Here is a 56,341-nt window from a genome sequence, read left to right on the forward strand (position 1 = left end):
CGCTGGGCGCAGTTCCGCCATGGTCTCGACCTCCCCCACTACGCCGTGTCGATCGTCCGGGGCCGCGGCATCGACGCCAACGCGCTGCGCTGGCTGGCCGACCACCACGACCCCGCCGACGTCGTCTTCGTCGACGGCTGGACCGGCAAGGGCGCCATCACCCGCGAACTCGCCGCCGCCCTGCGCGAATTCGAGGCCACCGACGGCATCACCGGCTTCGACCCGGAGATCGCCGTACTGGCCGATCCCGGCTCCTGCGTACGCACCTACGGCACCCGTGACGACTTCCTCATCCCCTCCGCCTGCCTCAACTCCACCGTCTCCGGCCTGATATCCCGCACCGTGCTCCGCGCCGACCTGGTCGGCCCGCACGACTTCCACGGCGCGAAGTTCTACCGCGAACTCGCCGACGCCGACCTGTCACCGGACTTCCTCGACGCCGTCTGCGCCCGCTTCCCCGACGTCACGGACACGGTCGACGCCCAGGCGAAGGACCTCCTCTCCGCCGACCGCACCCCCACCTGGGAGGGCTGGGCCGCCGTCGAGCGCATCAGCGAGGAGTACGGCATCCACGACGTGAACCTCGTCAAGCCCGGTGTCGGCGAGACCACGCGGGTGATGCTGCGCCGCGTCCCGTGGAAGGTGCTGGCCCGCGCCGGAGCCGGCGCCGACCTGGACCACGTCCGCCTGCTGGCCGAACAACGGGGCGTGCCCGTGGAGGAGGTCGCCGACCTCCCGTACACCTGTGTCGGGCTGATCCACCCCCAGTACACGCGGGGCGCCACCGGCGCCGACGGCAAGGCGGTGACGCTCTGATGCCCGTACTCGTCGCCAGCGACCTCGACCGCACGCTCATCTACTCCGCGGCCGCCCTCGGACTGACCATGCCCGACCTGCGGGCACCCCGCCTGCTGTGCGTGGAGGTCTACGAGAGCAGACCCCTCTCCTACCTGACCGAGACGGCCGCCCAACTGCTGACCGACCTCGGCGACTCGGCCCTCTTCGTGCCGACCACCACCCGGACCCGCAAGCAGTACCAGCGGATCAACCTCCCGGGCCCCGCGCCGAAGTACGCGATCTGCGCCAACGGCGGCCACCTGCTGGTGGACGGCGTCTCCGACCCCGGCTGGCACGCCCGGGTGACCGCACGGCTGGCCGACGAATGCGCCTCGCTCGCCGAGGTCCGCGACCACCTGGCGAACACCGCCGACCCGCTGTGGGTGCGCAAGCACCGGGTCGCCGAGGACCTCTTCGCCTACCTGGTCGTCGAACGCGACCTGCTGCCGCAGGACTGGGTGAAGGAACTCGCCGTGTGGGCCGAGAACCGCGGCTGGACCGTGTCCCTCCAGGGCCGCAAGATCTACGCCGTGCCCAAGCCGCTCACCAAGAGCGCCGCCGTGCACGAGGTCGCCCGCCGCACCGGCGCCGAACTCACCCTCGCCGCCGGAGACTCGCTCCTCGACGCCGACCTGCTCCTCGCCGCCGACCGCGGCTGGCGCCCGGGCCACGGCGAACTGGCCGACTCCGGATGGACGGCTCCGACGATCAGCGCCTTGCCCGAGCGCGGCGTCCTGGCCGGTGAGCGGATCCTTCGCGAGTTCCTGCGCGAGGTGCGCCCGACCCGCTGAACCCGCCGTCCCCGTCCCCGTCCCCGGCACCGCCCCCGGTGCCGGGGTGGCCGTCGTCGTCGGCCGGCGGCCGTATGTCCTGCCGCCCGTCGTCGCCGCGGCCCCGCCGACGGTGACCGGCGCCCGGCCGCAGCAGCCGCATGACGACGAAGACCACCAGCGCCAGGGCGGCCGCCGCGAGGATCACCTTCGAATAGGTGGAGGCGATGCCCGAGACCTCCGACCAGTTGTCCCCCAGCGCGTAGCCCGCGAGGACGAACACGGTGTTCCAGATTGCGCTGCCCAGCGTCGTCAGGGCGAGGAAGACGGGCAGCCGCATCCGCTCCACCCCCGCCGGCACGGAGATCAGGCTGCGGAAGATGGGGATCATCCGGCCGAAGAACACCGCCTTGGTCCCGTGCCTGAGGAACCACGCCTCCGTCTTCTCTATGTCGGACACCTTCACCAGCGGCAGCTTCCCCGCTATCGCCACCGTGCGGTCCCGGCCGAGCAGGGCACCGATCCCGTACAGGGCGAGCGCGCCGATCACCGAACCCGCCGTCGTCCACAGCAGGACGGCGATCAGGCTCATCCGGCCGGAACTCGCCGCGAACCCGGCCAGCGGCAGGATCACCTCGCTCGGCAGGGGAGGAAAGAGATTCTCCAGAGCGATGGCGAGACCGGCGCCGGGGGCGCCGAGGGCGTCCATGAGGTCGTTGATCCACTGCGGTGCCGCGCCGCTGTCCACGGCCGGCTGCGCTGCGATGGCTGTCATGACGACCACGCTAGAAAATCGCGGCTGAAGGGACCCTGAGGAAGACCGCATGATCGATTGCGGTGTACCGCAGGCGGGAATTGCGGTTTTCCGCAGTGTGCCCGCCCACCGCGCCCGACTAGCCTCGCGATCATGCGAGTCATGGCGCGACGTGTAGTGCGGTGCGGGGCGGGCCTCATCCTGGGGACCGCCGCGGCCGCCGTCGAGCTGCTCTTCGCCCTGCTGGCCGGCGTGGCCCTGCTGCCGGTGGCCGCCTGGCCGAAGGGGCGCCGTGCCGTACTGCGCCCGGTCCTCGCGGGCGCGCGGATCCTGGCGGAGCTGGAGCGGGGCCGGCTGCGGATGTGGCTCGACCTCCGCGTCACGCCCGCGTACGAGGACGTGCGGGCGCTGCGGTACGTCGCCTGCCACTGGGCCCTGGGCGTCCTGGGCGGGGTCGTGATGCTGACGGCCGCCATCGGTCTGGCGTACGGCACCTTCGGGGTGTACGGCTGGCTCCTGCTGGACGGCATACGCAACCCCGGTTCGCTGGTCCTGGGCAGTCTGGGCGGCTTCTTCCTCGTGTTCCTCACCGTGCAGGGAATATTCGGTGTGGTGGGACTGGAGGGGCAGCTGGCGCGGCACTTCCTCGGCCCCCGGCACCAGGAGGAGCTGGAGCGTCGGATCGCCGAGCTGTCCGCCAGCCGCGCCGCGGTGGTCGACGCGGTGAACGACGAACGGCGCCGCATCGAGCGCGACCTGCACGACGGTGTGCAGCAGCGCCTCGTCGCCCTCGGCATGCTGCTCGGCCGGGCCCGCCGCAGCCAGGACGCCGAGCGCCGGGACCGCCTGCTGGGCCAGGCCCACGACGAGAGCCGCCGGGCCCTGGACGAGCTGCGCGAGGTGGCCTGGCGGATCTACCCGACCACGTTGGACGAGGCGGGGCTGCGCGCGGCCCTGGAAACGGTCGCCGAGCGGGCGTCCGTACCGGTGGGAGTGGAGTACGACCTGGCCGAGGAGCCCGAGCAGGCCGTGGCGACCGTCGCGTACTTCGTCGTCTGCGAGGCGGTCACCAACGCGGTCAAGCACGCGGCGCCGACCCGGATAAGCGTCGCTGTCAGAGCGGAGGAGAAACGGATGTACGTGAGCGTGCGGGACGACGGCTGCGGCGGGGCCAACGCCGCGGGCAGCGGACTGTTCGGGCTCGCCCGGCGCGTCGCCGCCCTCGACGGCAGCCTCAGCGTGGACAGCCCTCCGGGAGGGCCGACCCTCGTGGCCGCGGAGCTGCCATGCGGGTGATCCTCGCCGAGGACTCGACCCTGCTGAGGGAGGGGCTGGTGCGGCTGCTGGCGGAGGAGGGCCACGAGGTCCTCGCGGCCGTCGGCAATGCCGAGCTGCTCCTGAAGGCGGTCGCCGAGGACCCGCCGGACGTGGTCGTCGCCGACGTCCGGATGCCGCCCACGCACACGGACGAGGGTCTGCGCGCGGCCCTGGAGATACGCGGGCGGTGGCCAGGGGTCGGAGTGCTGGTGCTCTCGCAGTACGTCGAGAAGCGGTACGCGACCGAGCTGCTCACCGGGGAGACGGAAGGAGTCGGATACCTGCTCAAGGACCGGGTGGTCCAGGTCGACGAGTTCCTGGACGCGCTGGAGCGGGTAGCCGCCGGACGCGCCGCGTTCGACCCGGAGGTCGTCCGTCAGCTGCTCGGCCGGACGACGCACACAGACCTGCTCGCCCGGCTGACCGTGCGGGAGCGGGACGTACTGGCAGAGATGGCGCAGGGCCACACCAACGCGGCGATCGCCCGTCGGCTGCACATCTCGCAGAGCGCGGTGGAGAAGCACACCAACGCGATCTTCGACAAACTTGAGTTGACCGGAGGGGAGGGCTATTCACGCAGGGTGCTTGCGGTGCTGCGCTACCTGGGGAGCTGACGGGAGCCGAGGGCGATCCGGCAGGAGCGGAAGGGCGCCGGGCTCAGCCGCAGCAGCCGCCACCGCAGCAACCCCCACCGCCACCGCCACCGCCGCCCGACGACGGCGCCGGTGCGGAGGCCGAGCCGCCGACCGCGACCGTCGACAGCAGCTTCACCGTGTCGTCGTGACCTGCCGGGCAGGCGGCGGGAGCCGAGGACTCGGCCATGGGACGGCTCAGTTCGAAGGTGTCGCCGCAGCTGCGGCAGCGGTACTCGTAGCGAGGCATGGGCACAGGTTAACCGGCACGGCCGGCCCCGGGTCCCGGTCGGCCGATCTGGGTGATCAGTGACCGGCCCCGCGCTCCTCGCGGATCTGGGCGACCACATGGGCCACCGTCTGCCGGACCGCTTCCGTCTCCGTCAGGAAGTGCCAGTAGTCGGGGTGCCGCCCCTCCAGCGTGGTGACCGCCCGGTCCAGCCGGGCCACGGCCTCGTCCAGGGGACGCGCGTGACGGGGCTCGGGGGTGTTGCGACCGGCCATGGCAAGGCGCTGGGCGTCGCGGATGGCGAAGCGGGTGCGCTCGATCTCCTGCTGCGGGTCCTTCTGCACGGCGTTGAGCTGCCGCAGCCGGTCGCCGGCCGCCGATACGGCCTCGTCGGTCGAGTTCAGCAGCGCTCGTACCGTCGACAGCAGGGCGGTGGCGTCGGGCCAGCGCTGTTCGTCGCGGGCGGCCTGCGCCTCGGCCAGCTTCCGCTCGGCCTGCCGGACCGATTCGGTGGCCTGGTCCGGCACGTGCTGGAGGTCCTGCCAGCAGGCGGCGGTGAACCGGCGCCGCAGCTCGCTCAGCACCGGCTCGACCTGTTCGGTGCGGGTGGTCAGCGCCTGCGCGCGGGTGCGCAGGGAGACCAGGCGGTGGCCGATCTCGGCGGCGCGCTCGGGCAGTCGTTCGGCCTCGGCGCGGACCGCCTCGGCCTCCCGGGTGACCCGTTCGGCCCGCTCGAGGGTCTGGGGCACGCCGTGCTGTCCCGCGCCCTGGTTCAGCCGGGTCAGCTCCGGACCGAGGGCGGCGAGACGGGTGGCGAGGTCGTCCGCCTGCAGACCGGAGCCGCGTGCGGCGTCCAGGGCGTTGGAGGCGGCGAGCAGAGCCTGCCGGGCGCGTTCGACGGCGGGCGCCAGCCGGGCCAACTGGGTTTCGGCCTTGCCGAGCAGCGGGCCGAGGCCCTCGGCGAAGCGGTCGAGTTCCTGTTTGACCCGGCCCAGCTCGGTCCTGGCGGCGGTCAGTTCCGTGCGGGCGCGGGCGGCGGCGGACGCCTCCAGGTCGTCCCGGTCCAGGTCGTGGGCGTCGACGGCGCTGATGTACTGGTGGCTGACCTCGTCGATGCGCCGGCCCAGGGCATCGAAGTCGGTGACCGCGCGCCGGGCGGCGGGGGAGGAGTCGACGGCCGCGATCGTCTCTATCGAGATCCGCAGGTCCCGCTGGGCGGTGTCCAGTTCGTAGAAGGCGGCGGCCGCGTCGTCCTTCGCGGTCTGGGCCTCCGCCCGCTGGCTCTCGGCCCGCCCGCCGAACCAGCGCCGGGTACCGCCCCCGGCGAACGCCGCGGGGAGCGCGAACACGGCGAGCAGGGGCAGACCCATCAGGGTGAGCGTGCCGGTGACCGCGCCGGCCCGTCGCCGACGCGAGCGGTGCGGCAGGCGCTGGGCGCGCGCCACCATCGGCGAGTACGGCTGCGATGGCGTCGCCGTCACATCACTCTCCCGTGTCGTCCGTCCTGCCCGGGTTCATTCTCCCACCCGTTAGGGACGAACACACGGGCCGGTCAGTTCGCGGTTCGCACGGTGATTCTGCCGTCGACGGACCGGGCGTCGACCACGTGCGTGCCGGCGTCGTCGGTGGGCACGGACACGTCGACCGCGCCGTCATCGGTGTCGGTGGACACCTTGTAGGTGGCCCGGGGCAGCGAGATCGTCGCGGAGCCGTCGTCGGTGCGGGACTCCACCTGGTCCGGGACGGTGCCGAGGTCCAGCCGGACCGACCCGTCGCGGGTGTGCGCCCGCACCTGGCGGGAGGAGACCGCGGCACGTACGGAACCGTCGTCGGTACGCACTTCCAGCGGCCCGGAGGAGTCGGTGACGTGCACGGAGCCGTCGCCGGTACGGATGTTCAGCGCGTCCTCGAAGCCGCTGGCCCGCACGCTGCCGTCCCCTTCCCTCACCTTGACCGCGATGCCGCGCGGCACCTCGATGCGGTGCTTGGCCGCGCAGTCGGCGACCACGCCGGAGCAGTGCATCCGCAGCACCAGCCGGTCGCCGTCCATCTTCCAGGTCACCTCGGGGTCCGAGCCGATGGCGACCGACCCGGAGAACCACCGCGTGACCTGGATCTTCCCGGACGCCTGGTCGTCCGAGGCGACGATCTCCAGGGCGGAGTCGTCGGAGTCGACGGTGAGCGTACGGCCCTGGAGGGCGAAGGACCGGTGCTCGGGGTCGTTGTCGTCCGAGGCGGAGGCGCAGGCGCTGAGGCCCGCGACGAGGACGGCGACGGCGCCGACGGCGGCGAACGCGCGGACGGGAACGGTACGGGCGGGCATGACGGTCTCCCCCTGGAACGGACGACGAGGTGCCGCACCCGGGGCCTTCCGCGCCGGCGGAGACCTTCTCGGTGAGGCTCTTCGACCGTACGGAGCGGGTGCTCCCGCCGGGATCCGGGCCGCTACCGGATCGAGGGTGGGGTTAACCCCCGACCCCCGCGTGAGCACGGCGGGAACGCGTTTGCCGGGCGGCGCCCCGGGCCATGTAGGCTGTCGACTCGTCCTGGGTGCGTAGCTCAGGGGTAGAGCGCCTGCCTTACAAGCAGGATGTCGGCGGTTCGAAACCGTCCGCGCCCACCAGGACCGGCGTCGTCGTCGGAGCCAAGGCCCCCGGAGATCTTCCGGGGGCCTTACGCGTGCGGTCCCTCATGAGCGTGTTTCAGCTCCGACCGGGCGCTCACCTGGTCGGCGCCGGTCATCTCCGACCAGTAGCGATGGGTGCTGACGAACACGGCCAGCTCGCGCTCGCGCTGCCGTAGCTTCTCGACCTCGGCCTGCTCGTCCGCCGACCAGCCGGGGGAGGCCGGGCGTTCGACCTTGCGCCAGCCGTTGTCGTCGCTGAAGCCGTCGAGCGGTTCGACGGACCAGGGAAGTCTCTTGAGCAGGGCCGCAAGCTCGGCCCGGACCTGATGCAGTTCCTCCTGACCGGCGAGGAGATCACTGGGGAAATCATAGGTCGTAGCCACGTGCCAATGATACGCCTGTTCGATTTTGAGGCGCGCGTTCCCTTCGGTGGTTCACGCGAAAGGGTGGCCCCGCGGCCCGGCCCGACTGTCAGACCCCTGCCCTACCGTGAAAGACATGGACGGCATGGACGAGCGGATCGCGCCGGGCGGGGAGCGGGTGTGCCTGGTCCCCTGGGCGGAGGGGGACCTGTGGCTGCTGCGCAGGACCAACAGCCCGGAGATGACCGCGCACCTCGGCGGCCCGGAGAGCGAGGAGCGGCTCCTGGCCCGGCACCGTCGGTACGCGGAACCGGGACCCGGGCAGATGTACCGGGTGACGCTGGCGGACGGCGGTGAGACCGTCGGCTCCGTCGGGTACTGGCCGCGGACCTGGCGGGACACCGAGGTGTGGGAGACCGGGTGGGGCGTGCTGCCGGAGTTCCAGGGGCGGGGGCTGGCCGTGCGGGCGGCCCGCGCGGTCCGGGAGGCTGCCCGCACCACCGGGACCCACCGGTATCTGCACGCCTTCCCGGGCGTCGGCCACGCCGCCTCCAACGCGGTCTGCCGAGGGGCCGGGTTCACGCTCCTCGGGCAGGTCGACTTCGAGTATCCGAAGGGCCACTGGATCAGGTCGAACGACTGGCGGGTGGACCTGGAGAGGGGAGACTGACGTCATGTGCCGCAGCATCAAGACCCTGCGTCCGCCCGTGCTGGCCGAGGAGGCCACCGAGGACGAGATCAGGGCCGCCGCCCTTCAGTACGTACGCAAGGTCTCCGGATTCCGTGCGCCCGCCGCGCACAACCAGGAGGTCTTCGACCGCGCCGTCGAGGCCGTCACCGCGGCCACGACCGAGCTGCTGGCCGACCTGGAGATACGGGGAGGCGCCGGAGCGCGAAAGGCCTCCTGAAGCCTCGCTGCCGAGGTGTACGCGGCTAGGAGCCTCCGGCGCGACGAGTCTTCGTCGCTACGAGTCTCCGGTGCTATGAGGCCTCCGGAGCTACGAGCCGCCGGTGCTATGAGGCCTCCGTCGTTCGTGGCTGGCGGCGCATCAGGTATGCGGCCGCCGCGCCCGCGCCGAACAGCGCCACCAGCGACACTCCCGTCGCCAGCCAGGTGGCGCCCAGCCACTGGCCGCCGAAGTAGCCGAGGGCGACGCTGTACGCGGCCCACGCCAGGCCGGCCAGGGCCGACCAGGGGAGGAACTCGCGGACCCGGCGATGGGCCGCGCCGGCGACGAGTGAGACGACCGAGCGGCCGGCCGGGGCGAAACGGGCCAGGACGACGAGGGCACCGCCGCCGCGGGCCAGGGCGCCGCCGAGACGTTCCTGCGCGGTGGTCAGCCGCCGGGAACGGGCGATCGCGCGGTCCAGCCGGGCCCCGCCGCGCCAGGCGAGGCGATAGACGGCCAGGTCGCCGATGACGGACGCGGTCGCCGCGCAGAGCGTGAGGACGAGGATGTCGGGGACGTCCTGCGGGACCCGCCCGGCAGCCGCAGCTCCCGAACCCGCGGCCGCAGCCGTCGCCGCCGTGATCACCAGGACCCCGCTCGGCAGCACCGGCAGGAAGATGTCGAGCAGCACCGAAGCGCCCACCAGCACATAAATCCATGGGCTGCTGACCAGCGACCCGATACTTCCCAGACCTTCGACCACGACAACTCCCCGGTACTCCCCCGTGGGCCGGGCCTTGCCGCGAGACGCGGGGACGGCAGGAGCGGCCAATGACAGCCATACAGCGTACGCCCGGGGTGTGACAGAGGGTTCACAGGGGGCTTGTGTGATCGACGCAGGGCGTTCACACGAGGGAGGGGGTCCGCGGCGGTCCGCTCAGGCGGCGACCGGCGTCTGCCGCTCGGGGGCGGACCCTTCCCGCTCGGACGCGCGCCGGACGAGGAGACGGTCCAGGCCGAAGGCGCCGGAACCGGTGAAGGCGAGCAGCAGGAAGGCCCAGCAGAACATGGCGGGGGCCTCGCCGCCGTTCTCCATCGGCCACAGGGCCTCCGGCTGGTGCACCTTGAAGTAGGCGTAGGCCATGGAGCCGGAGCAGATGACCGCTGCCGGGCGGGTGCCGAGGCCCAGCAGGACGAGGCCGCCGCCGACCAGTTGGATCACGGCCGCGTACCAGCCCGGCCAGGTGCCCGCGTCGATCGTGCCGCCCGTCATCGCGGCGCCGCCGAGGACGCCGAAGAGGGAGGCGGCGCCGTGGCAGGCGAAGAGCAGGCTGACGACTATGCGGAACAGACCGAGCACGTACGGCTGGGCGCTGGTGCTGTTGAGGCGTGCGGGCATGCGGGGGGTGCTCCTTCGGTCGGCCGGCCGGGGCGGGCCGGTGGGGGACGGAACCGAGTGGGCTGCCCACGTTAGGTGAGCCTAATGAGTACTTGCAAGTTCAACATTCCGCCATAACCTGACGTGCAGTCACCTGCTCGGCGCTGTCGCCAATCCAGGTGGGAGCGCTCCCACGCTCGCGGTGCGGCCCGCCGATGTGACTCAATTCATACCCCGCCCCGCCCTCGCCGACTCATTCCGGAACAACGCCCTACGACTCCGTCCGGCTCCGTCCGGCTAGGTACGGCTCCGTACGGCTACGTCAACTTCCGGTCCGCGACCGTCCGCAGGACGTTCGTACCGTCCCGGTTCGCGCGGGCCTGTTCCAGGCGCAGCCGGGCCGACCGCCCACGCAGGGTCAGCGTCATGATCTGGTTCCCGAACCAGGGCCCGCCGGTCCTGCGCCAGCTCACCGCCGGAGGCGCACAGCGTCCGTGCCGGGCGATGCGCCGCCCGAGGGCCCGCGCCGGAGCACTCCAGCCGAAACGGAAGCCGAGGCGGATCGAGAGCGGCACCGAGTTGTGGACGGGGGAGCAGGTCAGCTGGGCCACCCGCGCGTCGGGCGTGCGCCCCGGCCACGACGGCTCGGCCACGTAGGCGTGGTGGACGTCGCCGGACAGCACGCTCACCGTCGCGGGCGCCCCCGGCCCGGTGCCGGCGTCGGCGATCAGGTCGCCGAGGGCGTCGAAGGACGAGGGGAACGCGGACCAGTGCTCCAGGTCCGCGCCGCGCCGTATCCGTTCCCCGATCCGTGCCCAGCGGGCGCCCCGCTCGCCGCCGCACATCGCGGCGTCCCACGCCTCCACGTCGTGCACCAGGTGGGGCAGCAGCCAGGGCAGGGAGGTGCCGATCAGCAGGTGGTCGTAAGCGCCGCCGCTGTGGCTGTCGCCCTCGCCCTCGCCCTCGCCGTCTCCGTCGCCGTCACCCCGGCCCTCCATGACCTGCTCGCGCAGCCAGGCGGCCTCGCCCGGGTCGAGCATTGTGCGGCGGTCCTCGTCCAGGACGCGGGCCGCGCGGGAGTCGACCATCAGCAGTCTTGTGCGCCCGAAGTCGCGCCGGTAGCTCCAGCGGACGGAGGCCGGATCGGCGTCGGCCCGTGCGGCGAACTCCCGTAGGGCGTCGGTGCCGTCGGACGCCTCGCGCACGGTCGTGTAGAGCGGGTCGGCGGCCAGTTCGTCCGGGGAGAGGTTGCCCAGCTGCTGGTACACCCAGTACGACATCAGCCCGCTCAGCACCCGCTCCTGCCACCAGTCGGTGGCCCGCATGTCGGCGAGCCAGGCGGCGGAGGTGTTCCAGTCGTCGATGACGTCGTGGTCGTCGAAGATCATGCAGCTCGGCACGGTGGACAGCAGCCAGCGCACCTCGGGGTCGAGCCAGGACTCGTAGTAGAGGCGGGTGTACTCCTCGTAGTCGGCGACCTGGTCGCCGGGGCCCGCCGTCACGTCGCGGCGGCCCGCGATCCACTCGCGCGTGGCATCGGAGATCTCGTCGGCGTACACCTGGTCGCCGAGCAGCAGCAGCACGTCCGGGCGGGCGCCTGTGGGATCGGCCGCGACGCGGGCGGAGAGGGTGTCCAGGGCGTCGGGACCCACCCTGCCCTTGCCTCCCGAGGGCGGCGCCGCCCAGCGGCAGGAGCCGAAGGCGACGCGCATGCCGTCGTCGTCCCCGGGCGTGGCGATCACCGAGGGCGGGAAGCGGGAATCGGGCGGCGGCCACACGCCGGTGCCGTCGAGCAGCACCTCGTACTCCGTCGCCGTGCCGGGGGTCAGGCCGCCGACCGTGACCAGGGCGTAGTGGTGGTCCGCGATCCGGAAGCTGCGGGCCGTCCCCCGGGCGCCGTCGGCGCAGCGCACCTCGGCCGTGCAGGGGCGGTCCGTCTCGACCCAGACGGTCGCGCACGAACCGTCGGTGTACCTCAACAGTGGGCCCAGGCGCAGTTCCGCCATGATGATCCTCTCCTCCGTCGCCCCGTACGGTACGGAACGACGGAGGCCGGCGGGGAGGTTCCGCGCCGAACGGACGGTGTACGGGGCGTCAGCAGTCGGCGAGGTAGCCCTGCAGCGCGGACTTCTCCGCCGAGTCGACCGAGAGGTCGTAGTAGTACTTCACCTGCACCCAGGCGCGCACGTACGTACAGCGGTAGGCGCTGCGCGAGGGCATCCAGGTGGCCGGATCCTGGTCACCCTTGGACTGGTTGACGTTGTCGGTGACCGCGAGCAGCTGGGGCCGGGTCAGGTCGTTGGCGAAGGCCTGCCGCCGCGAGGTGGTCCAGGAGTCGGCGCCCGAGTCCCAGGCTTCGGCGAGCGGGACCATGTGGTCGATGTCCACGTCGGAGGAGGCGGACCAGGTGGCGCCGTCGTAGGGGGAGTACCAACTGCCGCTGGTGGCGGCGCAGGAGGAGTTGGTGACGACGTTCGTGCCGTCGCGCTTGAGGATCGTCTCGCGCGTGTTGCAGGTGCCGGACTGGGTGATCCAGTGCGGGAAGAGGTCGCGGTCGTAGCCGGTCCGGTCCTCGGTGGCCACCGTGAGGGAGGCGAGGTAGGTGCGGGCGGTGGCGGCGCTGACCGGGGTGGGGAGGGCGGCGGAGGCGGCCGGGCCGTTGAGGAGCCCGGCGGAGGCTATGAGCCCGGTGAACGCGGCGAGGAAACCGAGCCGTCGACGCGCGTAGAACTTCGGCATGCGAACTCCCTTGGGGTGTGGGGGTGTTGGGGCGCGGGCAGGGGAATGCTCGCGACGCCGCATGGCGCACAGGTGTGCGGTCGGTAAGAAGTTAGTGACGTGTGCATGGCACGTCTAGAAGGGCGACGAGACTCGTCACAGGACTTTGACGGGGGCTCGGCGCGGGGCCTGACGGGACCCGGCGGTCCTCGGCGCGGGACTTTCGGCCCTCGGTCCCGGCCGGGGGTTCGCGTACTATGGACGGCGCAGAAGGGGAGTAGCTCTTCGCCGGACCGTCGACATACTGCTCAGCCCGCCTGAGCCGGCGCCCGGAGGCAGACCTCGTTCGCGAGGCCGGCCAGCGAGACCTTCGGCAAGCAGTGCACGCCCGTGCCGTACGGCACGGGTGGATCCGTGTGCTGCCGTGCCGAGGTGTCGCGCGTCGCGGAGATCGTGAAATCCGCGCAATCAGCACTCTCGGTGGGGTGGCCCCGACCGATTGAGGAATCTTGATCAGCCTGACCGTGACGGCGCTCGTCTTCGGTGTCGTCTTCCTCGCCGAACTGCCGGACAAGACCGCCCTCGCCGGCCTCGTCCTCGGCACCCGCTACCGCGCCTCGTACGTGTTCGCGGGCGTCGCCGCCGCCTTCCTGCTGCACGTCGTGCTCGCGGTCGCGGCCGGCAGTGTGCTGACCCTGCTGCCGCAGCAGCTCGTGCACGCGATCACCGGTGTGCTGTTCCTGGGCGGCGCCGCCGTGCTGCTGATGAAGAAGGACGACGAGGACGAGGAGGTCCGCAAGCCGCAGGACCAGTCCTTCTGGAAGGTCGCCGGGGCGGGCTTCATGCTCATCCTGGTCGCCGAGTTCGGCGATCTGACGCAGATCATGACGGCCAACCTCGCGGCCCGTTACGACGACCCGCTCTCCGTCGGCCTCGGCGCGGTGCTCGCGCTGTGGGCGGTGGCCGGGCTCGGCATCGTCGGTGGAAAGGCCCTGATGAAGCGGGTGCCGCTGGGGCTGATCACGAAGATCGCGGCCGTGCTCATGCTGGGCCTCGGCGTGTGGAGCCTGTGGGAGGCGATCGCCGGCTGAGCGGCCGGCGGCGTGCGCGGGCGGTGCGTGCCGGTGGCGCGAACCCGGTCTATTTTGTACCGTGGATGAACAAAGTGGCTCCCGCCCGTTCTCCCTGACCGGCGGGCGGGGCCGCCTTGTTTCCTCCCCGCCCCTTGGAGTCTGCCGATGACGGCCACCGCCACCACCGTTCTGCCCGCCCGTGCCCTGCTGCTCGACATGGACGGCACCCTCGTCAACTCGGACGCCGCCGTGGACCGCGTCTGGCGGCGCTGGGCCGACCGGCACGGGCTGGACGGCGACGAGGTCATGAAGGTCGTCCACGGACGGCAGGGCTACGCCTCGATGGCGCTGCTGCTGCCGGACCGGCCAATGGAGCACAACCACGCCGACAACGCGCGCATGCTCGCCGAGGAGACCGCCGACACCGAGGGCGTCGTGGCGATTCCCGGCGCCGCGGAGTTCCTCACCTCGCTGCGCGGCCTGCCGCACGCCCTGGTGACCTCGGCCGACGTGGCCCTGTCCACCGCGCGGATGGCCGCCGCCGGGCTCGCGCAGCCGGACGTCCGGGTCACCGCCGAGTCGGTCGGCGCGAGCAAGCCCGACCCGGAGGGCTTCCTCAAGGGCGCCGCCGAACTGGGCATCGCCCCCGCCGACTGCATCGTCTTCGAGGACTCCGGCGCCGGTATCGCGGCCGGGCGCGCCGCCGGGATGCGGGTCGTCGGGGTCGGACCGCGCGCCGGGTTCCACGGGCCGGACGTGGTCGTGGAGGACCTGACGCGGGTGCGTGTCGAGGCCGACGCGGACGGTGGGCTGCGGCTGCACATCGGCTGACGGTGGGCCGCGCGTGCACATCGGCTGACGGCGGCCAAGAGGCCCGCTGTACGGCGCCGCCCGCGCTGTACGCCCGCCGCTACCGCTGCCGAGGCTCCGACTCCAGCCTGCGGCGGGTCTCCGGGCCGTAGACGCCGATCTCGTCGGTGCGTATGCCGCGCTCCCGCTGGTACTGGCGGACGGCGTCCTCGACCTGGTGGTTGTAGTCGCCGTCGAGGTCGCCCCAGTACATCCACTTCTCCTTCAGGCGCTGCTGAAGTTCCACGACCTCCGGGCCCTGGTCGCCGCGACGCAGTGTGGGGCCGCCGCCGGGGTCCCGGTCGTCCTCCTCGGACTCTTGCGGGGCGTCGCCGGCCGACGCGCTGGTGCTCTGCGTCGGCTCGGCCGACCGGGACGGCGTGGGCGAGGCGCTCGACGCCGACGGGGAAGGCGAGGCCGAAGCACTCGGTTCGGCCGACGGGGACGCGGACTCGGACGGGGAAGAGGACGCGGAGGGCGTCGGCGAGGCGGCGGTCGTGCTCGGTCCGGCGCTCGGCGACGCCTCGCCGGTCGACGGGTCCGGCACGCTCGCCCGGACCTCGTCCGGCAGCGCCCCGTCCCGCGACGGGGTGTCGTACGAGAACAGCCCGCTGGCGAAACCCGCCGCGCCGACCACGACCACGACCGCTCCGGCCGCGCTCAGCAGTACGCCCTTGCGGCGCCTCCGCGACGGCCGTCCCGCGCTGCCCGTACTTTCCGTCCCCGGGCGCACCCGCGGGAGGGGCGCGGTGGTGGACGCGTCGAACAGGCGCAGGTCGTGCGCGCTGGGTGAGCCGGCTGAGGGGGCCAGGGGCGTCGGCAGGGCGGAGGTGGCTTCCGTGCCCCCGTCGGGCGAGCCGGCAGGGGCCCCGGCGTCGACGGCGCGCAGCGTCATGGTGGCGTCCGGCTCGGAATCGGACGCGGGCGCGGTACTGCGCTCGCCGGACGCATCGGGTGCCTCGGGCGCCTCGGGTGCCTCGGACACGTCGGACGCGTCCGAAGGCTCCCCGGCCGTCCCGGCCGTCCCGTCCAGCTCGACGTACGGCCGTATGCGCAGCGGATCGAAGTCCTCCGCCGCTGCCGCCTGGGCCGTGCGGGCGTCGCGCAGGGCGTCGGACGCCCTGGTTCCGCAGGCGCAGGACGGGGTGTTGTCCGCCGCCCTGGGTGTGCCGCACTCCGGGCAGGCGGCACCCGCCGGCCGGTCCTGCGACGGCTCCTTCTGCTGCTCCACGCGTTCGTCCCTCCCCTCGCGACTCCCCTCGCGACCTCCAGAGATTATGCAGATCTTCTCCATACTTCGGCGCACACGCCCCCGGAATACCGGCTTCCCGGAGGACTGAACCGGCCATAACTGGTCACACCGACCAGGATGGACCGTGACACCTGTGGAGGTCGGGATGGCCGGAGACGTGCGCGAGGCTACGGAGTCGGAGCCGGACCCGGCGCGGCCCGGCGCACCGGGGGAGCGGGAGCAGGTCTCCAGCGGCGTACTCGTCTCCATCGGAGCCCTGCTCCTCGGCATGCTGCTCGCCGCACTCGACCAGACCATCGTGTCCACGGCGCTGCCCACCATCGTCAGCGATCTCGGCGGACTAGAGCACCTGTCCTGGGTGGTCACCGCGTACCTCCTGGCGGCCACCGCCGCGACCCCGCTGTGGGGCAAGCTCGGCGACCAGTACGGGCGCAAGAAGCTGTTCCAGCTGGCGATCGGGATCTTCCTGGTCGGTTCCGCGCTGTGCGGCATCGCGCAGGGCATGTCCGAGCTGATCGCCTTCCGCGCCCTGCAGGGACTGGGCGGCGGCGGGCTGATGGTGCTGTCCATGGCGATCGTCGGCGACCTGGTCCCACCCCGTGAACGCGGCCGCTACCAGGGGCTGTTCGGTGCGGTCTTCGGTGCGACCAGTGTGCTCGGGCCGCTGCTCGGCGGGGTCTTCACCGAGCACCTCAGCTGGCGCTGGGTCTTCTACATCAACCTGCCCATCGGCGTCGTCGCGCTCGCCGTGATCGCCGCGGTCCTGCACATCCCGCGCCGCACCACCCGGCACGTCATCGACTACCTCGGCACCCTCCTCATCGCCTCCGTCGCCACCTGCCTGGTCCTGGTGGCCTCGCTCGGCGGCACGACCTGGGCCTGGGGCTCCCCGCAGATCATCGGCCTCGCGGTGCTGGCGGTGGTGCTTGCCGTGCTCTTCGTGGCCGTGGAGCGCAGGGCGGCCGAGCCCGTCCTGCCGCTCAAGCTCTTCCGCGTCCGCACCTTCACGCTCTCCGCCGTCATCAGCTTCGTCATCGGCTTCGCGATGTTCGGCGCGATGACGTACCTGCCGACGTTCTTGCAGGTCGTGCGCGGTGTCACCCCTACCATGTCCGGTGTGTACATGCTGCCGATGGTGTTCGGCCTGCTGCTGTCGTCGACCGTCTCCGGGCAGATCGTCAGCCGCACCGGCCGCTGGAAGGTGTTCCCCGTCGCGGGCACCGCCGTCACCACCCTCGGACTGCTCCTGCTGCACCAGCTCGACGAGAACAGCGCCACCGCCGAGATGGGCGCCTACTTCTTCGTCTTCGGCCTGGGCCTCGGCCTGGTGATGCAGGTCCTCGTCCTCATCGTGCAGAACGCCGTCGCCTACGAGGACCTGGGCGTCGCCACCTCCGGCGCGACCTTCTTCCGGTCCATCGGCGCGTCGTTCGGCGTGGCCATCTTCGGCACGATCTTCGCGAGCCGCCTCGGCGACCAGCTCACGGACGCCTTCCGGGGCGCCGCCCTGCCGCCCGGCGTCTCCGTGGACACCCTCAAGGCCGACCCGCGCGGTATCGGCGCCCTGCCGCCCGCGCTGCGCCCCGAGGCGATCCACGCCTACGCCTCCTCCATCACCGACGTCTTCCTGTACGCCGCGCCCGTCGCCCTGCTCGCCTTCCTGCTGGCCTGGTTCCTCAAGGAGGACCGGCTGCGCGGCTCGGTCACGGCGCCGGACGCCACCCAGACCCTCGCGAGCAACCCGGTGGAACGCTCCTCGCGCGACGAGGTGTGCCGTGCCCTGTCGGTGCTCGGCACCCGGGAGGGCCGCCGGGAGATCTACCGCAGGATCACCGCGCGGGCGGGCTACGACCTGCTGCCCGCGTCCAGCTGGATGCTGCTGCGGGTCAGGAAGTACGGCCGGGTCGAGCCGGCCCAGCTCGCCGAGCGCAGCCCGGTCCCCCTGGCCACCGTGATGGCGGCGGCCCGGCAGGTGGAGGAGCGGCACCTCGCCGTCCGCGAGGGCCCCGACCTGGTCCTCACCCGCCGGGGCCGCGAGGTCGCCGAACGGCTGGCGCAGGCCCGCGAGGACTCGCTCGCCGAACTGCTGGGCGACTGGTGGGGTCCGGACCGCCCGACCGACCTGGTGCGGCTGGTGCGGGAGCTGACCGGGGAGCTGTGCGGCTCGGAGCGGGAGCGCCCGCACGAGGGGCGTACGCCCGCGCGGGCAGGCTGAACGCCGCCGTCAGGAGTCGCGGTCGGAGCGCAGCCCCTTGGCGAACCAGTGCTCGGCGTACGGACTCTCGTTGTACGCCTCGGTCTCGGTGTAGCCGAGGCGCGCGTACAGGGCGCGGGCCTCGACGAGGTCGCCCCGCGTGTCCAGGACCATGTGCTCCGCCCCGAGCGCCCGTGCCGCGTCCTCGGCGGCCCGCACGAGCACCGCCGCGCCGCCCCGGCCGCGCATCCCGGCGTACAGGAACACCCGCTTCAGCTCGGCGGTCGTGCCGTCCAGCAGCCGTACGCCGGAGGTACCGGCCGGTTCACCGTCGTAGCGCGCGACCAGCAGTCCTCCCCGGGGCGGTGCGAGGTCGGCGCCGGACTCCGCGGCGATCTCCCGCTCCAGCTCGTCGGGGTCGGTCGAGTGCCCCTCGTACAGCTGGTACCAGCGGTCGCTCACCTCCGTGTAGTACGCGCGCCAGAGGGCGGCGGCGACGGGGGAGTCGTACGGTTCCGGGGCGACGGTCCAGGTCATGACCGGCATTGTCGGCAGGGGACGGGCGGGCCGGGCAAGCGTATTTTCCCACCGATGTGCCCTCGGCGCACGCCGTGCGCCGTTTGAGCGCGGACTTGGAGGCAACCCGAACGGCGAACCGGCCCGCTCGGAGAGCCGGCAGGCCGAAAACCCGGAAGGTAGAGTCGGCGCGGAGCGCGGTACCGGTGTTGCCACCGGCCCGTTTCTCCGCGCCGCTCACCGAACCCGGCGTGCGCCTCTCAACGCACCGGGCTCTCCACGGAATCTGCCGTTCAGGCGTGTTCGGAGCAGGCCCAGGGGCTGGGGATCGTGTTGCCCCGGTAGCGGTAACGGCTGACCGTCACCGTTTGCAGGTCGAACAGTTCGATCCCGCCCGCCGACGGTCTGATCCACCGGCCGTTGTGGTCGGTGAGACGTCGACGGACGTCCTTCCACCTCCAGCGGTGCAGCCGCAGCCACCAGTTGATCACCCGGTGCCAGACGAAACGCTGGAGGGTTCTCAGGGTGACTTTCGCGACCGCGTGCTTGAAGTAGTTGGCCCAGCCGCGCATGATCTGGTTGAGCCTTCTCAGCACGTCCCTCGGGTCCTGCTGCGACTTTCTGTTCGTCAGGGCACGGATCTTGTCCTTCAGCTGCCGGATGGGCCGGTCAGCGATGTAGGTGTAGACGTACCACTTGTCCGATCCCCGCTTGCGGCGCCACTGGATGCGGAACCCAAGGAAGTCGAACCCTTCCGACATGTGCACCACCTGGGTCTTGGCCTCGGAGAGGCGCAGCCCGAGCGGTCGCAGTGCGTCGGCGATGTCCTCGCGCAGCGCTTCGGTGTCGTCGCGGCCGGAGTCCACCAGGACGACGAAGTCGTCCGCGTAGCGGACGATCCGCCAATTCGGCAGACCCTTGCGACGGCGCCTCATACGCCTCTGTCCGGTCGACATCTCCCGTCCTGGTTCCCACGGCTCTGTCAGGTGCTCATCGAGCGCCGACAGGGCGATGTTCGCCAGGAGCGGGGAGAGGATGCCGCCCTGCGGGGTGCCGGTGTAGGAGCTCTCGCGGACGGCGGACTCGGTGAGCACGCCGGCCTTGAGGAACGCCTTCACCAGCAGCAGCACGCGCTTGTCCTTGACCCGACCCCGCACCCGGTCCATCAGGGCCGTGTGGTCGATCGAGTCGAAGCACGCCTCGATGTCCGCGTCCAGGACCCAGCGGTAGCCGTGGGTGCCGTAGAAGTGGATCTCGGCGATCGCGTCGTGTGCCCTCCGAAGGGGCCGGAAGCCGTAGGAGACCGGCTTGAAGTCGGCCTCGAAGATCGGCTCCAGCACCAGCTTCAGGGCCGCCTGGACCACCCGGTCGGTCACGGTCGGGATGCCGAGCTTGCGCACCTTCCCGCTCCCGCCGGGCTTGGGAATCTGACGCTCACGTACCGGCAGCGGACGGAACTCACCCGTCCGGAGTACGCGACGCAGATCCTCCAGGAACCCATAAGGACCAATATCCTGCTCGATGTTGACGACCGTCAGGCCGTCAACTCCGGGCGTTTTGGCCCCTTTGTTACCCGCGACCCGTTCGAACGCCACAAGCAGCGTCGCCGGGTCGTGCACGAGGTTGAACAGATCGTCGAACCTGCGGCCGGGATCGGCCGCCGCCCAACGGTGAAGCTTGGCCTGCATCTCCGATACCCGCTGGTGAGGACCCTTACGGACCTCCGGAGCACCGCTGTTCAGCAGCGCGTCTTTCGGCATTGCAGCCTCCTTCCCTTCTCGTTTCCGCTGCCGCCCTTCCCCATGTGCCGGGCTCTCCCCGGCTCGGAGTACTACGGCGGCTCCGCCCCGTCCCGGCCCGATCGGCCGACGGTGGGCCCAGCCCACGCCGACGCAGGATGCGTCGTCGCAGGTCAGGACCGGGACGGTTCCCGTGTTCACTCACTGCTCGATCGACGGAGGAGGAGCCCGGCTCTATCCCCGCGGCATCGCCACGGCTACCCCGCAGCACTTCACCGTGGCCTCCCCAGACGTCAGCCCGGTGACTTCTGGGGAGTTCCCCACACGAATGCCCAGGTGGGGACGCACCGCATCCAGCCCGCATCCGCCAGGTTGGAGCTGGTGTGGAATCAGGGAACGTCTGCACCGGTTCCTCGCGTACTCCTTTCCGTCTCGCTTGCCGCACCCGCACCATCTGGCAGTTCTGGCACGTCACGGCGTTGTCAGGGCCGCTTGCCGCCCTCCCCGGCACCTCCCGGGTCAGGCTGCCCTCAGCTTCGACCGCACTGCTGCGACAGCACGGCGGTGGTGGCCTTTCACCTCCACTCGAACAGCGAGCGCCTCACGGCGCACGCACTCATGTCCACAGGCGTGATCATCGCTTTGATCGTGGTCGTGGCGGTCGTGGCGGTCGTGGCGGTCGTGCTCGTCGCCGCGGCCGTCCTTGCCCTGCGCGCACGGGGCCCCCAGCACGGCGGAAGCCTGAAGCGGCGCTTCGGGCCCGAGTACGACCTGGCCGTGGCCCGGCACGACGGCGACACCAAGGCGGCCGAACGCGAACTGGCCGAGCGGGTGCCGGCGGCACGGGTCGTTGCACACGCGTCCCCTCGAACCCGCCGAGCGCGAGCGTTTCGAGGCGCGCTGGAACGCGGCCCAGGAGCGCTTCGTCGACTCCCCGCGCGAGGCGGTCGCCGAGGCGGACCGGCTGCTCGCGGAACTCGCCGGTGCGCGGGGCTTCCCGGACGGGGAGCAGTACGAGGAGCAGCTCACGGCGCTGTCCGTGCACCACGCGCACCACGTCGAGGGCTACCGCCGCGTGCATCGTGTGACCCACGCGCGCGTGGACGACGCCCGGGACGGCGGTGGCGCGGGGACGGAGGAGATGCGCGCGTCCATGGTCGAGGCCCGCGCCCTGTTCGAGGCCCTGATGCGCCCGGCCCGCCACGACGGCGGCGACGGGCGGCGGCGGACCGGTACGGAAGCGGGCGCCCCTGCCCAGGCACCGGCACCCGCACCGGCGTCCACACCCGCGGCCCAGGCGCCGCACGGGTGGTCGCTCGGCAAGCGCCGGCCGAAGGAGAGCTGAGGCAATGTCCGACGTGACAGGCACAACAGGCAAGACCGGCCGTACGGCTGCCGGCCGCGGCACTACCGCCGACCGCGGCACCACCGCCGACCGCGGCACCACCGCCGGTCCCGGCACCGCTGCCGACCCGGGTGCGGCCACCGACCCCCGCACCTCTGGCGGTCCCGGCACCGCTGCCGACCCAGGTGCGGCCACCGATCCCCAAAGCCCCGCCGATCCCGGCGCGGTCGCCGATCCCCGCACCACCGCCCGTCCCGGCACCGCTGCCGACCCGGGTGCGGCCACCGATTCCCACAGCCCCGCCCATCCCGGCGCGGTCGCCGATCCCCGCACCCCTGGCGGTCCCGGCACCGGGGTCGATCCCACCCCCGACTCCAGCGCCACCCCCGGCGCCAAGGCCGGCGGTGACGCCGCCACCGCCGCCGTGTCCCGCACCACCGCCGGGGCCACCCCGGCGACCACCACCCCCCGCGTCGGCCCCCTCGCTCGTCCCGCCCGGCGCGTTCGACCGGCTCGGTGAGCGGCTGCACCACGCGGTGGCCGGGTTCGTGGACGCGCCGCGAGCCTCCGTCGAGGAGGCCGACCGGGTCCTGGAGGAGGTCGCCGCCGTCTTCACCGACGCCGTGGCGCACCGTAGGCAGACCTTGCGCACCTCCTGGCAGGAGTCCGGGGAGGCGGGCGGCGCGCCGAGCACGGACACCGAGCAACTCCGCCTGGCCCTGCGGGACTACCGCGAGCTGGCGGACCGGCTGATGCGCCTGTGAACGACGGGCGTCAGCCCTCCGCCCGGCCCTCCCGCCACTGCCGTACGACCTCTTCGACGTCGTAGGGCTTCAGACCCAGCGGGGGGCCGGGCGGCGGCTTGAACATGACGTCGCGGATCTTGACGTTGATCTCCTCGACGATGCGTCGGACCACCCGCTCCGACGGTGCCTTCGCCGCCGCTTCCAGGGCGTCCTCCGCCTCCTTGCGCAGGGCCAGTGTGGGCGGCAGTACGGAGAACCCCTCGCGGGCCATCTTCCGCTTGACCCACCACAGTTCGTCGTAGGTGCTGTCCAGCTCGCTCGGCAGGGGCTTGCCGACGCCGGGCAGTTCGGCGAACTCGCCGCGCGCGTCCGCATCACGAATCTGTTTGTCGACCCAGGACTCGAAGTCGACGCCGGGTGGCTTTCGCTCGGTCATGACCCCATTGTGCCGGACGCCGGACACGGCTTCACCGGTCGATCTATCATGCGGCGGCGACAAGCCGACGGATCTCGAAGGAGCGCACGTGCTCGAACTCACCATGGCCGCCGTCACCGCGGCGGACGCGGGCGCCACGGCCGGCATGCAGATGGCCGACGCGCCCAGCGAGCCGGACGCGGTGCTGCGGGTGGGCAGGGACAAGTCCGTGTGCCGGCTGTCGACGCCGGACGACTGGCTGTTCGTCTCCCGGGTCCACCTCGAGTTCCGCTGCGCAGCCGACGGCACCTGGCGGCTGAGCTGGCTGCGCGGCTCCCAGGCGGACCCCTCCAGCGAGGTCCGGCTGACCATCGGCGAACACCGGCAGGCTCTGCCGTACGGCGGCACCGTGCCGCTGCCCAGCGGCGGCAGCGGCGAGGTGGTGGTGCAGGACCGCGCGGAGCCGCGCAGCGTCAACGTCGGCTTCTACCACGAGGTCTAGGCCCGGCCGCGCGCTCAGGCCGACAGCTCAAGTCGGCAGCTCAGGCCAGCACACGCGCCAGCGCGAATCCGTCGTACCCCTTGGTGCCGACCGTCTGGAGGGCGGTGCCGCTGAGCCGGGGGTGGCTGCCGATCAGCTCGATGGCGGCGCGGGTGCCGCGTACGTCGTCGCCGGTGTCGTCGGCGTCGGCCACCCGGCCGCCGCGGACCACGTTGTCGATGACGATCAGGCTGCCGGTGCTGGTCAGTCTCAGCGCCCACTCGAGGTAGTGCGGGTTGTTGCCCTTGTCGGCGTCGATGAAGACCAGGTCGAAGGGCGGCGGGTTCTCGTCGGCGAGCTTCGGCAGGGACTCCAGCGCGGGACCCACCCGTACGTCGACGAGCGCGTCGAGTCCGGCCCGGGCGATGTTGCGGGTGGCGACCTCCGCGTGCCGGGCGCTGTACTCCAGCGTGACCAGGCGGCCCTCGGCGGGCAGGGCGCGGGCCAGCCAGATGGTGCTGTAGCCGCCCAGGGTGCCGATCTCCAGGATGGTGCGGGCGCCCTGGATCTGGGCGAGGAGCTGGAGCAGCTTGCCCTGGTTGGCGGCGACGTTCACCGGGGGCAGCCCGGCGGCGTCGCTCTCCCTGCGGGCGGCCGCCAGGGCGTCGTCGTCCGCTGCGAGGTGGGTGACGAAGTAGGTGTCGACGTCGTCCCAGACCTGCGACTCGCTCATGCGGGGCCTCCCGTGTACGTCGTGACGTGTTCCCGGTGTGCGGGCCGGACCCGTGCCCCGCGGCGGAAGAGCTGGCGGGAGCCGCCCTCCGGGCCGGGGGCGACGACTTCGGCGGGGGTGAAGCCGAGCCGCTCGTAGAAGGCGCGGGCGCCGCTCTCGGTGGCGCCGGGGTGGTCGGCGCCGAAGGTGACCACCTCGATGTCCGCCGGTTCCCGCACCCACCTGCGCATCGCGTCCCGCATCAGCGCACGGCCGACGCCGCCCGCGCGGGCCTGCCGGGACACGACCAGCCAGTGGACGTGGTGGACCGGCGCGTCCGCCTCCGCGTCCGTGCCGAACAGGAGCCCGCCGAGCAGCTCCGTGCCCGCACCCGGGCTCGCACCCGGGCTCGCGTCGGTGTCCGGGTCCGGGGCCGGGTCCGAGGCGACGGCGACCAGGGCCGCGCCCCCGCGGATGTGCTCGCGCACCGCGTCGTGGAATCCGGCGTCCTCGACCATCGGGCCGAACCAGTGCTCCACCTGGCCCGCCAGGCCCAGGAAGCCGGGGAAGTCTCGCTCCTCGGCGAGTCTGACCATCATCCTGGCAGTCTCGCAGACGAGGACGATCAGCGTCGTCCCTCCACCGCCGGTGCCGAGCCCGGCAGCGGGCGGCCCGCCGACTCCGTCAGGAACCACACCGCGACGCCGCCGACCACGGCCGCGGCCATCATGTAGTACGCGGGCATCATCATGTCGCCCGTCGCCCCGATCAGCGCCGTCACCACCAGCGGTGTCGTCCCGCCGAACAGGGACACGGACACGTTGAAGCCGATCGACAGCGAGCCGTAGCGCACCCGCGTCGGGAAGAGGGCGGGCAGTGCGGACGGCATCGACGCCGTGAAGCAGACCAGCAGCAGTCCCAGCGCGCCCATGCCCAGGGCCACCGCGAGCAGGCTGCCCTCGCGGATCAGCAGCAGCGCCGGGACGGACAGCAGCAGGAAGCCCGCGCAGCCCGCGGCGATCACCGGCCGCCGCCCGACCCGGTCGGTCAGCGCGCCCGCGAACGGCTGGACGACCATCATCAGCGCCATCACGCCCAGCACCACGAGCAGCCCGTGCGTCTCGTCGTACTCCAGCTCGCTGGTCAGATAGCTCGGCATGTACGACAGCAGCATGTAGTCGGTGACGTTGAAGACCAGCACCAGGCCGACGCAGAGCAGCAGCGCCCGCCACTGACCGGTGACCATCTCGCGCAGCGGCACCTTCACCCGCGCCGTCTCCGCCTTCGCCACCTCGGCCGCGAACGCCGGGGTCTCCTCAAGACGCATCCGCAGGTACAGGCCGACGATGCCCATCGGGCCCGCGATCAGGAACGGGATGCGCCAGCCCCAGGACATCAGGTCGCCGTCCGACAAGAGCGCCGTCATCAGCGTCACCAGACCGGCGCCGCCGATGTAGCCGGCGAGCGTGCCGAACTCCAGCCAGCTGCCGAGGAACCCGCGCCGCCGGTCCGGCGCGTACTCCGCGATGAAGGTGGACGCGCCCGCGTACTCACCGCCGGTGGAGAACCCCTGCACCAGCCGGGCGACCAGCAGCAGCACCGGCGCCCAGACGCCGATCGTCGCGTACGACGGGATCAGGCCGATGGCGAACGTGCCCGCCGCCATCATGATCATCGTCACGGCGAGCACCTTCTGCCGCCCGACCCGGTCCCCGAGCGGACCGAAGACCATGCCGCCCAGCGGCCGCACCAGGAACGCCGCCGCGAAGGCGCCGAAGGTGGAGAGCAGCTGCGCGGTCGGGTTGCCCGACGGGAAGAAGACCTTGCCCAGCGTCACGGCGATGTAGCTGTAGACGCCGAAGTCGAACCACTCCATCGCGTTGCCCAGCGCCGCCGCCTTGACGGCACGCCGGACGAGGGCGGGGTCGGTGGCGGTGGGCGCGCCGGCGGCGCGCGGCGCGGCGGGTACGGGGGTGGTGCGGAACGGGGGAGTGGCGACGGGGGCGGCCGACAAAACTACGCTCGCCTGCTTTCGACGGGGACGGGGGACGGGGGACGGGGGACGGGACGGGGCGGGGCGGGGACGGGGGCGGGGGCGGGGGCGGAGGCGGGGGGAACGCCACGACCCGCACGGCGGCGCTGTCGCCGGGCCGGAAAGAGCCCGCGGCACTCGGCCACGGGCGGAAAAGCGACCATAGGCGCTGATGCGCCACTTACGCCCGGTATGCTTTTCGTTGCACTGTGCACCAAAATGGCGTACACGCAGGGGACATGCGCGCGCCGCGTGCCGTTCCCTCACCCGCGCTCTGTGATCCTTCTCGCTCCCCGGGTCGAGAAGCGGGCGGCTGTCAGGTTGAGTGGGGGTCGCTCGCGTCTTCCTCCGGGGGTGGTGCGAGCCTCATAGGGTTCGCAGGGACGACACACCGCGTCCACGAGCGCGGTACGTACGGTACGTACGGACGGTACGAACGGGGCGGAGGCCGACGAGGCGTGGCGAATGCGGAGCACAGTGGGCGACCGGCGGAGTCCTTCGGAGCCTCGGCCGCCGACGTGACCAGAGCACGATGGCGCGTCGCACGCCTCGGCCTGTGGCTGATCGCCGCCGTGCTGGCCGTACGACAGGTGGCCGCGGTCCTCGGCACCCCGCGCGGGGAACGCCTGACGGACCTGGAGACCTGGGTCGGCGAGCACGGCGTCCTGCACGTGGAGGGGTCCCTCTACGACTCCACGCAGTTCACCGGGACCCCGTTCGTCGGTCTCGTCCTCAAACCCTTCACCCGCGCCGCCGAACAGGCCCTCGGCTGGGGCTGGACCTTCGGCTCGCTGCTGCTGGTCGTCGCCCTCGGCCTGGTCGCCGCCCGCGCCCTGCCCCAGCCGGTCGGACGCCGTACGGCGCTGCTGGCGGCGCCGGTCGCCATCAGCCTGCTGATGCTGTCGCTCCCGGTGCGCAACGCGTTCTGGCTCGGCCAGACCAGCATCATCCCGGTCCTCCTCGTCCTGCTGGGCTGCTTCGCCGTACGCGGGGCGCAGGGCGACCGGGTGGGCGGCGTGCTGATCGGTGTCGCCGCCGCCTTCCAGCCGACCGTCCTCCTCTTCGTCCCGCTGCTGTGGTTCACCGACCGCAGACGCGCCGCCGTGTCGACCGGGATCACGTTCGCTGCCTGCACGGCCGTCGCCTGGGCGGCCATGGCCCAGGACTCCTACACCTACTGGGTGCACCACATGGCGGGCGTCGGCCTGGGCGGCGAGGCCGACGACCTCGCCAACCAGTCCCTGCACGGCGCCCTGCTCCGCCTCGGCCTGAACGGCCCGCTGGAGATCACTCTCTTCCTCCTGCTCGGCGCCGCCGTCGCCGCCCTGGCGCTGCGCCGCGCCGTGCGCTACGCCCGCGACGGCCAGCTGCTGCTCGCCGTCGCCGTCACCGGCTGCGCGGCCGTGGTCGTCTCCCCGGCCACCTGGCAGCACCAGCTGCTGTGGGTGCTGCCCGCCGTCGTCGGCCGGGTCGGCAAGCGGGCCTCCGACCGGTACCTGTGGCCGGTCGCCGTCGTCCTGGTGATGACGCTGCCCGCGAAGATGATGCTGCCGAACATGTCGGCCCTGTACCCGCTGCGGGACAACGTCGTCTTCCTGGCCGCGCTGGCCGCCGCCGTCGCCGTGCCCTTCCTGTCCCGCACGTCCCCGTACTTCGAGACACCGGTCCCCACGGCCTACGCGTCCCCCGTCCCGACCCGCTTCAAGCACGTCCCGCTGCTGCCGTTCCTGCGCCGGGTCCTCACCCGCCCCAACCTCCTCCTGGAGCTGCTCCTCATCCGGGTCACCTACGCCGCCTACTCCCAGGTCCGCCTCGCGGCGACCGGCGGCAGCAACTCGGCGGGCCGGGCGCGGGCCGAGGAGCACGGCACGCAGATCCACGACATCGAGCGGTTCCTGCACATCGACATCGAGCACGCGATCAACCACGCGGTGGTCGGCATCGGCTGGCTGCGGGACTTCTTCGACTTCTACTACACGTCGTTCCACTTCGTCGTCCCGCTGGCCGTGCTCGGCGTCCTGTACTGGCGCCGCCCGGTCGACTACCGCTGGGCCCGCGCCTCCCTGGGCTTCGCCACCCTGCTGGCCCTGGTCGGCTTCTGGCTCTACCCGCTGGCCCCGCCGCGGCTGATGCCGGGCCTCGGGATCATCGACACCGTGCACGGCGTGCAGGACTTCTCCAAGCCGGACTACGGCACGCTGACGCACCTCACCAACCAGTACGCGGCGATGCCGTCGCTGCACTTCGGCTGGTCGCTGTGGTGCGGGGTGGCGATCGCGATCATCGCGCCGAGGATGTGGATGAAGGCGCTGGGCCTGCTCCACCCGCTCTTCACCGTCTCGGCGATCGTGGCGACCGGCAACCACTGGGTGCTGGACGCGGTGGGCGGCGCGGCGGTGGTCGCGGCGGGCTTCGGGCTGACGTACTGGTTCCAGGGCCCGCGGGCCCGGACGGTCACGGCGGTGGCAGCCTCCCGGCCGGAGCCGGAGCCGGAGCCGGAGCCGGAGCCGGAGCCGGAGCCGGAGCCGCAACCCGCGCCCGGCGTCAGCAGCGACCCCCCGACCCCGGCGAAGGACGGTACCGCGAGCTGAGCCGGTACTCGCCGGGCGCGTCGACGGTCAGCCGGGTGAACTCACCGTCCTGCTTCAGGCACCCGCCGTCGCTGCGCAGCCACGGCGACCAGGCGACCCGCACGGTCACCGCGCCGGGCCGCTCCACGCGCAGTACGAGGTCGGCGGGGCCGGTGGACACGACGCTGCCGGGCGCGGAGACGAGCGGTACGGCGTCCCGCACCCGGTAGACCTGCCAGTGCGCGTCCCGCCAGACGGGCTCCAGCCACTCGGGCCGCGACTCGGCGTCCCGGACCAGCTCGGCCTCGGCCCGCGCCGGACCGTCCGGCCTGCCGAGCGGGGCGACGACGAAGCCGACCCCCCACCGGTCCAGCCACTCCCGGTAAGTGGCCGCCGAGAAGCTGCCGTCGTAGAAGAGGCGTCCGCGTTCCACGTCGAGCTGCCGGTTCCAGCCGCGGGCCATGTTGACGTGCGGGGCGAGCACGGCGGCCTCGCGGTGATTGCGCGCGGGCACCACCTCCACCCGCGTCCGGTCGGCGCCGAGCCCCTCCAGCGCCTCCACGACACCGTCCGTCTCGGCGGCCCAGGCGGGCACGACGGTGGACACCCGCAGATCGGAGACGGTCTTGCCGCCCACCCACCACACGGAGTAGGCGAGCGCGACGGCCAGCAGCCCCCGCGCGAGCCGCCGCACCCGGTCAGCGGTGAGCGCGGGCGGGGCGGTGAGGAGGGCCGCCAGCAGCGCGGCGGGCGCGAACAACTCGGCGAACCGTTCGACGTTCGTCCCGACCGGCGAGGCGATCAGATACGTCAGCACGGTCCCGAGCGCGTAGACGGCCCCGCTCCACCGGGCCACCCGCCAGGTACGCGGGGCCAGCACGGTAACGGCGAGGCCGAGCAGGACCGGCGGCCAGATACGGGCGAACGGCATCGGCTGCTCCCCCGTGAAGGGGAAGAACAGCGTCGTCAGCCCGACCACGGCCGCCGGGGGTATGAGCAGGCAGAGGGCGCGCCCCCAGTCCCGTACGAGCAGGAACGCGGCCCCCACGACGGCGACGAACAGCCCGGCCACCGGCGAGGCCATCGTCGCCAGCGCCGCGTACCCGGCGGCGAGCCACAGCCGCCGCTCCCGCACCAGCGGCACGCAGGCCGCCAGGGCGAGCGCGACGCCGAGCGCGAAGGTGGCCCGGCCCGAGGCCACGTCGCACCACAGCGCGAGGGAGGCGAGCAGCGCGGGCCACACGGGCCGGCGCACCCCGCCCCGCACCATCAGCACCGCCGCGAGCCAGGATGCGGCGAGACCGGACACCACCGTGACGGTGCGGACCCCGACCAGTGCCATCAAGTACGGCGAGATGACGCTGTAGTTGGCGGTGTGCATCCCGCCGTACCAGAACAACCCGTACGCCGAACCCCCGTGCCGCGACGCGAAGTCCGCCCACGCCTCCTGCGCGGCGAGGTCACCGCCGCCCGTGGCGAGAAACGCCCACCACACCACGTACAGCGGGATGGTGGGCAGGGTCGCGAGCAGCGGCACGCGATGCCGGCGCCCGAAGGCGCGCAGGGCGTCACCCGGACGTCTGTCCTGACGCTGTTCGGTCCGGGGGACGGTGAGTTCGGCAGGGGCCACGGTCGGGGTTTCCGTTCGAGGTCATCGGGCGTGCCCGGTGTGGACACACGTGCGAAGACGATAAATCGAACAGAAACGTTGGCCCGGACCGGGCCCGATTACTCGGCGGTGGCGGTCGCCCAGCCGACGAAGGCGGTGAAGGTGGCGGGGGCCAGGGTGAGGGTCGGCCCCGCCGGGGTCTTGGAGTCGCGGACGGCGACGGTGGCGTGGTGGGTCAGCGGCTCGGCGACCTCCACGCAGTCGCCGCCCTGGTCGCTGCTGTACGACGACTTGCGCCAGGCCAGCCGACCGAGCGGCGCGCACTCCACGCACTCACCGCCCTGGTCGCTGCTGTAGCTGGACTTACGCCACTGGACAGTCGTCGGCATTGCCCTGCTCGCCATAGCGTTCCTCCATCACCCGGCGGATCAGTGCCGCCGAGTCCTTGAGGGAGAGCGCGGCGGCTCGAAGATGATCGTAACGGAGTGAACAGTCCTTGACGCTCTCCGGGTTGGCGGTCGGATGGCCGCTGCCGTACCTCTCCGTGTAGAGGATGGCCGGGTCGCTCGCGAACCGGAAGATGCTGAATGAGCCTGTGAGCCCCGGGTGTGCTCCCGCCGAGAACGGGAGCACCTGAACGTTGATCCGGGGATTGTCCTCGAAGGACAACAGGTGGGCCAGTTGGCCGCGCATCGTTTCTCGGCCGCCGATCTCCTGTAGCAGCGCGGCCTCGCTGACGATCGACCAGAAGACCGGTGGAGTCTGCTTCTCGAAGATGCGCTGACGAGCGAGCCGCACGGCGGTGCGGTCGTCGAGGTCTGTCGGGTCGAACGTCCCGAGCACGGTCCGGACGTAGGCGTCGGTCTGAAGCAGGCCGTGGACCATGTGCGTCTGGAACGCGCAGATTTCGACAGCGCGTGCTTCCAACTCGGCCATCTGTTGGAACCAGGCCGGAAGCTGGGTGCGCATTACCAGTGTCACCAGCCGGGACAGTAACCCTCCCGTCCCCAGCGCCGCGTCCACCCGCTCGCTGAACTCCGGCGTCGGCAGCTTCCGGGCCGTCTCGATCTGGCCCACCAAGGAGCCGGTGTAATTGACGATGTCGCCGAGTTGCCGTTGCGTGAGCCCGGCCGCCTCCCGGTGGCGGCGCAGCTCGAAGCCGTAGTAGTCGAGCGGTGACGCGCCCGGGTCGAGGACGTTGATGTGGGTCATGAGAAGAGCCCCCTCTCGCACAACTCGGTCCACGGCGGGACCGGTTGTATCCGTTCGGTAGCCCACGGTAGTCGTCCGACGTCAGGCTCGTGCCGTGAACGAATACTTTCCCTCCGTCCTGCTGGGCCACTGCGCCAACCAGTACCGGATGAGCTTCACGGCGGGCGCGCACTCGGCCCGGCACGTCCGGCGCATCGTCCGCTCGTACCTGTGCGAATGGGACCTCGCCGAGCTGGCCGACGCGGTGGAACTCGGCGTGACCGAGCTGCTGGCGAACGTCGTGCGCCATGTTCCGGACCGGCGCTGCACGCTGCTGTTGCAGCGGCAGATGGGCGGCGACGGGAGCGGGGTCCGGGTGGAGGTGTCGGACGGCAGCCCCCGGCAGCCCGTACCGGCCGGGCCGGTGAGCGACGACTCGGAGTGCGGCCGGGGGCTGGTGCTGCTGGACGCGGTGGTCGACAAGTGGGGTGTGGGGCCGGGGCCGAGGGGCGGCAAGACGGTGTGGTTCGAGTGCGGGGGCGGATCCGCACCGGCCTAGCTAGAGCTTTGCGAGGAAGGGATCCATCGCCGCCCAGGTCGCGTCCGGGGCTTCGAGGTGCGGGAGGTGCCCGGCTTCCGGGACCTCGGTGAACTGCGCGCCGGGTATGGCCAGTGCGACGGCCCGCCCGTAGGCAGGCGTGACGATGCGGTCGCTCTCGCCCCACACCACGAGTGTCGGGACGTCCACCGTGCCAAGCCGGCCGAGCAGCGTCGGATCGCTCATGCTCCGGCCCGCGACGGCGGCGATGGTGCGGCCGTTCGCCTGCTGGATCGCGCGCTGCTCGTCGGTGAGGCGGGCGGGGTCGACGTAACCGCGCTCCGGGTGGTGCCAGGCGGCCTCGGCGAGCCCACGGGCGTCCAGGGCGAAGAAGTCCGCGACGGGTTCGCCGTCCACCACCGCGCCGACGCCGTCGATGACGACCACGGCCCCGATCACTCCCGCACAGCGCTCGTCGGCGGCGGCCTGCACCGCGATTTCGAGAGCGACCCAGCCGCCGATCGATGACCCGATCAGCACGACGTCGCGCTCTTCGTGCTCGCGCAGGCGGGCGAGATAGGCGGCCGCGAGCTGCGCGACCGAGGCGATCGAGTCGGGGCGCGCCGTGCCCTCCCAGCCGGGATGCGTGGGCGCGAACGCGTGCATCGTGGCTGCGAGGTGCCCCACGAGGGGCGCGACGGTCCGGGGTCCCCCGCCACCGTGCAGCACGAGTGCCGTGCGTGAGGCGGGGGAGCCGGCCCGGAGGGCGGGAAGGTCCTCGACGAGAGAGATGTTCATGGCGTTCTCCTCCGAGCTTCGTATCAACATATTTATATACGAGTGTTGATACGCTAACACCATGACGACCGACCTGGAAGTCCTCGGGCAGGCGCTCAAGCGTGCCCAGTACCGCAACCACCGCGCGATGGACGCCGCGCTGCGCGAGACCGGGGTCAGCCTCGTCCAGTGGGACGCGCTGCGCGCCATCGAGCGGATGCCCGGAGCCTCCGGGCACGCACTGGCCGTAGCGACGTTCCAGAGCGACCAGGCGTTCGGCACCCTCGCGAACCGGCTCGTGGACCGCGGGCTCATCGCGCGGTCCGCGGGCCACGGGCGGCGCCTCGATCACACGCTCACCGAGTCGGGGCGGGCGGCACTCGCGGAAGGGCGGCAGTTGGCGACCGGTGTCCTGCGGGACCTCTTCGCTCCTCTCGACGAGGAGCAGCGGGCGCAACTGCTCCGCGCGCTCCGGGACCTGACCGAGGGTCCCTAGGTCAGGGATTCCTCCGACGGCACGACGACCCCGTACATGTCGGCGACGGTGGCGAGGGCGCTGTAGTGCACCTGGCGGGCGTCGAGTTCGGTGCCCGCGACCGGCAGGGCGCGGGTGGCGCAGGCGTCGGCGACGACCGTGGGGCGGTTGCCGCGCAGGAAGGCGCCCTGGGCGGTGAAGGCCACGCACATGTGGGTCATGAAGCCGATGACGACGAGGTCGTTGTTGCCCGCCGCGTCGACGTGCTCGCCCAGGTCGGTGCCGAAGAAGGAGTCCGGCGCCTTCTTGGTGACGACCGGTTCGCCGTCGACCGGTGCGACGCTCGGGTAGATCTGCCCGATCTCGGCCCCGAGGTCGTACGGGCTGCCCTCGCCGCCGTCGTGGACGACGTGGACGACCCTGGCACCCTCCCGGCGGGCGCGGGCCAGCAGCCGGGCGCCCGCGTCCAGCGCGGCCTGCCAGCCGTCGAGTTCCATCACGCCGGTCGTGTAGGTGTTCTGGTAGTCGACGAGGACCAGCGTGGAGTCGGCGAGCTTCGCGGGGGTGTCGTCGAGCCCGCTGAGACGGCGCAGCGTGGTTCTGGGCATGGGTGCTCCCTCGGATCCGGGTGTGGGCGGCAGCCGTTGCGTCGGCCTGCTCCTACGACGCTAGGGCTCGCCAGGCGATGTCGGCAATGTCGTCTAACCTGCAGATACCGACATGGCCGTGTGACCGCGGGAGGCACCGTGAACTCCGTCGGACGACTGATCGTCGTCGTGCTCTTCGAGGGCGTCGACCTGCTCGACGTCACCGGGCCGCCGGAGGTGTTCTCGCTCGCGCGGCGGGAGACGGAGGACGCGGCGGGCTACGAGGTGGTCCTCGCCGCCGCGGCCATGGACCCGGTCACCACCGCCGCGGGCGTCCGCGTCCTGCCCGACGCCACCTTCGAGGACCTGTCCGCGCGGCGCATCGACACCCTGATCGTGCCCGGCGCGGTCGAGGTCGACGGCCGACGCCGGGTCCGGGCGGTCACCGACCCCGTCGTGGTCGAGTGGGTGGGGCGGCTCGCGGAACGGACCCGGCGGGTCACCTCCGTCTGCGTCGGGGCGCACGTCCTGGCCGCCGCCGGGCTGCTCGACGGCAAGCGGGCCACCACGCACTGGTCGACCGCGCGGCAACTCGCCGACGAACACCCGACGGTCGAGGTCGACGCCGACCCGATCTTCATCCGCGAGGGCGACGTGTGGACCGGCGCGGGCATCAGCTCCTGCCTCGACCTCTCCCTGGCCCTCGTCGCCGACGATCTCGGCGAGGCGGTGGCGCTCCGGGTGGCCCGGCAGCTCGTGATGTACCTGAAGCGGCCGAGCGGGCAGAGCCAGTTCAGCGTGCCGCTGGAGCAGGTCGCCACGACCCGGCGCGTCGAGGACCTCCGCCACCACATCCTGCGCAACATCGCCGAGCCGCTCACCGTCGCCGACCTCGCGGCCCACGCCCACGTCGGCGACCGGCAGCTCACCCGCATCTTCAAGACCGAACTCGGCACGACCCCGTACGCGTACGTCGAGTCGGCGCGCGTGGAAGTGGCGCGCCAGCAGCTCGAATCCACCGACGCGACCCTGGAACGGGTCGCCGCCGCCTGCGGCTTCGGCACCGTCGACACCCTGGTCAGGGCCTTCCGCCGCCGACTGGACACGACCCCGACCGAGTACCGCCGCCGCTTCCGGACCGTCGTGAGCACCCACGGCTAGCCCGCTCGGCTCCGTGGGGATGTGCGCCACCACATGATGGTGGGTGCGGCGCTCAGCGTCATACCTGCCGCGCCGATCCACAGAGTCGCCGTCGCTCCGAACGCGGAGCCGGACGCCCCGCCGATGACCCCGCCATGAGTACCGCCAGCGGACAAGTGGCCAGCGTGGTCAGCCAGATGACCGGTCCTTGTCCGATCCGCTTCGACAGCCTGGTGGCCGTCAAAGCGCCCAGCAGTGCGCCGCAACCCATGCACGACAGGACGAGTCCGGTGCCGAAGGGCCGGAGGCCCATCGTGCGCTCCAGGAAGACCAGCAGCATTGTTTGGTACATGACCAGGGAGAGATTGAACAGCGCGTCCGAGAACATGATGGCGCGCAGCGCGGGGTGCTGGAGGACGAAGTGCAGGCCCTCCTTTATCTCTCGTGCGAGTCGAGAGCTCCGGCTGGGCTCCGGCATCTCTTCTCGCCTGCGGATCGTGGCCGCGAAGAGGCCGGACATGGTCATTCCGGCCGAACTCGCCAGGAGCGTGGCCGGAGCCCCCACCAGGCCGACCAGGGGGCCCGCGACCGCCGGGCCGCCGATGCTGGTCACCGAGCGGATCGCCGACAGCTTCGCGTTGCCCTCCACGAGCTTGTCGCGTCCCACCAGATGCGGCAGGTAGCTGACGTGTGCGACGTCGAAGAACACGGTCAGCACGCCGTGCAGCAGCGCGACGGCGTACAGCAGCCGGATGGTGAGGAGGTCGGTCCACCAGGCGAGCGGGATGGTCAGGAGGGCCGAAGCACGGAGGAGATCGGTGCCGATCATCACCGACCTCTTCCGCATCCGGTCGACCCAGGCCCCGGCCGGCAGTCCGACCAGGAGCGAGCCCGACGTGGTCGTCGCGGCCAGCAAGCCGACCTGGAACTCGTCGGCGTGCAGGGACGTGATCGCCACCAGCGGCAACGTCAGGAACATGATCCGGTCACCCAGTTGCCCGAGGGCGGTGGCTGCGAAGAGGCGCCCGAAGTCCCGGTCGCCGAGGAGCCGGAGCCGGGGAGACGTGGGCACGCCTATCGCCCGGGGGCGGTGTGGGCGGGGCGCTCCACCCCGAATTCGTAGACCACCTCCCGGTACCGGTCCGGAACGACCATGTCGGCCGTCTCCACCGGACGCCGACGGGTGTCGTAAATGGTCCGTTCGATCAGGAGGACGAGGTCCCCCGGGCTGATGCCGAGCAGGTTCGCCTGCTCCCGGGTGGCGCGGGCCGGGCGCGGCACCTCGACGACGCTCTCGACGACGATGCCGATCGCCCGCATGCGCTCGACCACCCCCTGGCCCGCCAGGGGCCCGGACTCGGGCAGCACGACCGCTGTCCCCTCGGTGAGGGCCAGGGGCTCCCAGGACTCGGAGAGCTGGACGGGCTGCCCACCGGCGAGGAACTCGTACCGCGTGGTGACGCACAGGTCGCCGGGGTCGATGCCCAGCCGTCCGGCGATTGCCTCGGGGGCGGGGACACCCACCAGGCTCTCCGCATCCCAGGAGTCGGCCCTGCCCCGCTCCCTCGTGTCGGCGCGACGGGGGAGCCCGCTCACCCGCTCGCGGTGCCGCGACCGGACCAGGCGCAGGCGCTCACGCGGGCTGCGGACGTACGTGCCCGAGCCCGCACGTCCTTCCAGGAGCCCGTCGACGATCAGCTGGTCCACCGCTCGCTGTACGACGTTGCGCCCGACCCCGAACTCCTCGGCGAGCCGCGCTCGCGACGGGAGTCGCGCGCCGATCTCCCACTCTCCCGCGCGTATGCGCCTCCGCAGCGCGTCGGCCAGTGCGAGGTACGGCGCTTCCCGGGGCATGGGTGGTCCCTCCGGTCGTTTCAGGGGTGTCGGCAAGCTAATGCACCGGCTGAAAGCTGATGGAGCAGCAAGTCCGGCGGAGGGCGGTCCCGACCCGTCGCGGAGAAGCCCACCCGTGGCTGCCGCGCGGTCAGTGTTGATCTTCTGGCGTCGGAAACGAGATCAAAGCTTGATCGCTGGTGATACAACCGTCGGTAAACGTCGTGTTCCTCACATGTACTTCCGGAACTTGACGAGGCGTTGCCCTTTTTCAACCCGTTGACGTGCAGCTCCGTTGAGGCATTAGTTACTTCCGGCAAATCTTGTGAACGTATTGGGTGGGGTGCGGCGGGAATGTGGAACCGATTGCGGGGCGGGTCCTCGGGCCTGGTCGCGGTGGTGTGTGCGGCGGTGATCGCCGCGGTGGTCCCGGGACCGGTGGCGTACGCGGCTGACGAGGAGGTGCCGGCTGCGTCGTCGTCGGAGGGGCAGAAGGCCCTTGACGCGGCGCGGGAGTCCGGTGAGCGCGTAGAGGTGACGGGAGAGCGGACGGAGCGGACGACGGTCTTCGCCAACCCGGACGGTTCGACGTTCACGTTGGAGGAGTCGGCGGTTCCGGTACGGGTGCGGGCGTCGGGGGGTGGCTGGCAGGCGCCGGACGCGACGCTGGTGAAGCGGGCGGACGGCTCGGTCGGTCCGAAGGGCGCCGCGGTGGGAATGGCGTTCTCCGGCGGTGGAGACGGCGCTCCGCTGGCCCGGATCGAGGACGAGGGCCGTTCGCTGGCGCTGGACTGGCCGGGCGGTCTGCCTGCTCCGCGACTCGAGGGTTCGAGTGCGGTTTATGCGGAGGTGCTGCCGGGTGTCGACCTGAAGGTGACGGCGACGCCGGAGAGCTTCCAGCATGTGCTGGTGGTCAAGACGCCCGAGGCGGCGGCGAGTGAGGAGCTGAAGAAGCTCACGTTCGGGCTGGAGACGGAAGGGCTGTCCGTGCGTGAGGGCGCGTCGGGTGCGCTCGCGGCGATCGACGGCAACGGTGCCACGGTGTTCCGGGCGCCTCCGGCGCGGATGTGGGACTCGGCGGGCCGGACGGCGGATTCCGACGGGACCCAGCAGCAGCCGAAGTCGTCGCCGACCGAGTCGTCGCTGTCGAAGTCGCAGGCGCGGCTGTCGCAGGCGGTGGGCGAGGACGGACCGACGGGTGAGCCGGCGGACCCGGCGGAGGGCGCGCCGTCCGGCTCCGGTCTGGAGCCGGGGCAGGGCGACACCGTGGCCCGGATGGACGTCGAGGTGGGCAAGGGCACCCTGTCGGTCGTTCCGGACGCGGACATGCTGGCCGGTACCGACGCGGACGCCTTCCCGGTGTTCATCGACCCGACGGTGACGTGGGGCGAGTCGGAGCGCACCCTGCTGCGCAGTGACGGCTACGAGTCCTACGGCTGGGGCAACGGGGACGACGACCGGGGGAAGGGCGCGGGCAAGTGCGGTTCCTGGAGCGGCTACTACTGCGGCCCGGGCTACGTGCAGAAGCTGTACTTCGAGTTCTCGCCGTCGAGCCTGCGGGGCAAGAAGGTCCTGGACGCCACGTTCCGGGTGACGGAGCCCTGGGCGTTCCAGTGTGATCCGCGCTGGGTGGACCTGGTCCGTACGAACAACATCTCCTCGTCCACGACCTGGTCGTCGCGGCCCAAGGAACTGGACTGGATGGTCGACCGGTACGTGTCGGCCGGGCGGGGATCGCTGTGCGACCCCGACTCGCCGGACGCACCGATCGAGTTCAACGACAATCCCGACGAGAGCAACGAGAACCTGACCCCGACCGTGGCGAGCTTCGCCGCGGGCAAGTTCTCCCGGCTCACCCTGGAGGTCCGGGCTCACGACGAGGGCGACACCTCGGCGTGGAAGCGGTTCAAGAACGACGCGGTGCTGGCCGTGAAGTACGTGGGTCTGCCGGACAAGCCGTCCGCCGTCGGCATCCAGGGCGGCGGGAGCAGCACCGCCCCGGTGTGCGACGAGCGTGAGGCCGACGCGTCGATCGTCTCGTACCCGACGCCCACGCTGAAGGCCACCGCGCAGACCAAGACGGGCGGCAACGACGACACCGCCCAGCTGCGGGTGTACTTCGACATCGACGTGAAGAACGCCGACGGCTCCTGGACGGACGTCAACCCGGGCAACGGCTCCCTCGGCCCGTCGACCGGGTACGTCGACGACAACAGGGCAGTGTCCCTGAAGTGGTCGTCCCTGGCCGACGGCAAGCTGTACCGGTACCACGCCTGGACCTGGTCGTACTACGGCTCCAGCCACCTCAGCAGCGCCGCCTCCGACGGCTTCTGCTACTTCCGCATCGATTCCACCCGGCCCAAGGCCCCGCAGGTGACCCTCTCCTCGCCGTACACGGAGTGCACGACGAACGCCTGCGCGGCCTCCGGCGGTCCCGGTGAGGTCGCGTCGCTGACGTTCAAGCCGGCATCCGGTGACACGAACGTCTCCTATCAGTACAAACTGTCGTCGCAGGCGGCGTGGTCGTCCGAACTGAAGGGCGCCACCGCCACGACGAAGGTCACACCCGCCCGCGGGGGCCTGCACCGCGTGTACGTGCGGGCGAAGGACACGCTGGGCTGGGGCGAGCAGTCCGTGACCGACTTCCTGGTGGACTCCGGTGCGGGCCCGGTCGGCCGGTACCACTTCGACGAGACCACGGGAGCGGCCCTCGACTCCGCCACCGTGGACGGCCGTGACGACGCGGCCTTGTACGGGGCGGCACGGGGCGACCGCGGCCGCCGCGGCCTGATCACCCGCGATGCCGAGGGCAACGCGCTCGGGACGCCCGTCACGGACCAGGGCCTGACGCTGAACGGCACCACCGACTACGCGGCCACCAGCACGGCCGTGGTGGACACCCGCGCCTCCTACACCGTCTCCGCGTGGGCCATGCTCAAGCCGGGGGTGACACACAACCAGACGGTGCTGGGCCAGAACGGCGGCTTCTACAGCGGCTTCTACCTCACCTACCGCGAGGCCGAGGGGACGTGGACGTTGAGCACGTCGCCCAAGGACGCCACCGACGGCAACATCACCGAGCAGAGGGTGACGGCCACGCAGCCGGCCGCAAAGGGCGTGTGGACGCATCTTGCGGCCGTGTACGACGCAGGCGCGAAGCAGATCCGGCTGTATGTGAACGGCCGGCTGCAGGGCAGTGACACCGTGTCCGCGGCATGGGCGGCAGAGGGCGGTCTGCAGATCGGCCGCGTGCTGTGGCGGGACGCCTACACCGACTACTTCGCCGGCTCGATCGACGAGGTGACCGTCTGGCAGCAGGCCCTGACCGACGAACTGGTCGCCGACGATGCCCGGCTCATGAACTCGCCGAACCACGCGGCGGTGGAACTGGTCGCGGACTGGTCGCCGGAGCGGGGCAGCGGCACCACGGTCCCGGACGCCTTTTCGGGTTACGGCAGATCCCTGAGCCTGGTCGGCGGGGCCGCGCTGGACGGCGGGGCGATCGTCCTCGACGGTGTTGACGACGCGGCCACGGCCTCGGGACCGGTGGTGGACGACACGGGTTCGTTCACGGTGACGGCGCTGGCGGCGCTGGACGCGGACAAGGTTCTGGCCAAACCTGTCGGCTACACCGGCCAGGTCGTGGGACAGCGCACGGCGGACGGTTCGGCGTGGGGCCTGTGGTACAAGCGGACCGGCAGCGCCACGGTCCTGGACGAGGAGACGCTGGAGGAGAAGACCGTTCCGGAGGGCTTCTGGTACTTCGGCCGGTTCGATGCCGACGGCACGTTCAGCGGGGTGGCCTCCGAAGAGAGCGCCTCGATCGACGGCATGGTCCGGCTGACGGGTGTCTACGACACCGTGGACGCTACCGTCCACCTGTACCTCGGCAGTGTCGTCAACGGTGACGCGCAGGCGTACACGGCGAAGACCGGCTCGGGCGACCTCGCCGTCGGCAAGGGCAGCACGGACGGGACGTGGCAGCACTACCTGCCCGCACGGGTCGCGGACGTACGGCTGTGGGCCGGCGCGATGGCGACCGCACAGCAGATCGACGAGGCCGTCGGCGACTGACGACGGGTGAGCCGGGGTGCGGGCGGTCGTCGCGGTGACCGCCCTCACCCCCGGCGCGGGCGGACACCGCGGCGAACGGACACACGGTGTCCGGGCCTTCTTCTTCACACAAGGGAACTGGGTGGGACAAGAACCATGGCACTTGGCATAGGCACCTCAAGGCACTGGGGTGGAGGGACCCGGCACCGTACGGGGCGATTGCTGGCGCAGTCGTTGGCCCTGGCGTTGATCGTGCCCACGGGGCTGGCGCAGGTGGCACAAGCCGTGGAGCAGGACGGGCTGGGCCGTCCCGACGTGCCCGAGTCCCTGGTGACCAAGGTGAAGCCGTTCGACGCGGACGGAGCGAAGAAGGCGCGGGCGAAGGTCGCCGAGGAACGGAAGGCCAACGCGGAGCAGGCGAAGCGGGCGACAGCCGAACGCGAGGCGGACTGGCCGGGCGGGGGCACGGCGAAGGTACCGCTGAAGCCGAAGGCGGACGGCACGGGCGAGCCGGCCGGTGTCCCGGTGACGCTGAGCCCGGCGGCCGGGTCGAAGGCGTCGGCCGCGGCGTCGGGCGAGGCCCGGGTCACGGTGCTGGACCAGAAGGCGGCCCGCAGGGCAGGCGTCACGGGCGTGCTGCTGACGGCCGAGGCGGAAGGCGCCGGCACGGCGAACGTGCGTGTGGACTACGGCGGCTTCGCCTCGGCGGTCGGCGGCGGCTGGTCGCAGCGGCTGCGGCTGGTGCGGCTGCCGGCGTGTGCGCTGACGACTCCGGAGAAGGAGGAGTGCCGCAAGCAGACGCCGCTGGCCTCCTCGGCCAACGACCTCAACGACCAGACGGTCTCGGCGAAGGTCTCGCTGGGGGATGCTTCGGGCGGGGCCTCGCCCCAGTTGTTGGGGGAAGTGGGCAGTGCCGCGCCCTCGGGGGCGACGGTGCTGGCGATCACGGCTGCGGCGGCGGGTTCGGGGCAGTCACCCAAGGGCGCCGGTGACTACTCGGCGACGAAGCTGGCGGAGTCCTCGTCCTGGCAGGCCGGGAGCAGTTCGGGCTCGTTCACGTGGTCCTACGACTTCACGATGCCGCCGGCCGCGGCGGGACCGGTGCCGCCGTTGTCGTTGTCGTACGACTCGGGCAGCGTGGATGGTCGCACGGCGACGACGAACAACCAGACCACGTCGGTGGGAGAGGGCTTCGCCCTCACGGAGTCCTACGTCACCCGCGCCTACGGCTCGTGCGACGACGACGGTCACGACGAGGTCTACGACCAGTGCTGGAAGTACGACAACGCGAGCCTGGTCCTGAACGGCAAGTCGACCCGCCTGGTCAAGGACGACGACAGCGGCGTCTGGCATCTGGCGGACGATGACGCCTCGAAGGTGACGCGGTCCACCGGGGCGGACAACGGGGACGACAACGGCGAGTACTGGACCGTCGTCACCGGTGACGGCACCAAGTACGTGTTCGGCAAGAACAAGCTCGAGGGTGCCGGTGACCAGCGCACCAACTCCACCTGGACCGCTCCGGTCTTCGGCGACGACTCGGGTGAACCCGGCTATGGCGGCGGAAACGCATTCGCCGACCGCGACCTGGTCCAGGCCTGGCGCTGGAACCTCGACTACGTCGAGGACACCCACGGCAACGCGGCGACGTACTGGTACACCAAGGAATCGAACTACTACAAGAAGAACAAGGCGGACAAGGCCAGTACCGGCTACACCCGGGGCGGTTACCTGAACCGTATCGAGTACGGTCTGCGCAAGGGCGCCCTGTTCACCGACAAGCCGGACGCCAAGGTCACCTTCTCCTATGCAGAACGCTGCACCGCATCGGACTGCGGCAGCCTGACCGAGGACACGGCGGACAACTGGCCGGACGTTCCGTTCGACGCGATCTGCGCCAAGGACGACGACGAGTGCGACGCGACCGGCCCGTCCTTCTTCACCCGCAAGCGTCTGACCGGCATCGACACCTTCTCCTACAACGCCGGCAGCAGTGCCCACGACCCGGTGGACTCCTGGGACCTGACCCAGAAGTACCTGGACGGCGGCGACATCGGTGACAGCTCCGACCAGGTGCTGACCCTGACCTCGCTCGAGCGCGTGGCGAAGGCGGGCGACACGGCCATCACGGTCGACCCGGTCTCGTTCACCTACCAGATGCGGCCCAACCGGGTCGACGCCACCGACGACATCCTGCCACTCACCCGGCCGCGCATCTCCACCATCACCTCGGAGACCGGCGGGATCACGGAGGTGACGCTGTCCGCGCCGGAGTGCGTGCGCAGCGAGGTCCTGAACGCGGCGCCGGACACCAACACCCGCTCCTGCTTCCCGCAGTACTGGCACATCAACGGTGCCGAGGACGCGGCGATCGACTGGTTCCACAAGTACCGGGTGACCGCGGTCGGGGCGCATGACGCACAGGCCATCAACCCCGCGGTGGAGTACGCGTACTCCTACAGCGGTGCGGCCTGGCACTACAACGACGACCCGTTCACTTCCAAGGACGAGCGGACCTGGTCGGACTGGCGCGGCTACCGTCAGGTCACCGCCTACACCGGCAGGGTCGGCGAGACCCGGTCCAAGACCGTCTCGCTGTACATGCAGGGCATGCACGGCGACAAGAAGAAGGACGGCACCACCAAGTCCGTCGCCGTGCCCCCGCTGCTCGACACGGACGTCGACTTCTCCGCCGCCGCCGACAGCGACCGGTACAAGGGAGCACTTCGCCAGCAGGTCACCTACAACGGCAGCCAGCCCATCAGTAGCGTCTTCAAGAACTACACCTTCAAGAACACCGCAACCCAGACCGTCCCCGACGCCACCGACCACGCCGCCCTGTGGGTGCGCAACTCCTCCACCTACACCAGCACCTACCTCACCGGCTCCAAGACCTGGCGTACCCGGACCACCGGCCAGAAGTACGACGACCTGGGCATGGTGTACGCCGCCGACGACTGGGGACAGTCGGGCCTGGGTGGCGACGAGACCTGCACGCGCACCTGGTACGCCCGCAACCCCGACCTGGGCATCACCAGCCTGGTCTCCCGCACCCGCACCGTGGCCAAGCAGTGCTCGGTCACGGATTCGGCCCTGAACCTGCCCGCGACCAGCGCCACTCCCGGTGACGTCCTCGCCGACACCGCCACCGTCTACGACAAGGCGGGGGCCACTACCTGGCAGGCCACGCAGAAGCCCACCAAGGGCGAGGCAACCTGGACCGGCCGCGCCACCGGCTACGCCGCGACGGCAGGGAGCGACGGAGAGCGTCTGCCGTCCGGCTGGCAAACCGGCACCACCACGACGTACGACGCCCTGGGCCGTTCCCTCACCGTCACGGACACTGCAGGGCACAAGGCTTCCACCGCCTACACGCCCGCCGACACGGGGCCGCTAACCAAGACGACCTCGACCGACCCGAAGGGCTATCGAGCGGTCAACTTCCTCGACCCGCGTCGCGGGCAGGTGGAGCGCAGCTACGACATCAACCTCAAGAAGACCGAGCAGCACTACGACGCGCTCGGCCGGCTCACCGAGGTGTGGCTGCCCAACCGCTCCAGCGCCAGCCAGAGTGCGAACGTCAAGTTCACCTACCACATCGACAAGGCCAAACCGTCCTGGGTGTCCACCGCCACTCTCACCAACGACGGCAGCTATACCACCAGTTACACCGTGTACGACTCCCTGCTGCGGCCCCTCCAGAAGCAGGCGCCGACACCGCAGGGCGGTCGGCTGCTGACGGACACGCACTACGACACCCGCGGTCTGGCCTACGAAACGTTCGCCGACATGTTCGACAGCGCCAGCGCTCCGAACGGCACTTACACGCGTGCCGAGTTCGGCCGTGCCCCCACCCAGACGGAGGTCGTCTTCGACGGTGCGGGTCGCCCGACCACCAGTACGTTGTACGTCGGTGGCGTGAAGAAGTGGGCCACCAGCGCGAGCTACACCGGTGACTCCACGGCCACGACCGCTCTGGACGGCGGTTCGGCGCAGCGCACGATCACCGACGTCCGAGGTCTCACGATCGAGACCCGCGACTATGCCGGTGAGAGCCCGGCCGACGCGGACTTCGGCACCGGCCCCGGCACCTCCTACACCTCGACGAAGTTCACTTACACGGCGGGCGGCAAGCAGCGGACGATCACCGGTCCGGACGGTGCGAAGTGGTCCTACGGCTATGACCTGTTCGGCCGTCAGACCAGCGCCGACGACCCGGACAAGGGTCGGACGACCACGGGCTACAACGCGCTCGACCAGATCGTCAAGGCCACCGACTCCCGCGGGAAGTCGGTCCTGAGCGCCTACGACGAGCTGGGTCGTCCCACCGGCACCTGGGCGGGCTCGAAGACGGACGCCAACCAGCTCACCGGCTACACCTACGACACCCTCCTCAAGGGCCTGCCCACCGACTCCACCCGCTACCTCGGCGGCAAGGCCGGCGCCGCCTACACACAGGCGGTCACGGCGTACGACACCATGGGCCGCCCCACCGGTACCGAACTGCGGTTGCCGGACAGCGACCCGTTCGTCAAGGCCGGTCAGCCCGCAACGCTGGCGTTCGAGTCCCACTTCAACATCGACGGCACGCTGAAGCAGGCCAAGGACCCCGCTCTCGGCGGCCTGGCCGCCGAAACCGTCGGCTACGACTACAACGCCTTGGGCAACCTCACCGACATCGGCACCTACCTGACCGACGTCGACTACTCCGCCCTGGCCGAACCGCAGATGCTGACGCTGGGCACCGGCGACGACAGCGTCTACGTGGCCAACACCTTCGAGGCGGGCACGAGGCGCCTGACCCGCAGCTACACCCAGGACGAGACGCACCCCTACCAGCTGCAGGACCTGCACTACGGCTACGACCAGGCCGGCAACGTCACCTCCATCGCCGACCCCACCACCCTCGGCGGCACCAGCAGCGCCGAGACCCAGTGCTTCACCCACGACGCACACCAGCGTCTGACCGAGGCCTGGACCCCCGCCTCCCAGAAATGTGCCGACGCACCCGGCGCCGACTCGCTGTCGGGACCGGCACCGTACTGGACCAGCTACACCTACAACGCCGCCGGCCAACGCACCACGGAGACGGAGCACACCGACGGCACGTCGACCAAGACCACCTACTGCTATACCAACACGGACCAGCCCCACACGCTGTCCGGCACCACCATGACCGACTGTGCCGCGCCCGAGCGCACCTACACCTACGACACCCTCGGCAACACCACCGCACGTCCGGGCGTCGCCGCGGACACTCAACAGAACCTGACCTGGTCCGAGGAGGGCAGGCTCACCCGCCTCACCGAGGACGACCAGTCCACCGACTACGTCTATGGTGCCGACGGCGCCCTGCTCGTCCGAGCCGCAGAGAACGGCGAACGTGTCCTCTACGCCGGCGCCACCGAACTCCACCTCCGGCCCAACGGCACCACCTGGGCCCAGCGCTACTATGCGGCCGCCGACCTCACCGCGGCCATGCGCTCCAACCAGACCGGCACGGACAAGGTCACCTTCCTCGTCGGAGACCACCATGGCACCTCGACCCTAAGTGTCGACCGAGCCGACCAGCAGCTCAGCAAGCGCTACACCACGCCCTTCGGCGAGGACCGGGGAAAGACGCAGTACGGGCCCTGGCCCGACGACAAGGGCTTCCTCGGCAAGACCCGGGACACCAACACCGGCCTCACCCACGTCGACGCCCGTGAATATGACCCGAGCATCGGTCAGTTCGTCAGTGTCGACCCCCTGCTCGAAGCCGACAAGGCACAGACACTCAACGGCTACAGCTACGCCGCGAACAACCCCACCACCCTGTCCGACCCCACCGGTACCAGGCTGGCCGCCTGCGAGGGCGGCTGGAGGGAGTGCGGGCCCGGCGGGAACGGCGGTATCACCGATCAACACCAGGTCCCGGACAGCGATGGTGGAACGGCTGACACAGGCGGAACCAACACCACCTCCACGACGTACGCGGGCGACGGTCAGCCGATCGTCGACGGGATCCGGATTCCTGCGGAGAAGGAACTCCGTGCCATGGGACTCGCCGGCGGCTACCCCGAATCCGCCACGTACAACCAGATGCTGACCAAGTGGGCGGATCGCAAGTGCTACAACAGGACATCCACAGCCCAGGTACAGGGCTTCTGTGACACGGCGGCACGCGCCGGTGTGCTGACCGACCCGCACAGCAGCGCGAACGACCCGTGGGGCGTGAAAGCCACCTGGCACTGCCTTACTGGTCGAGGCGACTGCGGTGAAGCGATCGTCTCCGACATCATCACCGTGGCCACCATGGCCTTCGGATCCGTCGGCAAGTCTCTTTCGGCCCGCGGGGCTTCACGCTCCGTGGCCGCGGAAGCCGAGGAGAGCGCGGTCGCTCTGCTGCTCAGGGAGGCATGCAGCTTCGACCCCGCTACGCCGGTTCTGCTGGAGTCCGGAGAGACCAAACCCATCGGAGAGATAGAGGAGGGTGACAAGGTCGCCACGGGCGACCCCCGCACCGGTGCCCGCGAGGGTTCGAGAACGGTCATGGCACTCATCGTGCACCGCGACAACGACCTCGTTGATGTCACCGTGCGCACCGCCGACGGCGAAACGTCGACGATTCAGGCGACCTCTCGCCACCCCTTCTGGGACGACACACTCCATGCCTGGGTGCGAGCCGCCGACCTGCAATCGGGGCACCTGCTCAACACCGCCGCGGACACCCACGTCTCGGTCACCGATGTCAGGAACCGCCCTGGCTCGACCGACATGTACAACCTCAGTGTCTCGGATCTGCACACGTACTATGTACTGGCGGGGGCCACTCCGGTCCTGGTTCACAACAGCAATGGTTGCGTGAACTGGGCCGCCAACAGCGTGAAAACGTGGGGTCATACATTCAAGACTCATGGCGCCGGAGCGAAGAACACGAAGGCCTTGGCCGATCGCGCTCGCAGCACCGGGAATCAGCAAGGTCAGTGGTTGGATAATGACGCCGCCGCGAAGTTCTTGAAGGGGCTCCATGTCGAAGGAGCCGGGCCCAGGTCGGTGCGCATTCCTGACGGGTTGGGGCAGGTGATTATGCCGGATGGGAGTATCGTCCAAGCGCGGGCGGCTACCATCGTCCCGAGTCCAAATGGGCTGTACAAGACGGGATTCCCGATCATTGGTCCGAACTAGGAGGCTGGAGAGATGAGCTTCTCTGTGTCGTTCAATGCGGCCGTACCGTCTGGTGCTGCGGCTCCTGCTTCAGCGAGTCTGGAGCAAGGTGACGATTACGAAACCCTCGTCATGGAGGCGTGCAGCGCCCTCTCTGATGCTGGGGGCGGCAGGTTTCACATTGGCGGCTTCGGGAGTGACGAGTGGCCGCTCGATGTCGGGTATGACTTGTCTGCCTTCATGGAGCAGCTCCCGTCGCTGCTGGCGGGTGTGCGCGACCGTCGCGAGGTCGAAGTGGACCTCTACTCGCAAGGTATCGAGAGGACTTTGACTTTCCGCCCAAGCGGGGATCTCGTGATGATTCACTGCGATTCGCGGACCAATTGGGTTCCAAACCCGGACCGCGAGAGCATTGCACAGAGTGAGCTCGTCGCGATGCTCTCGAAATTGACCGAAGACTTCGCCAGAGGGTTGAAGGTGATCAATTCCGAACTGTCGGAGGTCGCGCCATTTGAACGTTGGCTGGAGGGTGAGGTGTAGCCTCGCTGCCCGATCCCGCAACCCTCGCGCTGGATAGCAGTAGCAAAATTGAAGCCCCGTCAGGTGCGTCCTGGCGGGGCTTCTGCGGTGCGTGACGGCAGTAGTTGACGGCAACGTCAGTGGACGGTGGCTCCGCACAGCGGCGGCGGGTCGTCGCCGTCGTCGCGGGTCGACTCGTCGCTGACAGAACCGTCAAGGGCGGTGCTGAGGGTGTCGATGGCGTCGCGCTGGAGGCGGAGCCGGACGTGGGCGTGGACGGTGGCGGTGACGCCGATGTGGGCGTGGCCGAGGAGTTCCTTGATCACGACGAGTTCGACTCCCTGTTCCAGGAGCAGGGTGGCGGTGGAGTGGCGGAGGTCGTGGAAGCGGATGCGGCGGAGGCCGGCCTTGCGGAGGAGCGTCGTGAAGGTGCGGGTGAGGTTGGTCGGGTCGATAGGCCTGCCCTGCGGCGTGGTGAACACGTGCCCGTTGTGCTGCCACGTGGTGCCTGCGGCCTCATGCTCCCGCTGCTGCTGTTCGTGGTGGTGCTTCAGCGACTGGAGGCAGCGGGCGGGGAGGGCGATGCGGCGCTCGGAGGCTCGGGTCTTCGTGGGCAACGTGGTGAGTCCGCCTGTGCTCGTGCGCTGCAAGGTGCGGCGGACGGCAGCCGCGCCCCGGTCGACGTCGAGGTCTTCCCAGCGGAGGCCGAGGAGTTCGCCTTTGCGGAGTCCGGTGTGGAGCGCCAGTTCGAACAGGGCATGGAGCCGGTGCCCGCGCGCGGCTGTGAGGAACTGGCGGGCTTCGTCGGCGGTAAGGGGTTCGAAGCGTCGGGGTCGAGGTGCTCCGGTGCGGACGTTACGGGCCACGTTGCGAGGGATCTCCTCCTCGCGCACGGCGTGTTCGAGTGCGGACTTGAGTACGGAGTGGATGTAGGTCAGCGTCAGCGGAGAGAGCCGCTTGGAGCAGCACGTTCCGACGGCGCAGCAACGGGGCTCATCACGCCCCGCATCGATGCCGCGCGCGCAGCACTGGCAGGTGGTGCGGAGCTGGTTGAGCCAGGTGTGAACGTCCTTTGCAGAGAGCTTGGCGAGCTTCTTCTTGCCCAGGCCGGGGACGAGGTACCGGTTGACGCAGGCGGTGTAGCGGGTGTGGGTGTTCTCGCGGAGGTGGTGGACGGCAACGGCATCGAGCCAGTACGTCAGGTACGCGCCGACGCTGCCCTGTGCGGAGGGCACGGGGAGACCACGATTGCTGGTGGCGATCTTCTCGGTGAGCTTGGCCAGTGCTTCCTTGCGGGTGCTGCCGTAGACGCGGACGCGGCGGCGGGTGTTGCCAGGGGCGAGGACGTATCCGGCGGCTTCCCAGCGGCTGTCCTTGCGCTGGTAGACGGTTCCGTCGCCGTTGGCGCGGGTTCGGCGGGAGGCGGGGGTGTCGCGGGGCGTGGTCATCAGGCGGCGGCTTCCTGTTCGAGGCGGGTGTGGATGAAGTCGGCGAGCGTGTGGGTGGGGATGCGACGGGCGCGGCCGAGGGTGATCGAGGCGAGCTGGCGGGTGCGGAGTAGGTCGTAGACGGCGGAGCGGCCGAGCTGGAGGCGTTCCATGACCTGGGGGACCGTCAGCAGCTCTTCCGGCGTGCTCGGCCCCCGCCGGGTCGGGGCGGGTTCTTGCGCGTTCATCCGCAGCCCCCTTCGGCGATGAACCGGCGCTCCAGTTCCCGGCGGTGCCAGACGTGGGCGGCGAGGAGCGCGGCGCCGGGGCTGTAACCGGTGCCGAGGTAGGCCCAATGTCCGACGACGAGGGTGGTGTTCGGGTCGTGCTCGGGCAGGCCGGCGTGGGCGCGGGCCTGTTCGGTGCGCCAGGCGCGGCGGGTGTCGCGCAGCGCGCCGAGAGTGGTGGAGTAGTTGCGGGACTTGGTGGAGAAGTGGAACCCGGAAGCCGAGCATGTGCGCCCACCTCCAGAGCTTGAGGTCGGCGAACTCCGGCAGTCTGCCCAGCTCCCAGCAGGTGCGGATCATCTGCCGCACGTGGCGGGCGACCGCGAGGCGCGGCAGCGGGTGGGCCTGTCCGGTGCCGTCGCAGGCGGCGCACGGGAGCGGGGTTCCGTGGGGCAGGAGGGTGGCGCCGCGTCCTTGGCAGGGGCGGCAGAACAGGGCGCGGTCGAGGGTGCCGGAGGTGTCGGCGGACTTGGTGGCGTACTTCGCCACGTAGGCGGCCACGGCCTGGTCGGTGAACTCGGCGTCAGCGCCGAAGGCGGCGATCTCGCGTACGTCGAGCTGTTCGCCCCAGCCGAGTTCGCGTTCCCCGACCGCATCCGACACGACCCCGACGCGGACCCGTGCGGCGGCGGCGCGTACGGCGTCGGCGAGTACGGCGACGGTGGCGTACGGCGGCGGGGGCTGACTGGTGCCGTCCGGGCCGTCGAGCCGGATCACGGCGTGGAAGTGGACCAGACCGCGCTGTTGGTACTCGGCGACCTTGGCGAAGGAGACCCGCAGGACCGCGTGGGCGGCCTTCTGGGTCATGCCGAGCCGGGCGGCGATCTCGCGGCGCAGGTAGGTGGTGAAGCGGGCCCACAGTGCGGAGGCGTGGGCGTTGAAGAGGACCGCGCCCGTGTAGTCGTACGTCGTCGGATTCAGCGGCGTGCCGATCAGGGGGTCCGTGGGTTCGTGGAGCTTGCGGCAGCGGCAGGGCCGGATGTCGCCGCCGGGCGTAGTGGGGCGGTTGTGGACGGGGCCGAAGGACGGAGGGGTGAGGGTGGCGAAGACGCGGGGGTGGGTGCGTACGGTGTCGGGGACGTTCTTGCCGCCGGAGAGGCCGGCGCGGAAGAGGTGGTAGGTGTCGGCAGGTAGATGCGGGAGCAGGCGGGGCAGCGGGAGGCTCGGCGGTTGCCGCAAGTGGTGAGCAGGCTCCCCGTCGGTTCGGCGGACGTGGTGTAGGAGCGCAGTACCTCACCCGTCGCCGTGTCGACGGTGGTGGTGTGGCCGGTCAGGCGGATGACGGGTGATCGGTCGGCGCGCCCGCCGTCGTGGCTGACCTTCTGCGGCTGAGGCCAGAACCTCATGGCCATGGGCACGGCACGCACGCAAGGGCCCGCCCCTGCCAGGGCTGACGAGGAGGAGGAGCCTCGATCGGCCATGCCCGGCAGGGACGGGAGTTGGGTAGGTCAGTGCGGTGCGGCTCATGAGCGAGCGGGACGGGTCACGTCCGCCGCCAGGTCCGCCAGGGGCGGGTGATGATCTCCCGGTAGTTGTGGTGGGACGGGTTCTGGCCGCAGTGCCGCAGGACCCAGTCCTGCGGTTCGGTGAAGTCCTCGCTTGTCGGCGAGGTCTCTCCGTCCACGGCGCACTGCATCGCGTACAGGACCGGCTCCGCGTCCGGCTCGCGGTCGGGCCGGAGCGTCCAGGTCTCGTAGCGCAGGACCGAGCGAGGGGTCACCGTCCCCACCTTCGGTTGGCCACGGCCACCTTCGCGCTCAGCTCCTCCGTCGGAGTCGGCATACGTACATCCTCGGGCGGCACGTCCCACTCCCGGCCACCGCGCGGCGGCCGAAGCTGCACGTACGTCCCCACGTGCCCCATCACCACGCCCACCTCGCCGTTTCGTCGGTCGACCACCAGGGCGCCGGCATCGGGTGAGGCGGTGTGCCTGTCGGCATCGGGGGTGGGGGCCGTCATCGTGACCACCCCGGCGAGGCGGCGCGGGACCGGGCGTCCAGTCGCAGGGCGGGAACACATGGGGTGGGGCTCATTCGCACGGTGACGCTCCTCGGCGGCGTTGATGCGTGCCCCTGGGCCTGTTGGTGCCGCAGGGTCGGCACCGATCCTCACGCCGGTCACCGGGACGAAGGAACCTCCACCAAACCCCACTCCGGGACGTCCCGCACCGTGTAGAACGTCCCTGGTGCCGTCCTGAGACGAAGGGGGAGACTCGTGCCGAACGAGAGACTACGAGCCGTCATGGCGGCGGGAGGCTGGACGTACGCCGCACTCGCTCAGCAGGTCGAGGTCGACCCCAAGTCGGTCGAGCGCTGGGTGAACCTCGGGCGTATCCCACGCCGTGCCACCGCCCTCCAGGCGGCCAAGGCCCTGGGAGAAGACGTGCACGCACTCTGGCCGGCGCTCCGCCAGGCCCGCCCCGCCCGCGCCATCAGCCCTGAACTGGTGGCGCTCTACGAGCAGCGGGCTGACCTCCCCGTTTCGACGTTCACCGACCTGATGGCCCAGGCTCGGGAACGGATCGACATCCTCGTCTATGCGGCCGTCTTCCTCCACGAGGCGTACCCGCGGTTGAACGAACTCCTCTCCGAACGCGCCGCCGAAGGCTGCACCGTCCGCATCGCGATCGGGGACGCCGACAGCGACACCGTCCAAGCCCGCGGCAAGGAGGAGCGGTTCGGCCACGGCATCGAATCCCGCTGCCGCCTCGCGCTTATGCACTACCGGCCGCTCGCCGACGCCCCAGGCATCGAAGTCCGCACCCACGGCACCACGCTCTACAACTCCCTCTACCGTGCCGACGGCCAGCAACTCGTCAACGCGCACGTCTGGGGCGTCAACGCCTACGCCGCCCCCGTATGGCATCTTCGCCGACATGAGACGGGCGGCATGTTCGACACCTACGCCGACAGCTTCGACGCCGTGTGGGCGACCGCGACCCCCGTACGAGAGGAAGGCTGACCGTGGCCCGCACCGAGTACTACGACGACCCGGAAGCGCCCAAGCCGAACAGCATGGTCGTCGCCGCATCCGCCGTCGTTACCGACGACCAGGGGCGCATCCTTCTCCAGCGCCGCCGTGACAACGACCTGTGGGCCCTGCCCGGAGGCGGAATGGACCTCACCGACTCCCTGCCAGGCACAGCCGTCCGCGAGGTCAAAGAGGAGACCGGCCTCGACGTCGAGATCACTGGCCTGGTCGGCACCTACACCGACCCGAAACACATCATCGCCTACACCGACGGCGAGGTCCGGCGACAGTTCAACGTCTGCTTCACCGCCCGCATCACCGGCGGCCAACTGGCAATCTCCGACGAGTCCACCGAACTCCGGTTCGTACTGCCTGAAGAGATCGAGCAGTTGCCGATGCACCACACCCAACGACTCAGGCTCCAACACTTCCGGGAACAGCGCGAGAAGCCGTACCTGGGCTGAACCATCTGACGGCAGTAGCGACGGCAACAACCCCGCACAACCACGGACACCCACGCACCTCACCGGACCAGCAGACCGCACTTTGACCTGCGAAAAGGCAGGTCAAAGGCTTCGCGTAGCACACGTACTATGTACTGGCGGGCGAGGCTTCGGCCCTCGTTCACAACAACAACTGCAATACCAACGCGCTGACACGCGCGCAAGCCGACGACATCGCCAAGAACTTGGGGTACACGAAGACCAAGCAGGTGTCCGCAGGTAAGACCGCTATCTGGGAGAACAAGAAAGCGGGAGGCGGTCAGCCTCGGTACATCACCTTCGACCGGACCGGTCACAACAAGGATGCCGTGTTCAAGGGAGCGAATTTCCGCAATCCCTTCCAGTCGACCAAGGACTCGGCTCGGGATGGAACCTACGGGCTGGACATCGGGCCCAAGGGGGAGCTGAGGGGGCTGAAATGGTTGGCGAAATGAACAGGGAGTTGATCATCAGTCCTCGCAGTGAGCGAGTGCGAGAGGAGTTGGCAGACGCAGGTGCCTGGCGTTCGTATGCTGCGGCACTGCAGCAGGTGCTTGGAGTGGTGATCACGAAGAGCGGCTTCGACTTCCTGGAGGTCGGCGGGCTCCTGGTGAATGCGGCCCTTCCCGACAGGCATCTCGGCCTTCGCAATGGCGCGCAGGTCCCCTTCTCGCAAGCGATTGACCTTGTCGAGGGAATGGCGGCCGGGCGCGGGCCCTATTGTCAGCTTTCCGTTCCCGGGCAGCTTCAGATCGAGTCGGGATGGGACGGGGCTGTACACCTCTACACGACGCGGGCGGTAGCCGCCGAGCTAGCAGACCTCGGTTACCAAGACGCTGTTCTTCGGTGGCGCGACGGAAAACCTGAGCCCACCGTGATCTCGAATCCCGTCGGTGCCACAGCGGACGAGAGGTTCTGGGAGACGGTGTCCGAGGTCTCCGAGCGCTTCACCTTGTTGTGTGAGCGCTGGGCGTACGGTGCCTGCGGGTGCCGATGGTTCCGCGTGACTCGGGAGAACGTGGCCGAGCTGGCTCGCCTCATGCGGCCGCGTTCACTGGTTTGCCTGGCTACTGATCCGCCGTTGCAACCCGGGCCTGAGCTGTTGGAGGACGACTTCACTGCCTTCGCGGCCCCGCTGCTGCCTGGAGAGTTGCTCTATCGGGCCTACCCCGGTGGCGCGGACACCCTCTCGGAGGTCACGGGTGCCGGGTTCTCATGCATGCTGGCGGACAGAGTGATGGGCGACCGGTGCGCCGTAGTGCCGGACGCCGACGGGGTCAGCCGGGCGCAGTGGGAGAGCCCAGGAGGAGCCGACGTGTGAAGGCATGCCCCGGGCGGGGTCGGGCCCGGGGTCGGACGTGCGAAGGCGGCGGGCCCCGGGGGCGGGGCGTGCCGCCTTCGGCGCGGGGGAGTGGGGCCGGGTCAGTACCAGCCGTTGGACTGCCAGAAGGACCAGGCGTCGCAGGCGCTGCCGTAGCGGTCCTTCATGTAGTCCAGGCCCCACTCGATCTGGGTGGCCGCGTTGGTCTTCCAGTCGTCGCCCGCCGAGGCCATCTTCGAGCCCGGCAGGGCCTGGACCAGGCCGTACGCGCCGCTGGAGGCGTTGGTGGCGTGGATGTTCCAGTCGCTCTCGTGGTCGACGATCTTCGAGAAGCACTGGTACTCGGCCGAGTCGCCGATCATCTTCTTCGCGGTCGCCTGGGCCGATGAGGCCGGGGTCGCGGCCTGGGCGGGCCCGGCGGCGATCAGTGAGCCGCAGGTGGCCGCGGCCAGGGCGGCACCCGCGAGGGCCTTCTTCGGGGTGGCGACGGAACGGAGGAGGGAAGCGGCGGTCAACGGAGGGCCTTTCTTCGGCGACAGGGGCGTCGGCGCACACCGGCCCGGCATGCGTCGGCGCCGCTGCCCGGGAGGGCGTCGGCGCCTGGCGACCGGTTCAGAGAAACAGGCGGGCCGGTCGTCCGCAATCGTCCCTTTTGCTAAGCGGGGTCGTAGGCGCGGGTGGCGGGAGCGGCACTCCGGGGCCGTACGGCCCGTCCCCCGGTCGGCGCCCGGCTACGAAGCCGCTTCGTAGGTGAAGCGGCTCACGTGGGGCGGCTCACCTCGGCGGCCTGCTCGGAGTCTGCTCGAACGTGACCGGTGTCTCGAAGGCCGCCCTGCGGGTCGCGCGGCGCAGTGCCTTCAGGACCGGGGTGCCGAGGGCCAGGGTCAGGACGACCGTCATGGCGGCGCGGCCGCCGTCCCAGCCGAGCGACGTGGCGAGGCAGTAGGCGAGGAAGCGGGCCAGGTTGTCCGCGATCGACGCGTCCGGGTCGAAGGCGATGTTCGAGGCGAGGGTGTTCATGAAGGTCCAGCCCGCCAGGTTCATCACCGTGCCGTAGGCGAAGGCCGCCAGGAAGCCGTACGCCGCCAGCAGCAGGAGCTCCGCGCGGCCACGCAGACGGTCGGGGCCCGGGAGCAGGCCCGCGCCCATCGTGAACCAGCCCATCGCCAGCATCTGGAACGGCATCCACGGACCGACCCCGCCCGTGAGCAGCGCGGACGCGAACATCGTGACGGAGCCGAGGACGAAGCCGAAGCCGGGGCCCAGGACCCGGCCGCTGAGGACCATGAGGAAGAACATCGGCTCCAGGCCGGCCGTCCCCGCGCCGATGGGGCGCAGGGCCGCGCCCGCCGCCGCAAGGACGCCGAGCATCGCCACCGCCTTGGGGCCGAGACCCGACTCCGAGATCGTCGCCGCCACCACCGCCACCAGCAGCACCAGCAGACCCGCGAACAGCCACGGCGCGTCCTGCGCGTGCGCGTTCAGCGACGCGTCCGGCGGGGCCAGGAAGGGCCACCCGAAGCCCGCCACGCCCACCGCGCTGACCATA

Annotated in this window: 52 protein-coding genes, 1 tRNA gene and 2 pseudogenes (2 of these 55 running past the window's edge); 25 read left to right on the forward strand and 30 right to left on the reverse strand. The window is 71.0% G+C overall.

What is annotated here, in order from left to right:
- Positions 1–816: the 3' end of a phosphoribosyltransferase gene (locus ACFV9J_RS21255; protein WP_385356326.1), read on the forward strand. Its footprint begins 1,767 nt before the window's first position; 816 of the gene's 2,583 nt are visible here — the last part of the coding sequence; its start codon lies beyond the left edge, outside the window; the stop codon is at positions 814–816.
- A complete protein-coding gene (locus ACFV9J_RS21260) occupies positions 816–1,628 on the forward strand; it encodes an HAD family hydrolase (protein ID WP_385356328.1) in 813 nt (270 codons plus the stop codon). The genes ACFV9J_RS21255 and ACFV9J_RS21260 overlap by 1 nt, the downstream gene beginning before the upstream one ends.
- Here the strand turns inward: ACFV9J_RS21260 and ACFV9J_RS21265 are convergent.
- The gene (locus ACFV9J_RS21265; RefSeq protein ID WP_385356330.1) at positions 1,546–2,382 is read right to left on the reverse strand and encodes a DedA family protein; all 837 of its coding nucleotides are present in this window, start codon (positions 2,380–2,382) and stop codon (positions 1,546–1,548) included. The two genes, ACFV9J_RS21260 and ACFV9J_RS21265, sit on opposite strands and share 83 nt — an antisense overlap.
- A gap of 132 nt (positions 2,383–2,514) precedes the next feature.
- Between ACFV9J_RS21265 and ACFV9J_RS21270 the strand changes: the two genes are divergently transcribed.
- Both ACFV9J_RS21270 and ACFV9J_RS21275 read left to right on the forward strand, forming a co-directional pair.
- Positions 2,515–3,657, forward strand: coding sequence for a sensor histidine kinase (locus ACFV9J_RS21270; RefSeq protein ID WP_385356331.1), 1,143 nt, complete (start codon positions 2,515–2,517; stop codon positions 3,655–3,657).
- Positions 3,648–4,292, forward strand: a complete 645-nt coding sequence (locus tag ACFV9J_RS21275) for a response regulator transcription factor (RefSeq protein WP_174855060.1) — start codon at positions 3,648–3,650, stop codon at positions 4,290–4,292. The genes ACFV9J_RS21270 and ACFV9J_RS21275 overlap by 10 nt, the downstream gene beginning before the upstream one ends.
- 43 nt (positions 4,293–4,335) lie before the next feature.
- On the opposite strand, the gene ACFV9J_RS21280 is transcribed toward ACFV9J_RS21275, so the two are convergent.
- The 3 genes from ACFV9J_RS21280 to ACFV9J_RS21290 form a co-directional block, all read right to left on the reverse strand.
- Positions 4,336–4,560, reverse strand: a complete 225-nt coding sequence (locus ACFV9J_RS21280; RefSeq protein ID WP_361014820.1) for a zinc ribbon domain-containing protein — start codon at positions 4,558–4,560, stop codon at positions 4,336–4,338.
- 56 nt (positions 4,561–4,616) lie between these two features.
- A complete protein-coding gene (locus ACFV9J_RS21285) occupies positions 4,617–6,020 on the reverse strand; it encodes a hypothetical protein (RefSeq protein WP_385356333.1) in 1,404 nt (467 codons plus the stop codon).
- 71 nt (positions 6,021–6,091) lie between these two features.
- On the reverse strand, positions 6,092–6,862 hold the full coding sequence (locus ACFV9J_RS21290; protein ID WP_385356335.1) for a DUF4097 family beta strand repeat-containing protein: 771 nt from the start codon (positions 6,860–6,862) through the stop codon (positions 6,092–6,094).
- A gap of 225 nt (positions 6,863–7,087) precedes the next feature.
- On the opposite strand from ACFV9J_RS21290, the gene ACFV9J_RS21295 reads away from it, so the two are divergent.
- Positions 7,088–7,162 (forward strand) — tRNA-Val (locus ACFV9J_RS21295).
- A gap of 50 nt (positions 7,163–7,212) precedes the next feature.
- On the opposite strand, the gene ACFV9J_RS21300 is transcribed toward ACFV9J_RS21295, so the two are convergent.
- Positions 7,213–7,548, reverse strand: coding sequence for a hypothetical protein (locus tag ACFV9J_RS21300; RefSeq protein WP_385356337.1), 336 nt, complete (start codon positions 7,546–7,548; stop codon positions 7,213–7,215).
- A gap of 115 nt (positions 7,549–7,663) precedes the next feature.
- Between ACFV9J_RS21300 and ACFV9J_RS21305 the strand changes: the two genes are divergently transcribed.
- Positions 7,664–8,197, forward strand: a complete 534-nt coding sequence (locus ACFV9J_RS21305; protein ID WP_385356339.1) for a GNAT family N-acetyltransferase — start codon at positions 7,664–7,666, stop codon at positions 8,195–8,197.
- 4 nt (positions 8,198–8,201) lie between these two features.
- Complete coding sequence (locus ACFV9J_RS21310) at positions 8,202–8,435, forward strand: DUF2277 domain-containing protein (protein ID WP_385356341.1); 234 nt, start codon at positions 8,202–8,204, stop codon at positions 8,433–8,435.
- A 106-nt stretch (positions 8,436–8,541) separates the two neighbouring features.
- Here the strand turns inward: ACFV9J_RS21310 and ACFV9J_RS21315 are convergent, their stop codons facing one another.
- The 4 genes from ACFV9J_RS21315 to ACFV9J_RS21330 form a co-directional block, all read right to left on the reverse strand.
- Complete coding sequence (locus ACFV9J_RS21315; protein WP_109031624.1) at positions 8,542–9,180, reverse strand: DedA family protein; 639 nt, start codon at positions 9,178–9,180, stop codon at positions 8,542–8,544.
- 174 nt (positions 9,181–9,354) lie between these two features.
- Positions 9,355–9,816 carry a DoxX family protein gene (locus ACFV9J_RS21320; RefSeq protein ID WP_385356342.1) on the reverse strand — a complete coding sequence of 154 codons (462 nt, stop codon included), beginning with the start codon at positions 9,814–9,816 and terminating at the stop codon, positions 9,355–9,357.
- Positions 9,817–10,112: 296 nt separating this feature from the next.
- A complete protein-coding gene (locus ACFV9J_RS21325) occupies positions 10,113–11,801 on the reverse strand; it encodes an alkaline phosphatase D family protein (RefSeq protein ID WP_385356344.1) in 1,689 nt (562 codons plus the stop codon).
- Positions 11,802–11,889: 88 nt separating this feature from the next.
- Complete coding sequence (locus ACFV9J_RS21330; RefSeq protein ID WP_385356345.1) at positions 11,890–12,534, reverse strand: HNH endonuclease family protein; 645 nt, start codon at positions 12,532–12,534, stop codon at positions 11,890–11,892.
- A gap of 488 nt (positions 12,535–13,022) precedes the next feature.
- Between ACFV9J_RS21330 and ACFV9J_RS21335 the strand changes: the two genes are divergently transcribed.
- On the forward strand, positions 13,023–13,604 hold the full coding sequence (locus ACFV9J_RS21335; RefSeq protein WP_109031628.1) for a TMEM165/GDT1 family protein: 582 nt from the start codon (positions 13,023–13,025) through the stop codon (positions 13,602–13,604).
- A 147-nt stretch (positions 13,605–13,751) separates the two neighbouring features.
- On the forward strand, positions 13,752–14,417 hold the full coding sequence (locus ACFV9J_RS21340) for an HAD-IA family hydrolase (RefSeq protein ID WP_385356346.1): 666 nt from the start codon (positions 13,752–13,754) through the stop codon (positions 14,415–14,417).
- A gap of 79 nt (positions 14,418–14,496) precedes the next feature.
- Here the strand turns inward: ACFV9J_RS21340 and ACFV9J_RS21345 are convergent, their stop codons facing one another.
- Positions 14,497–15,666 (reverse strand): peptidoglycan-binding protein, encoded by a 1,170-nt coding sequence (locus tag ACFV9J_RS21345; protein ID WP_385356347.1) that lies wholly within the window; start codon positions 15,664–15,666, stop codon positions 14,497–14,499.
- A 166-nt stretch (positions 15,667–15,832) separates the two neighbouring features.
- On the opposite strand from ACFV9J_RS21345, the gene ACFV9J_RS21350 reads away from it, so the two are divergent.
- Positions 15,833–17,902, forward strand: coding sequence for a DHA2 family efflux MFS transporter permease subunit (locus ACFV9J_RS21350; protein WP_385356392.1), 2,070 nt, complete (start codon positions 15,833–15,835; stop codon positions 17,900–17,902).
- Between the two features lie 9 nt (positions 17,903–17,911).
- On the opposite strand, the gene ACFV9J_RS21355 is transcribed toward ACFV9J_RS21350, so the two are convergent.
- Both ACFV9J_RS21355 and ltrA read right to left on the reverse strand, forming a co-directional pair.
- The gene (locus ACFV9J_RS21355; protein WP_385356348.1) at positions 17,912–18,418 is read right to left on the reverse strand and encodes a GNAT family N-acetyltransferase; all 507 of its coding nucleotides are present in this window, start codon (positions 18,416–18,418) and stop codon (positions 17,912–17,914) included.
- Positions 18,419–18,690: 272 nt separating this feature from the next.
- A complete protein-coding gene (gene ltrA, locus ACFV9J_RS21360) occupies positions 18,691–20,157 on the reverse strand; it encodes a group II intron reverse transcriptase/maturase (RefSeq protein ID WP_385356349.1) in 1,467 nt (488 codons plus the stop codon).
- Positions 20,158–20,754: 597 nt separating this feature from the next.
- Here ltrA and ACFV9J_RS21365 point away from each other — a divergent pair.
- The 3 genes and pseudogenes from ACFV9J_RS21365 to ACFV9J_RS21375 all read left to right on the forward strand — a co-directional run bounded on the left by ACFV9J_RS21365 (position 20,755) and on the right by ACFV9J_RS21375 (position 22,245).
- Positions 20,755–21,481, forward strand: a pseudogene (locus ACFV9J_RS21365) (hypothetical protein).
- Positions 21,482–21,485: 4 nt separating this feature from the next.
- A complete protein-coding gene (locus tag ACFV9J_RS21370; RefSeq protein WP_385356350.1) occupies positions 21,486–22,001 on the forward strand; it encodes a hypothetical protein in 516 nt (171 codons plus the stop codon).
- 28 nt (positions 22,002–22,029) lie between these two features.
- Positions 22,030–22,245 carry a hypothetical protein gene (locus tag ACFV9J_RS21375; protein ID WP_385356351.1) on the forward strand — a complete coding sequence of 72 codons (216 nt, stop codon included), beginning with the start codon at positions 22,030–22,032 and terminating at the stop codon, positions 22,243–22,245.
- A gap of 10 nt (positions 22,246–22,255) precedes the next feature.
- Here ACFV9J_RS21375 and ACFV9J_RS21380 read toward each other — a convergent pair whose 3' ends face one another.
- Positions 22,256–22,663, reverse strand: coding sequence for a DUF1992 domain-containing protein (locus tag ACFV9J_RS21380; protein ID WP_385356353.1), 408 nt, complete (start codon positions 22,661–22,663; stop codon positions 22,256–22,258).
- A gap of 88 nt (positions 22,664–22,751) precedes the next feature.
- Here ACFV9J_RS21380 and ACFV9J_RS21385 point away from each other — a divergent pair, with 88 nt between their 5' ends.
- Positions 22,752–23,144 (forward strand): hypothetical protein, encoded by a 393-nt coding sequence (locus ACFV9J_RS21385; protein ID WP_385356354.1) that lies wholly within the window; start codon positions 22,752–22,754, stop codon positions 23,142–23,144.
- Between the two features lie 40 nt (positions 23,145–23,184).
- On the opposite strand, the gene ACFV9J_RS21390 is transcribed toward ACFV9J_RS21385, so the two are convergent.
- Genes ACFV9J_RS21390 through proP form a run of 3 tightly spaced genes read right to left on the reverse strand, consistent with a single transcriptional unit; the run spans position 23,185 to position 25,849 of the window.
- Entirely contained in the window at positions 23,185–23,856 is a 672-nt protein-coding gene (locus tag ACFV9J_RS21390) for an O-methyltransferase (protein WP_385356356.1), read from the reverse strand.
- Positions 23,853–24,434: a GNAT family N-acetyltransferase gene (locus tag ACFV9J_RS21395; protein ID WP_385356357.1), complete on the reverse strand. Its 582-nt coding sequence runs from the start codon at positions 24,432–24,434 to the stop codon at positions 23,853–23,855. The genes ACFV9J_RS21390 and ACFV9J_RS21395 overlap by 4 nt, the downstream gene beginning before the upstream one ends.
- Positions 24,435–24,460: 26 nt before the next feature.
- On the reverse strand, positions 24,461–25,849 hold the full coding sequence (gene proP / locus ACFV9J_RS21400; RefSeq protein WP_385356359.1) for a glycine betaine/L-proline transporter ProP: 1,389 nt from the start codon (positions 25,847–25,849) through the stop codon (positions 24,461–24,463).
- A gap of 476 nt (positions 25,850–26,325) precedes the next feature.
- Here proP and ACFV9J_RS21405 point away from each other — a divergent pair, with 476 nt between their 5' ends.
- Complete coding sequence (locus ACFV9J_RS21405) at positions 26,326–28,458, forward strand: bifunctional glycosyltransferase 87/phosphatase PAP2 family protein (protein WP_385356361.1); 2,133 nt, start codon at positions 26,326–26,328, stop codon at positions 28,456–28,458.
- On the opposite strand, the gene ACFV9J_RS21410 is transcribed toward ACFV9J_RS21405, so the two are convergent.
- From ACFV9J_RS21410 to ACFV9J_RS21420, 3 genes are all read right to left on the reverse strand, one after another.
- On the reverse strand, positions 28,412–30,067 hold the full coding sequence (locus ACFV9J_RS21410) for a hypothetical protein (RefSeq protein WP_385356362.1): 1,656 nt from the start codon (positions 30,065–30,067) through the stop codon (positions 28,412–28,414). The two genes, ACFV9J_RS21405 and ACFV9J_RS21410, sit on opposite strands and share 47 nt — an antisense overlap.
- Before the next feature lie 98 nt (positions 30,068–30,165).
- A complete protein-coding gene (locus ACFV9J_RS21415) occupies positions 30,166–30,435 on the reverse strand; it encodes a DUF397 domain-containing protein (RefSeq protein WP_385356364.1) in 270 nt (89 codons plus the stop codon).
- Positions 30,410–31,258 (reverse strand): helix-turn-helix domain-containing protein, encoded by an 849-nt coding sequence (locus ACFV9J_RS21420; protein WP_385356366.1) that lies wholly within the window; start codon positions 31,256–31,258, stop codon positions 30,410–30,412. Before ACFV9J_RS21420 ends, ACFV9J_RS21415 begins: the two co-directional genes overlap by 26 nt.
- A 94-nt stretch (positions 31,259–31,352) precedes the next feature.
- Between ACFV9J_RS21420 and ACFV9J_RS21425 the strand changes: the two genes are divergently transcribed.
- Positions 31,353–31,796 (forward strand): ATP-binding protein, encoded by a 444-nt coding sequence (locus tag ACFV9J_RS21425; RefSeq protein WP_385356368.1) that lies wholly within the window; start codon positions 31,353–31,355, stop codon positions 31,794–31,796.
- Here the strand turns inward: ACFV9J_RS21425 and ACFV9J_RS21430 are convergent, their stop codons facing one another.
- Positions 31,797–32,573, reverse strand: coding sequence for an alpha/beta fold hydrolase (locus ACFV9J_RS21430; protein ID WP_385356369.1), 777 nt, complete (start codon positions 32,571–32,573; stop codon positions 31,797–31,799). It lies immediately after the preceding gene.
- 61 nt (positions 32,574–32,634) lie between these two features.
- Here ACFV9J_RS21430 and ACFV9J_RS21435 point away from each other — a divergent pair, with 61 nt between their 5' ends.
- Entirely contained in the window at positions 32,635–33,048 is a 414-nt protein-coding gene (locus tag ACFV9J_RS21435; protein ID WP_385356370.1) for a MarR family winged helix-turn-helix transcriptional regulator, read from the forward strand.
- Here the strand turns inward: ACFV9J_RS21435 and ACFV9J_RS21440 are convergent.
- The gene (locus ACFV9J_RS21440) at positions 33,045–33,635 is read right to left on the reverse strand and encodes a cysteine hydrolase family protein (RefSeq protein ID WP_385356371.1); all 591 of its coding nucleotides are present in this window, start codon (positions 33,633–33,635) and stop codon (positions 33,045–33,047) included. The two genes, ACFV9J_RS21435 and ACFV9J_RS21440, sit on opposite strands and share 4 nt — an antisense overlap.
- Before the next feature lie 138 nt (positions 33,636–33,773).
- Here ACFV9J_RS21440 and ACFV9J_RS21445 point away from each other — a divergent pair, with 138 nt between their 5' ends.
- Positions 33,774–34,775 (forward strand): GlxA family transcriptional regulator, encoded by a 1,002-nt coding sequence (locus ACFV9J_RS21445; RefSeq protein WP_385356372.1) that lies wholly within the window; start codon positions 33,774–33,776, stop codon positions 34,773–34,775.
- Positions 34,776–34,833: 58 nt separating this feature from the next.
- On the opposite strand, the gene ACFV9J_RS21450 is transcribed toward ACFV9J_RS21445, so the two are convergent.
- On the reverse strand, positions 34,834–35,826 hold the full coding sequence (locus ACFV9J_RS21450; protein ID WP_385356373.1) for an MFS transporter: 993 nt from the start codon (positions 35,824–35,826) through the stop codon (positions 34,834–34,836).
- A 2-nt stretch (positions 35,827–35,828) separates the two neighbouring features.
- Positions 35,829–36,608, reverse strand: a complete 780-nt coding sequence (locus ACFV9J_RS21455) for a GntR family transcriptional regulator (protein ID WP_385356374.1) — start codon at positions 36,606–36,608, stop codon at positions 35,829–35,831.
- Positions 36,609–36,941: 333 nt separating this feature from the next.
- On the opposite strand from ACFV9J_RS21455, the gene ACFV9J_RS21460 reads away from it, so the two are divergent.
- The 3 genes from ACFV9J_RS21460 to ACFV9J_RS21470 all read left to right on the forward strand — a co-directional run bounded on the left by ACFV9J_RS21460 (position 36,942) and on the right by ACFV9J_RS21470 (position 48,326).
- The gene (locus ACFV9J_RS21460; RefSeq protein ID WP_385356376.1) at positions 36,942–40,661 is read left to right on the forward strand and encodes a LamG domain-containing protein; all 3,720 of its coding nucleotides are present in this window, start codon (positions 36,942–36,944) and stop codon (positions 40,659–40,661) included.
- A 135-nt stretch (positions 40,662–40,796) separates the two neighbouring features.
- Positions 40,797–47,807: an RHS repeat-associated core domain-containing protein gene (locus ACFV9J_RS21465; protein ID WP_385356377.1), complete on the forward strand. Its 7,011-nt coding sequence runs from the start codon at positions 40,797–40,799 to the stop codon at positions 47,805–47,807.
- A 12-nt stretch (positions 47,808–47,819) separates the two neighbouring features.
- Positions 47,820–48,326, forward strand: a complete 507-nt coding sequence (locus ACFV9J_RS21470) for a hypothetical protein (protein WP_385356378.1) — start codon at positions 47,820–47,822, stop codon at positions 48,324–48,326.
- A gap of 116 nt (positions 48,327–48,442) precedes the next feature.
- Here ACFV9J_RS21470 and ACFV9J_RS21475 read toward each other — a convergent pair whose 3' ends face one another.
- The 5 genes and pseudogenes from ACFV9J_RS21475 to ACFV9J_RS21495 form a co-directional block, all read right to left on the reverse strand.
- The gene (locus ACFV9J_RS21475) at positions 48,443–49,753 is read right to left on the reverse strand and encodes a tyrosine-type recombinase/integrase (RefSeq protein ID WP_385356379.1); all 1,311 of its coding nucleotides are present in this window, start codon (positions 49,751–49,753) and stop codon (positions 48,443–48,445) included.
- Complete coding sequence (locus ACFV9J_RS21480) at positions 49,753–49,980, reverse strand: helix-turn-helix domain-containing protein (RefSeq protein ID WP_385356380.1); 228 nt, start codon at positions 49,978–49,980, stop codon at positions 49,753–49,755. Before ACFV9J_RS21480 ends, ACFV9J_RS21475 begins: the two co-directional genes overlap by 1 nt.
- A pseudogene (locus tag ACFV9J_RS21485) lies at positions 49,977–51,371 on the reverse strand (replication initiator). Before ACFV9J_RS21485 ends, ACFV9J_RS21480 begins: the two are co-directional and overlap by 4 nt.
- Before the next feature lie 131 nt (positions 51,372–51,502).
- Positions 51,503–51,748: a hypothetical protein gene (locus tag ACFV9J_RS21490; RefSeq protein WP_385356381.1), complete on the reverse strand. Its 246-nt coding sequence runs from the start codon at positions 51,746–51,748 to the stop codon at positions 51,503–51,505.
- Positions 51,736–51,987, reverse strand: coding sequence for a hypothetical protein (locus tag ACFV9J_RS21495; RefSeq protein ID WP_385356382.1), 252 nt, complete (start codon positions 51,985–51,987; stop codon positions 51,736–51,738). Before ACFV9J_RS21495 ends, ACFV9J_RS21490 begins: the two co-directional genes overlap by 13 nt.
- A gap of 273 nt (positions 51,988–52,260) precedes the next feature.
- Here ACFV9J_RS21495 and ACFV9J_RS21500 point away from each other — a divergent pair, with 273 nt between their 5' ends.
- The 4 genes from ACFV9J_RS21500 (at position 52,261) to ACFV9J_RS21515 (ending at position 54,792) form a co-directional block, all read left to right on the forward strand.
- Positions 52,261–52,980 (forward strand): XRE family transcriptional regulator, encoded by a 720-nt coding sequence (locus ACFV9J_RS21500; protein WP_385356393.1) that lies wholly within the window; start codon positions 52,261–52,263, stop codon positions 52,978–52,980.
- Positions 52,981–52,982: 2 nt separating this feature from the next.
- Complete coding sequence (locus ACFV9J_RS21505) at positions 52,983–53,453, forward strand: NUDIX domain-containing protein (RefSeq protein ID WP_385356383.1); 471 nt, start codon at positions 52,983–52,985, stop codon at positions 53,451–53,453.
- Positions 53,454–53,665: 212 nt separating this feature from the next.
- Positions 53,666–53,926 (forward strand): toxin C-terminal domain-containing protein, encoded by a 261-nt coding sequence (locus ACFV9J_RS21510; RefSeq protein ID WP_385356394.1) that lies wholly within the window; start codon positions 53,666–53,668, stop codon positions 53,924–53,926.
- Positions 53,927–54,033: 107 nt separating this feature from the next.
- Positions 54,034–54,792: a hypothetical protein gene (locus tag ACFV9J_RS21515; RefSeq protein WP_385356384.1), complete on the forward strand. Its 759-nt coding sequence runs from the start codon at positions 54,034–54,036 to the stop codon at positions 54,790–54,792.
- Positions 54,793–54,893: 101 nt separating this feature from the next.
- Here the strand turns inward: ACFV9J_RS21515 and ACFV9J_RS21520 are convergent, their stop codons facing one another.
- The gene (locus ACFV9J_RS21520) at positions 54,894–55,358 is read right to left on the reverse strand and encodes a transglycosylase SLT domain-containing protein (protein WP_385356385.1); all 465 of its coding nucleotides are present in this window, start codon (positions 55,356–55,358) and stop codon (positions 54,894–54,896) included.
- 208 nt (positions 55,359–55,566) lie between these two features.
- A protein-coding gene (locus ACFV9J_RS21525; RefSeq protein WP_385356386.1) for an ECF transporter S component crosses the window boundary here: on the reverse strand, positions 55,567–56,341 show its 3' portion. Its footprint extends 74 nt past the window's final position; only the last 775 of its 849 coding nucleotides appear in the window; the start codon falls outside the window, past its right edge; the stop codon is at positions 55,567–55,569.

It is taken from the genome of Streptomyces sp. NPDC059906, assembly GCF_042730645.1.
Lineage (GTDB): Bacteria > Actinomycetota > Actinomycetes > Streptomycetales > Streptomycetaceae > Streptomyces > Streptomyces rubrogriseus.

Coding starts and splice junctions, on each gene's coding strand:
- ACFV9J_RS21260 (WP_385356328.1), top strand. CDS start 816: ATGCCCGTACTCGTCGCCAGCGACCTCGACCGCACGCTCATCTACTCC.
- ACFV9J_RS21265 (WP_385356330.1), bottom strand. CDS start 2,382: ATGACAGCCATCGCAGCGCAGCCGGCCGTGGACAGCGGCGCGGCACCG.
- ACFV9J_RS21270 (WP_385356331.1), top strand. CDS start 2,515: ATGCGAGTCATGGCGCGACGTGTAGTGCGGTGCGGGGCGGGCCTCATC.
- ACFV9J_RS21275 (WP_174855060.1), top strand. CDS start 3,648: ATGCGGGTGATCCTCGCCGAGGACTCGACCCTGCTGAGGGAGGGGCTG.
- ACFV9J_RS21280 (WP_361014820.1), bottom strand. CDS start 4,560: ATGCCTCGCTACGAGTACCGCTGCCGCAGCTGCGGCGACACCTTCGAA.
- ACFV9J_RS21290 (WP_385356335.1), bottom strand. CDS start 6,862: ATGCCCGCCCGTACCGTTCCCGTCCGCGCGTTCGCCGCCGTCGGCGCC.
- ACFV9J_RS21305 (WP_385356339.1), top strand. CDS start 7,664: ATGGACGGCATGGACGAGCGGATCGCGCCGGGCGGGGAGCGGGTGTGC.
- ACFV9J_RS21310 (WP_385356341.1), top strand. CDS start 8,202: ATGTGCCGCAGCATCAAGACCCTGCGTCCGCCCGTGCTGGCCGAGGAG.
- ACFV9J_RS21320 (WP_385356342.1), bottom strand. CDS start 9,816: ATGCCCGCACGCCTCAACAGCACCAGCGCCCAGCCGTACGTGCTCGGT.
- ACFV9J_RS21325 (WP_385356344.1), bottom strand. CDS start 11,801: ATGGCGGAACTGCGCCTGGGCCCACTGTTGAGGTACACCGACGGTTCG.
- ACFV9J_RS21330 (WP_385356345.1), bottom strand. CDS start 12,534: ATGCCGAAGTTCTACGCGCGTCGACGGCTCGGTTTCCTCGCCGCGTTC.
- ACFV9J_RS21340 (WP_385356346.1), top strand. CDS start 13,752: ATGACGGCCACCGCCACCACCGTTCTGCCCGCCCGTGCCCTGCTGCTC.
- ACFV9J_RS21350 (WP_385356392.1), top strand. CDS start 15,833: ATGGCCGGAGACGTGCGCGAGGCTACGGAGTCGGAGCCGGACCCGGCG.
- ACFV9J_RS21355 (WP_385356348.1), bottom strand. CDS start 18,418: ATGACCTGGACCGTCGCCCCGGAACCGTACGACTCCCCCGTCGCCGCC.
- ltrA (WP_385356349.1), bottom strand. CDS start 20,157: ATGCCGAAAGACGCGCTGCTGAACAGCGGTGCTCCGGAGGTCCGTAAG.
- ACFV9J_RS21370 (WP_385356350.1), top strand. CDS start 21,486: ATGTCCGACGTGACAGGCACAACAGGCAAGACCGGCCGTACGGCTGCC.
- ACFV9J_RS21380 (WP_385356353.1), bottom strand. CDS start 22,663: ATGACCGAGCGAAAGCCACCCGGCGTCGACTTCGAGTCCTGGGTCGAC.
- ACFV9J_RS21390 (WP_385356356.1), bottom strand. CDS start 23,856: ATGAGCGAGTCGCAGGTCTGGGACGACGTCGACACCTACTTCGTCACC.
- ACFV9J_RS21395 (WP_385356357.1), bottom strand. CDS start 24,434: ATGATGGTCAGACTCGCCGAGGAGCGAGACTTCCCCGGCTTCCTGGGC.
- ACFV9J_RS21415 (WP_385356364.1), bottom strand. CDS start 30,435: ATGCCGACGACTGTCCAGTGGCGTAAGTCCAGCTACAGCAGCGACCAG.
- ACFV9J_RS21420 (WP_385356366.1), bottom strand. CDS start 31,258: ATGACCCACATCAACGTCCTCGACCCGGGCGCGTCACCGCTCGACTAC.
- ACFV9J_RS21430 (WP_385356369.1), bottom strand. CDS start 32,573: ATGAACATCTCTCTCGTCGAGGACCTTCCCGCCCTCCGGGCCGGCTCC.
- ACFV9J_RS21435 (WP_385356370.1), top strand. CDS start 32,635: ATGACGACCGACCTGGAAGTCCTCGGGCAGGCGCTCAAGCGTGCCCAG.
- ACFV9J_RS21440 (WP_385356371.1), bottom strand. CDS start 33,635: ATGCCCAGAACCACGCTGCGCCGTCTCAGCGGGCTCGACGACACCCCC.
- ACFV9J_RS21455 (WP_385356374.1), bottom strand. CDS start 36,608: ATGCCCCGGGAAGCGCCGTACCTCGCACTGGCCGACGCGCTGCGGAGG.
- ACFV9J_RS21460 (WP_385356376.1), top strand. CDS start 36,942: ATGTGGAACCGATTGCGGGGCGGGTCCTCGGGCCTGGTCGCGGTGGTG.
- ACFV9J_RS21465 (WP_385356377.1), top strand. CDS start 40,797: ATGGCACTTGGCATAGGCACCTCAAGGCACTGGGGTGGAGGGACCCGG.
- ACFV9J_RS21470 (WP_385356378.1), top strand. CDS start 47,820: ATGAGCTTCTCTGTGTCGTTCAATGCGGCCGTACCGTCTGGTGCTGCG.
- ACFV9J_RS21475 (WP_385356379.1), bottom strand. CDS start 49,753: ATGACCACGCCCCGCGACACCCCCGCCTCCCGCCGAACCCGCGCCAAC.
- ACFV9J_RS21480 (WP_385356380.1), bottom strand. CDS start 49,980: ATGAACGCGCAAGAACCCGCCCCGACCCGGCGGGGGCCGAGCACGCCG.
- ACFV9J_RS21500 (WP_385356393.1), top strand. CDS start 52,261: ATGGCGGCGGGAGGCTGGACGTACGCCGCACTCGCTCAGCAGGTCGAG.
- ACFV9J_RS21520 (WP_385356385.1), bottom strand. CDS start 55,358: ATGCCGGGCCGGTGTGCGCCGACGCCCCTGTCGCCGAAGAAAGGCCCT.